The organism is Mycoplasmopsis bovirhinis (assembly GCF_900660515.1).
GTDB classification, from domain to species: domain Bacteria; phylum Bacillota_I; class Bacilli_A; order Mycoplasmatales; family Metamycoplasmataceae; genus Mycoplasmopsis; species Mycoplasmopsis bovirhinis.
This window is the reverse complement of record NZ_LR214972.1, coordinates 346029-403699: the sequence shown is the minus strand read 5'-3', so window position 1 is coordinate 403699 and position 57671 is coordinate 346029. Positions and strand designations below refer to the sequence as shown.

The window sequence follows — 57671 nt, the reverse complement described above, 5'->3', positions numbered from 1 at the left end:
ATTTAATTTTATTTTTTGAGCTGCTAAAATAAAATCATCTAATTCTTTATTTTTAGCTAAGATTTCTGAATTATAGTCAGAAATTTCTTTTTTGGTTTTTCTAATTTGAGCTAAAAACTCTGGAGTAAGTTTATCAAAGTTATTATTTAAAGTATTGATAAATTTATCATATTCATCTATTTTAGTTTTAATAATTTCAAAATTTGTTGGTTTAAAATCAATTGTTGAATATAAACTTTGAATTTTAGTGTTTAAAATAGCTAAATATTCAGTTACAAATTCAATTAATAAATCTGCTTTTGTTTCATTAAAATCATTACTTTGATAATTTTTAACATTCGATTTTAAAATTTCCACATAACTATTATTAACTGAATTTAAAAAGTTATTAACTTTAGTAATATTAACATTATTATTTGGGGTTGGGGCTGGTTTTTGTCCTTCATTTGAACATGATAATGCTACAAATGGAATGGTGGTTAAGGGAGCTAAAGCTAATGAGAATTTTTTAATTTTTTGCATAAAACTCCTGTATTTTATAGTTAATTTATTTTTATTTTCTAAGTTTAATTAATTAGTAAATTAATAAAAATAGAAAAAGACAATTATTATTAAATTTTAAAATTAATAAAATAATGTGTATTTATTTTCTACACTATTTTAAAGTTTATCAAAGAAATTGATAGAGTTCAAGAATTAATCTTCTACGACTTTTTTTAAGAATCAAGGCATGTCGTAGGTATCTGGTTGATTTAAGTGAGCCTTAAAAATTTGTGAAGCTACTGATTTAAAGTTATTTAAACTTAGTGGGTGTTGCCCATCAATATTAATTCCCATTAAGTTATATTCTCTTAAGTCATAGCTATAAGCAAGTGTAAATTTACCATCACCCATAAATCCATTTGAACCAGCTGTAATTAGTCCAAAGTAGTTATGTACACCATCCTTTTCAACATATACTGGCGAACCTGAAGAACCACTTCCAGTATAAATATGTGAGTAGTAGTTTCTTCAACCAATAGCAAATGAATTATCTAAAATTCATTTAGCACGACGAGTAATTGATCCAGTAATTTTGTCAATTGGGAATCCTAAAGTTGCAGCTTCTCAAATCATAGGAACTGAAACAATTCTGAATTTAGAAGTTATATCTAAACCAACATTAGGCATTTTCATTAATGTTTCAGTTTTTTTCACCATGTCCATAAGACCACGATTTCTTGCATCTTGTAGTTTTGCATTTAAATCAATTGATAATAAGATCATATCGTGAGGACTACGTGTTTTTGTCCCGTCTTTTGAAATAGGACTGTGAGCTAATCATAAAGGTTTAACTGTTACATTACCATAACGGTGGGTAACTGTTTTATTACGGTTTCTTTCTAAATTATTACCATTTAAAACAAAGGCCATGTTATAGTTTCTTCCCGTTGCTTCTTTTAAGAAAGAATCATCGACAACATTACTTCAATTTGTTGCTGCTAGGTTTTCTACGTGCATGTTAGTCATGTAATAGAAAGTTGCATCATTTGGATTACTATTTGTTTTAGCTAAAAACCCACCTGTACCAATACCACCACCAAAAGCATCTTGAACTGCTCTTAGGTAAGCATTTTCGACAACATCTCAATCTCTCCATTCTTCAAGACGCATAAATTCAGCATCTAGTTTATATCCATTATGTAATTCATATGAAACATTTTGGTTAGGTTGATATACGTTTCTATTTGCTAAATATTTTGCATCTGAATAAAATGTTATTGGTTGATTGAATTGATTGTAATCCATATTATTATAATCAAAACGGTTTTGATTTACATTAAAATCTTCTTTTTCTTCGTCGTTTGTATATTGCACGGTAGCACTTACTGCTGCTGGAAGAATAAGAAATGCTCTCTCTTTTTCAAAAGGTGTTTGGAAATTAGCTTGAACTTCGGGTTCATCAATAATAATTTTGTATGAATTATCTTCCATGAAGATTTTAAATTCAATACCTTTTTGCTCATTTCAAGTTAAACTAACAACATATTTAAAACTTTCTTCAGCTGAAACTTTTGCACTATAAACATATTTAAGAGTTTTAGAAGCAATTAATTCATCTAAATCGACATTAATAGCTGTTCCTTTAGATGTATTTCTTAAACGATTATTTTTATCATTATCATTAATTAAAACGTTAGCTAAGATATTGAATTTAATAATTCTATTTCTTGCATTAGGTTTTAATAAGGTTTGAGCAAGGTATTTTTTAGCAAATGTTCAAGATGCAATATTAGTTCTTTGGTTTAGTTTTCAAAGTAAATCATCTCACATTGGTTCAATTACCCTTTCACGAGTAATTGAGTTAGTTGAATCTTGAATTGTTTTAAGATTTGAATTATGTCAAGTAAAGCTGTCGTATAAATTACTTGTTACAACTGGAGCAAAACCTTTAATTTTATACCAAATATTCCCATTAATTCAAGTATTGTTACGATCTTGTACTTTAAAATTAATGTATGCCTCGTCATAAGAAATACGTTTAATAGCATTTATTTTAAATAATGAAACTGGCAGTGAGTAATTTTGATATTCAATTTCATTTTCAGCATTAGTTTTTAATTTAATAACTTGTTCCAAACCAACTAAATCACCAGCTCATTGTGCCGCTGTTTTAGTTTTTAATGTTTCATAGTCAATTTTTAAATCACTTAATTTAATATTATTAACCATGATTTCTGGATAATGATGTTGCTGATAATCATTTACTAGATTAATTAAAGTATATTCTTGGTTATTTGTATATCTTATAGATTGATTTTTCTTATTAATTCAACCTAATTTAAATGACATGCCACGTTTGCCAACGCGTTTTACATCATAAAAAACTGGGAAGTAGTGATTACGTAATGATCCTGTATCAGTTGTATTGACTTGAATATCTTTATCGTAATATTTTGCACCAGTAGGCACATATGCTTGATTATCAAGATTTTGACCTTTTCGATCAACTCCGTTTCCAATTACCATTAAATATTCCATATTAATAAAAGCTTTTTGGTCAATTAGATCTTGAACATTAATTAATTGAAAATCTGCTGTTTCAGTTCTAGAAGAAGTTAGTCTTGGTAAAATATTTGACTCATTAATTGAGTTCATTACGTTAATCATATCTTGCGGAGGGTTTGTTGCATCTTCAAAATCTTGCGCTGTAAAAATTTCACCTTTAGGTTTTAAATCAAAGAAGTTAAGGAGTTTGAAATTTCCAACTCTTATTGTTTTGCTATAAACTTGAGTTGGGTTTTTAATTTCGACTTCTTTCCCATCTTTTTTATATCATAAAACTAAATCTGCTTCACCATTATAATCATTGATGTTCTTAACTTCTTTGATAAAGATTTCAAAGCGACCAAATTTAGGCATAATATATGATTCTTCAAAAGCTTTAATAGCATCTGAAGCTATATACACTTCATGAGTGTTTTTACTGTTTGGGTTAAATTTAAGAGAATTAAAGAAAGTTGTCATATTACCGTTAATAATTTCAAAGATTTTAGCTTTGTTAATTTCATCAACATAGTCTTGGTAATTGCCATTATTATCGAAAAATTCAACTGGTTTAATAGTTGGAATTTTTGCTTTTTTAATAATTTGATTGTTAAATGAAACTGTTAAAGTTGCATATAGTCTATTATCTTTAAATTCAAAATCATCCTTAATTTCGTATTTGAAAAATTTTGCAATAAATTGTGATTGACGTTTAAAGTAAGTTAATTTTTCTGCTAATGGTCTAGCTAAAAAATCTTGAGCTTTAAGCAATTTCAAATCATCATAATTAATATCAAAATTTTGGTCTAAAGTATTGATATTAATTGATTCAACATATGAACTAACATCGTTAGCATAAGTTTTAGTAAAGTTATATTTATAACTAATTTCAGGTTTAGTTTTTAAAGTAACTGTAACTTCAACTAATAAGTTGTTTCAGTTTTTTGGATCTAGCTTAAGATCTGTTATTTGATAATCAACATATTCATTGTCGTGGACATCAAAAAATAGCTTAGTGTTTTCAAAATTATATGAAGCAGAATATGAATATTTTTCTAAATCATATTTAGCACCTAACTCATTAAATTCAAATTTTAGTTTTTCATTAGTTTCTTCTTTGAAATAATCTAATAATGTTTTTGAATCATTTTCATTATTTTCTTTAAGTTTTGTTTCTTGCTCAGTGAATGTAGCTAAAAAAGATTCAAAAGCTTTTATATTTACTTCCATTGAAACTAGAGAAATTTTCTCTAATTTAGCTTCTTTGCTAAATAGTTTTACAAATTTTGCTTTTTGTTTGTAATATTCAAAAACTTGTTTTTGTGAGCCTTTATACCCACTTGAAATATAAGTTTCAATATCTCTAAATTTAATTAAAATTTTATTTCAAATTTCAAGGAAATTACTAAAATCAGTTTCAAAAGCTGTTAATGCATTTTGGCTAAAAGTATTAATTAAATCTGTTAAATCACTTATATTTTGATTTGTAAAATTATATTGATTAACTTTATTAATTAAGTTTTGTTTTGCACTTGCAACTAAATTAGTTTCTAAATAATTAATTTTATCTTCAAGTTCAGAAACACCAGTAATACTATAAACTTGTGAGATTTCATTTTTGAGTTGCTCTTTAGTTGCAGCATAGATATCTGAGTTTTCTACAATATTAGTTAATTGTGTTTTTTTACTATTAACTTCTTGAGGAGTAAGATTATTATTAATAATAAATGAAGTAAGTTGAGCTAAGTTTGTTGCAAGGTTTTGTGAATAACTAGTTAAAGATTCAACTTTTAAATTATTAGTTAAATAGTTTTTAGCAGAACTTGCTCTAGTTGTTAGTTCAGCATTTAGATTTTGATTTGCAAAATTAATAACTTCTTGAAGTTTTGAAGTATTATGATCAATTTGCGAGATTAAAGCTAAAGAATTTATCCCGTGTTTATTGTATAAATTATAAATTTCAGTTTGTAAAAACTGTTTTAGTGAATTATTTTTGAGCTTTTTTAATAAAATCATCTAATTCTTTATTTTTTGCTAAGATTGTTGAATTATAAGCTGCAATTTCTTGTTTTGTAGCTTTAATTTCAGCTAAAAGTTCTTGGGTTAAAGTTTCAAAAGAATTATTAGGTGTATTTAATAATTGATCATATTTTTTAAGTTTTTGAACAATTGAATTATATGAATCAAATTTTCAATTAATTTGAGAATATAAATTCTCTGTTTTTAAATTTAAAATTGATAAATATTCAGTAACAAATTCAATTAGTAAATTTGCTTTTGTTTCATCTCAATTATTATTTTGATAATTTGAAAATGTTGATTTTAATACTTCTACTGAACCATTATTAACAGAATTTAAAAAGTTATTTATTTTAGTAATATTAGCATTATTATTTGGGGTTGGGGCTGGTTTTTGTCCTTCATTTGAACATGATAATGCTACAAATGGAATGGTGGTTAAGGGCGCTAAAGCTAATGAGAATTTTTTAATTTTTTGCATAAAACTCCATGATAATTTTCTATATTATAAATGATTTATAAAGATAAAAAAATTATTAAAGAAAATACCAGCATTGCTGGTATTTTAGTTATTTTTAAGTAAATCAAGAGTTAATATTTTAGCATTTAAAATATTATCATTTGACTTGTCATTTAATAATAAAGCATTAATTGTAAAGTTAACTCTTAAATAGTTATTATCTCCTAGTTTAATTGTTTCTAAACTAAGAATATTAAATGCGTGAAGTTCATTTGTTACTACTGGATTGTATGAATTTTTAACAAAGTATGTAATTCTAGTAATTAATCTTTCTAAACTAGTGTACTTTAATAATTCAGCTCATTTTTCATCATTTTTTGATTTTGCTTCAATATTTTGTTTAATTTGTTCAAGAGTTAACGATTTATAAGAATCATTAAACCCAAAGGTTTTATTAAATTCTTCTCAATTAGTTTTAGAATATTGGATCATTTGTGACTCAATATTAGTTAAATAATCATTAACTTGATTTTGAGAATAATTATTAAATCCACTAATTAAAGCCGGCTCAGAAAAGCGTGAATATTTAATTTCTGGCTTATCTTGTTTGTTTGCAGGGTTATAACTTTCAAATCAAGCATTAATACGATAGTTTAAGAATCCATACATTGCATATGGCGAAGTTTTGTGAGGTTGATAAACATCTTTGACATCATTAAATTTTGTAAAGTAAAGCATGAATTGAGATTGGTCATAATTTTTAAATCTTTCACTAATTTGTATAAATTGGCTTAGTTTATTATCTTTAAGATCAATTCATTTAGTTTTATTGCCAAATGAATATGATAAATCATTGTTATCTTCATATTGAGTTCCAAAAGTTTTATCAAAATCAGTTGTTGATTTTGATAATCCAGCTTCAGAAACTCGGATTAAAGAATCTAAATAATCATTTGAATGATTTGGAGCAAAATCATTTTTAGAGAATAATCCTGTGATGTTAAAAGTTTTAAACTCTGATTCTTCATTTTTATAACTTCATTTTATTTTTAATGATAATTGACCATTAGGATCATTATAACTATTAAATGTAGTATCGATGATAAAGTTTACTTCATCATCAAAAGTTAAGTTAAATGGATCAAGTAATGCTAGGAGTGATGTTTTATCAGTTATTTTTGTTTTAACTCCTGATGCCCATCATTTTTGAGCTAATTTAAGATTAGTATTTAAGTTAGTTCATTTTGTTTTAATATCATCTTTAAGTTTTAAACCATTATTATCATGGTATGTGTTATCTAACAAGAATTTATTACGTTTAAATGTTAAGTCAGTTTTTAAGTATTGGTTATTAAAAAATAAATATTTAACTTTATAATTAACTTCTGGTTTTAAGTATGTTTCGAAAGTTAATGAATTATTGGTTTGGTTTGGAGCAATTTCTAGTTCAAAATTGTTAGCTTCATTACCTTCTTCGTAATAAACTAAAATTGGTTTATTATTACTTAGGTTAGTGTAGTTAAAGTTTTCTCCTAAATTAACGGTTATAGTTGATTTGTAGTTAGTTTGGTTTATATTTGAAGCACTAATATTTGAAATAGTAGGTTTGGTTTTTGAAGTTTGGTTTGAAACTTCAGTGTTGCCAACTGAAGAAGATTTTGCACGAATATCTTTATTATCTACTCTAACTTTTGAAAGGAAGATTTTTCCATCAAAAGCTAAATCTGGGATATTAGCTGTTCATTTGCCTGCATTTTTAGTAGCTGGTAAAGTTCACTTAGCACCATAATCAGAAGATAATACAAATTTAACATTGTTTGGAGTTGTATTATCGGTCATAGTAATATTCAATGAAGCAGCAAGATTTTTAGTATTTTTATCATAAGCTAGAGCTACTTGGTCATAGTTATTGTAATTTAAATTAGTGTTAAATTCAGAGACTGACCCATTTGATGGTTTAATACTTACTCTTAATTGGCTGGTATCTTCTGAAGATTCTTCGTAAAATTGTTTTGTATCAATCTTAATTTCTACTATTTCAATATCTTTGTTTTTTGGTAAGACATTAAAACATTCTCAATCAGCATAATTATCTATATCTAATAATAAGAATTCAAAGTTTTTATAATCACCATATTTTTGTTTACTTATGTTAATATTTGATTTAAATATCTTGGATGAACCTTTTTCTTTGAATGTTATCTCAAGAATATATTCTTCATTAACGTCAAATGCATTTTTTATACCTTCAAGTGATAGATATATCTTATCAGAAGTACCTGAATCAGTACTTTCGCTTGCAAATCTAGTTGATATTGAATCATAAGTAATTTGCTTACTATAAGTGGCTGTTTCAAAAGATAGTTTTTGGTCACCTTGTTTTCAGTTATCTCCTGATTTTAAGGAAGAATCAAGAGCAAATTCTTTATTATTTATATATAACTTTTTAAGCTGATATATTGTACTAAATTGAAGGTTAGATAAGGTGAATTCTAAGTAATTCTCATTATTGGTTGTAAGTAACTTATTAGTTGTCACAACAGTTTCTTTGGATTGCTCATCATAAGCACTGCCAAAACTTAGTTCATAGTTTTGGTTGTTTTCATCTTCTAGAACACTGGTTGTAAAACTCACTTGGACTTTAACTTGAGAATCTAAGACTTCTTTAAGTTTGATATTTTTAAGAGTAAATTGTTCTTGATTTTTTGTTTTAAATTCCTTGTTTATTAAATATTCTTTAGTTGATAAAGTTGTATCAATTACCTTATTGACAGTGTATGTTGAGCCCGCGGATAAATTGTCTAATTTAAAAGTTAAAATATTACCATCTACTGAAGTAGTTGTGTATTCTAATTGTTGGTTATTTGGCCCGGCAACTAATAATTTATAATTTGAACTAGTTTCTTGGTTATCTAGAGTCACTAAAACACTTGCAAATGTTTGAGTGACTCTTTCAATAATTGTATTATCAGTATTTTCTGATGTTTGCTGTTTTTGCGAATCCTGTGTTTTTGGTTCGGTTTTAGGATTTTGTGATTTTGGCGGTTGAATTGGATTAGTAGTGGTTTGGTCATTTTCTTTTAATGAAGCTATTTTGGCAGCAAGTTTATCTAATAATGTTTTTTCATTTGTTAAAATACTTTTAATAGTTTCACTTAAATTATTATAAGCATTTAAAGCTGAATTTATCTTTTCTTGATCAGTTATTTGAACGTTATCTTCATTTTTAGATAAAATTTCTAGATAAGTTTGCTTGTATTCATTAGCAGCACCTTGATTCAGGTCTTGTTCAAGGGGATTATTTGGTTTTGAATCTTCTTTAGTTTTAAATTTGATTTCAAAGTTAATGTCTAAATCTTCATCATTAATTTCTATTTCTTTTATTTTATATTCAGTATTTTTAGTTAAATTATTAATTGTAATTTCGTATTGGTTGTTATTAGCGATTTTAGTTAAATTAGAAACTAAAAAACTATATTTTTGGTCATTAAGTTTTATTTGAAGATTATCAGTTAGTTTTAAGTTTGCTATTGTAACTATTAGTTTAACTGAAGTTTGAGTTGTGTCAATTATTGTAAGATTATTTAATTTATGTTTTGTTTTGGGTTCCTTTGTTTGAGTGCAGCTTAAAGCCACAAAACTACTTACAGCTAATGAACTTAAGATAAGAGTCAATATTATTTTCTTTTTCATATTAATATTTTAACAGTTTAAAGCTTATAATTAAAAATATTTAATGTAAAATATATAATGAATTAACAATATAGAAAGGCTATAATGACACTTAAAACAATAGATAATTCAAAAAATGGGTCATTATTTTTAAAAGCAATTTTTAAAAATAATGAATTACCAAAAAATTTAGTTGAAAAAGTTAATTTTGTAACAGATTACTTTGCAGATAATGAATCATTTGCATATTTAGGATGTGCAAAAAGTTATAACTATAATTCAGTATTTAATTTTGCAAAAACTTTTTTTGCTAACCAAGCAAGAGACTACCAAATTGATTTAGATTCATTTGTAACTGAGAATGTTTGCATCAAATCTGTAGTTAGCGCATTTATTGAAGCTTACAACTATGTTCATGCAGATATTTACAATGCTAAAACTTCAAAAAAACCTGAAGTATTTAAAGTAAGCTTATATTCTACAAAGGATAAAGAAGTATACCAAGAAGTTTTAGAAAAAGCATTAGTTTTATCAGAAGCTATAAACTTTGCTCGTAATTTACAAATTACACCGCCTAATATTTTAAATTCAGAAAAATTAGCTGAGATTGTTTTAGATGATTTAAAACAATATGATAATTTAAAAGTTTCAGTTTTAAATAAAAAACAAATTGAAGAATTAGGTATGGGGCTTTTACTTTCTGTTAACAGAGGAAGTATGTATGAACCAAGAGTAGTTGTAATTGAATATAATGGGGATGAAACTTCAACAGATAAAACAGTTTACGTAGGTAAAGGTATTACATTTGATTCAGGTGGATATTCACTTAAACCATCTCGCTCAATGATTGGAATGAAATTTGATATGTCAGGTTCAGTATTTGTAGCTAGTGCAATGAAAGCAATTGCTCAATTAAAACCAAAAACAAACGTTGCGGCAGTAATGTGCATTACTGATAATAGAGTTAATGGTGATGCTTCATTACCCGATACAGTTTGAACCAGTATGAATGGAAAAACTGTAGAAATTAATAATACTGATGCAGAAGGTCGTTTAGTAATGGCTGATGGAATTACGTATTCAGTTAGAAATTTAAAAGCAACAAGAATTGTCGATGTTGCTACATTAACTGGAGCAATTCTTGTTGCATTAGGAAGCACTTATACTGGTGTTTGAGCAACCAGCGATCAAGCATGAAATGAATTAAAAGAAGCAGCGGATATGCAACATGAACTAGTATGAAGAATGCCACTTGATGAAGCCTTTGCAAAAGAAATTAAAAATTCACCAGTTGCAGATTTAAAAAACACTGATTTAACTGGGGCTGGAGGAGGAAGTTCTTCAGCAGCAATGTTCTTAAAAGAATTTGCTGAAGGCGTTGAATACATCCACCTAGATGTTGCAGGAACAGCAGAACAAGGTGGACGTCCTACAGGTGTTATGGTTAAGACTTTAATCCAATTAGCATTAAATAAAAAATAACTTTTTCTTAAAATTAAAATTACTCAACTGGAAAATTGAGTAATTTTTATTGTAAATATTTAAGTTTTAGCCATAAATTTCATATTAAATTTAAAAACTTATTTTTATTTTATTTTTTAATAAATAATTACACTTTTTTAAATTTAATATATAATTAGGTAGATTATCACCAAGCTAAAATACAAAGGAGTTAAATATGCTATACGAATTTAATAGCCAACAAGCACAAGAAGCAATTAAAGAAGGAAAGAAAATTTTAGTTTTCTACGCTTTATGATGTGGACCTTGTAAAATGTTTAAAGGAACCTTAGAAGAATTTGCAAAAAAACACAATATTGACGTTATTAGAGTCAATATTGAAGAAAATAAAGAATTTGCAATTGCTCATAATGTTGCTTCAATTCCATATACAGAATTATATGCCGATGGTCAAAAAGTTGGTAGTTTATTAGGTTACAGAAACTATGATCAATTAGTTGCTGAACTTAGTAACTTCTTAAAATAAACTTAAAAAAGAAAGCAAGATAGAAAATCTTGCTCTTTTTTAAAAATTTTAAAATACATTAAAATTACAAAAAATGGTGCCGACAACTGGACTTGAACCAGCGACCCCATCCTTACCATGGATGTGCTCTACCTGCTGAGCTATGACGGCATGTAGTGAAATTATAACAAATAAAAGAAAAAACCAAATAAAATAATTTTGTTTTTTTAAAAATTTATATTATAATAGTTAACGTTCTTATTCAAAATGATAAGAATTTCATTAACTAAATATTTTTAATATTGTTATGTTGTGGTATAATAACTTAGCAATTTATAAAATAATAGAATTTATATAGTATATATACAATATATGTTTACAAATTAACGTGGAGGGAAAATGAGACAAACAACAATAGTTAATTCACAAAAAGCAGACAAGAAATGATACGTTATCGATGCTGAAGGACAAGTAGTAGGACGTTTATCTGCTTTTGTAGCTTCTGTACTTAGAGGTAAGCACAAACCTACTTTTACTCCAAATGCCGACATGGGTGACAATGTAATTATTATTAATGCAGCTAAAGTAGTTTTAACTGGTAAAAAAGAAGAAAATAAAGTTTACTACTCACACTCAGGATATCCTGGTGGACTTAAAAGTATTGTTGCAGCTAAATTAAGAGTTAAAAGACCAGCTGCCTTAATTGAAAAAGCTGTTCACGGTATGATTCCTCATACTAAACTAGGTAATAAACAACGTCGTAACTTATTTATTTACCCAGGCCCAGAGCATAAACATGAAGCACAAAAACCAGAAAGATTAGAGGTTAATTAATTATGTTATCAATTTTAGAATTTAAAGGTCTAGGAAGAAGAAAATCTTCTGTAGCACGTGTTAAATTAGTTAAAGGTGCAGGAAAATTTACCGTTAACAATAGAGATGCTCGTGAATATTTAACATCAGATATTTATTTAAAAGATGCTAATCAACCATTTGTGTTAACTGAAACAGTTGGACAATTCGATGTTTTCGTTAGAGTTCAAGGTGGTGGATTAAGTGGCCAAGCTGGAGCAATTAGATTAGGTATTGCTCGTGCTTTATTAGAAGCAAGTAATGATTACCGTCCTACTTTAAAAGCTGCTGGTATGCTTACAAGAGATGCTCGCGCTAAAGAACGTAAAAAACCTGGACTACGTGCTGCTCGTCGTGCTAGACAATTTTCAAAACGTTAATTTTAATAATAAAATATTGACTATTATGCAAAAATATGGTATAATAGTCTTACTAATGCGAGCGTAGCTCAGCTGGTTAGAGCACACGACTGATAATCGTGAGGTCGATGGTTCAAGTCCATTCGTTCGCACCATATCATTTATTGACCTAAACAAGTTTTATAAACTTGTTTTTTATTTTCTTCTAATTAAATAAATTAATATAAAAAAACTTTTAACTATTGTTAAATTATCTTTAAAACAAACTATAAACTACCATTTTCAAAATATCTAAGCCGGTCAAAAAACAGCTTTAATCTTTTTTTCGATATAATTAAATTAGGGAGGTCTTTAGATAAAATCAAACAAAGCTATGGTTTAAATGTAGTTGTACTACGATTTTTATTCCACTTTTTGATAATAAAAATTACTATTAGATAAATTAAGGTTTAATTAAAAATATTGCTTAAATTTAATCTAAATAATTAAACTTTTAAAATAAAATACTTCAAATCGAAAGGAAAAATGAAAGCTTATTTAGAAAAATTCAAAAATTTGCTTCAAGGCTTAACATATAAACAAATTATTGCCTTAATTATTTTGGCAGCAGCTGACGTTTTTGTTATTGCTGCTCCATACTATATTAAAAATATTATTCCTAACTTACATACATATTTAAATATAAGTGAGGATCAAGTAGCAAGATTAACCGCAATTATTGGTTGAGTTACTTTACTCACTCAATTACCTGGCGGGTTTTTAGCAAATAAATTCAGTTCCAGATGATTACTTTGATCTGCAGTCTTTTCAACTGGTGTAATCACAGTTTGATTTGGAATTACAATTTTAAATGCTAAATCACAATCTCCAGATGCATTATTTGGACAATATGCAACTATTTGAGGACTATGAGGGGTTTCATCAACCTTAGTCTTCTGAACACCACTTTGAAAACTTGTTTCACAACAAACAACTAAACAAAACCAAGGTTTAGCTTATGGGATTCAAGGAACCGCAAATGGTATAATTGGATTATTTCTAGTTTTCCTTTTAGGATTATTGATTACAAATGTTTGATCTCCTAAAGTTGTTGGTACAGATCAAGCACAACTACCATTTGCTGTTTACGCATTCTGTATTGCTGGATTTTTAATCTTAGTATCATTCTTAGTTTTATTCATGGTTCCTGAATTACCAATGGAAAAAAACAAAGAAAAAATGTCATGATCAAGAGTTAAGAAAACTATTCTTCAAGTTTTCAAAGCGATGAAAAACTGAAAACTTTGGGCTTTATCAGTCTTTTTAATGGGAATGTACACCTTCCAAAGTGTCTTTGCTTACTACTTAGTACAACTTATGAACAATGCCTTCTTAGCACCAGCCATTTTAGTTGCCGTGCTTGGAGGGATTAGAACTTACGGACTTAGAAGTCTTGTATCAAGTTTTATCGGTCGTTGAGCTGATAAATTTAGATCATATATCTTATTCTTATTAATTGCAACAGGAATTGGAATTATCGTTGTTGGTGCAATTATTCTTACTGGATATGCAGCTCCAGACCTTAATGGTTTAACTGCTGCAACATATACCAAAACATCAACTGATTTATTCATTATTGTTTTAACATCTACTTTATTTATTTTTGCAGGTATTTTATCATGAGCAATGGTTACTTTAAGATATGCTCAAATTGGAGAAATTGAAATTGAGAAAAATTCATATGCTTCAAGTGTTGGAGTCTTATCATTTATTGGTTTTTCAACTGATGCATGATTATACGAAGTAACTGGTGCTGTTGGAAAGGCTTACACAGCAAAAGGAGCAACTAACACTTCAGTTGTTGGATACCAAATTATTTTAGTAATTTGTTTATCAATTGCTTTACTTGGAGTTTTAGCCGGATTAGCTGTTTATATTTCAAACGTCAAAGAGCTTAAAAGATTAGGTAAAACTAACCACAGATGGAGAACATTAGAAAATGCCTAAGAAACAACTTATTTTAGCCCACCGTGGTTATTCAGCTATATCACCAGAAAATACTGATTTAAGCTTTGAAATGGCTTATCAATATGAATTTGATGGTGTTGAAATCGATGTGCATTTAACTAAAGATAATGAGTTAGTTATTATTCACGATGAAACTACTAAACGTACTGCATTTAGCGACAAAGAAATTGAATTTAGTACTTTAGAGGAACTTCGTGATGATGACCATAGTTCATTTTTCAAATATAAAACTAGAAAACAAACTATTTTAACTTTAGAAGAATTTTTAGATAAATATTTAAATTTATATCGTTTAATTAACATTGAAGTTAAAACTGACCAAAAACCATATCCAGGAATTGAGGAAAGAATTCATCAATTAGCTGCTAGATATGGTGATAAATTCTTTGAAAAAATTATTTTCTCATCATTTAATTTTCAAACCTTACGTAACATGAGAAAATTAAGTGAAAGATACTTACTTGGCTTTTTATTTTGAACGGAAACTCAATTTAAGAAAATTGAGTTAAAAGAAATTAAAGAAGTTTGTCAATATCTTCATCCTTGAACAGTTTTATACGATAAAGATAAAAAACGTTACAAAAAAATTGGCATGCCACTATTACTTTGAACCTTAAAAAATAATCAAAAATATTTGGAATATTTAAATGATGAAATGGTATATGCACAAATTAGTAACTATAAATTTGAAAAACCTAAAAAACAATAGTTTTAAAAACTAGAAATCAAAATATTCGGTTAGCCGAATATTTTTTTAATTTATTTAAATAAGTTAAAAAATATAATAAAAAAAAGACCTATTTTTAGATCTTTTTTGGTCATTTTTGAAATGGTACGTCCTAGAGGATTCGAACCTCTGACCCAATGGTTAAAAGCCATTTGCTCTACCTGCTGAGCTAAGGACGCACATCATTTGGTGCCCAGGACTGGACTTGAACCAGCACGGTCTTGCGACCGAGGGATTTTAAGTCCCTTGCGTCTACCATTCCGCCACCTGGGCAATTAGGCAATTCCTTAATTGCCCTAATATTATAACATATTTTTTAAAAAGCAAACAATTTTTTAAAATTTTTATTTTATATTTTTTTAGTAATTTTAATAAAAAAATATTATAATATTATATATAGTACATAACAACTTTTTCTAAGTTATATATGTATCTTCTTTTTTTTATTCTCAAAGGAGGAGCATGAAAAATAAAAATACCAAACATAACTTATCAGATAACCAAGATTACGGTCAAAAACATCATTCCTTTAAATCTAAAAAATCAACAGAAATTGAAAATGCAGTTATTGGAGAAGGAATTGATAATCATAGATTAATCAAAAAGAATACAGTTTACAAACGAACTAAAATGTCAAATTTTGGTTTAAAACTTTCTAAACTATATTCTCACATGCCAGTTTGAAAACTAGTAACTATAACAGTGGCTACTGCTATTTTCTTTGGAGTTATTAGTGTATTCTTTGTTAAAAATGTTGGAATTTATAACTTTGGTCTTGCAGCTTTTGGACAAGCCTTGGCAAGGCTTGTGGTTGTTTTATTTAAAGAAGGACAAGTTTCTGAAACAGTTCGAAATTTAGTAGAGCAATTTATCTTCTGAATTGCTTACATTATATTAAGTATTCCAATCTTTATCTTTGGATATAAAAAGATTGGAAGGATGTTTAGTAATTTAACCGTTTTATTCTTAGTTGTTTCTTCAATTGTATCATTTTCAATTGGACTTATACCTGGAGCAAACAGTGTTTATATTATTGGAGAATTTTCAAATCCTAAAGTTAAAGAAGTATTACCTGACTTTAAGCAAAAATTAAGTAGTATTATACCATTATTATGAAGTGATGGAGGTAATATAATTGCATTATTTGCATATGCAATTATATATGGATATTTATTAGCTTGAATTTTTGCTATTATTCAAATTATTGGTGGAACTGCAGGAGTAACTGGGGTTATTGGAGAATGATATGCCAATGCTAAGCAAAAATCATTTGGCTCAATTTCAGGTTATATGAATATTATTATTGTTCTAATTGGTGTTTTAGTGGGTTCTTGACTTCCTGGATCATTATTATTACAAGAAGCAGGAAAAAATATCACAAGTCAAAATGTTGGTAATAAAGACTTATTAGAAATAACTAACAAAGCTTGAAGCTTTGAATTGTATTTATCACCAAACTTTTTAGCTACTGTTTTAACTAACGTAGTTTACATTATTTCTTTAAATAAACTTTATCCTAAATTCAAGCTTGTACGTGTTGAAATTTTCTCATTGACTAAGTCAGATGAAATAACTGCTTTATTAACGAATGAAAGAAAAATTGTTACTGGAATTACAGAATTTCATGCTAATGGTGGTTATACTAAAGAAAATTTAAATGTTATTACTACAATTACTTTATTTAGACAAGTTGAACGTGTCATTAAAGATGTAAGACGAATTGATGAAGAAGCCTTTATTTCTGTTTCAAATGTCACAAGCATTGATGGGCACATTTACTTACCAAAAAATAAATTTTAACAAATTAAATAATAAGAAACAGAACCAATTTGGTTCTGTTTTTAAAATATATGTGTAAAATTTCTATACAATCATCCTTATAAGAGATAAAATGGGAAAAAGTAGGTTGTAAAAAATCTACTAAGAAGAAGAAATTTTACCCAACACAAAAACTTCCGACAATTGATAATCAATTTGACGAAAATTTCTTTGGGAATATGATCTAAATTTAGATTTTCAACAAGAAGATGGTTCATGAACAATTGTTAAAACAGCACGTTCTGTGTAAACAAGCTAAGAAGTTTTGGAGTATAAAGCTGAAAAAGGTGGTAAATATAGATATACTACTACAAATCATATTCCCCTTAACTATTTTGCAGGCGATTTACTAGTTGCTGTAGCACACGTTTTGGAAGACGGTGATGAAAAATAATTTTTAAATGAAGGAAACAAACATCCAAATTTATAGTGAACCCCATAAGTTGGACTAAATTAGTTGGTAAAACTTAGGGGGTTCACTATATTTTTTCTGAATGTTCTTTTTATGTACTCAAAGATTCTTATGACAAATTTAAAAAAATTAAATTAAAAATAACTAAAGATTAACTGGGACATTCGCATGTAAAAATATGAATGGATTATTTAATCCATTCATATTCCATATTTATTTTTAAATCTTTATAATTATTTAAACTTGTTTTATCCACTATTATAAAGAAACTTCTGTACCAGTAATTTGAGCCTAATGCTTTATCAACTGCACAACCTCACTTGCAGTTTGATTTCCACCAATATTTTTTTTGCTCATAATTTTCATATCATTTTAATTTTAGTGTTTTATTACTATCATCATAACTATACTCTTTAATGTCTCAACCCAGTTTTCGCCTATCCCCATTATAAGGCATAAATATATTAACATAATTATTTAGGAGAATTAGATCTTTTTGGTTAAAATCAATGTTATCTAATAATTTTTTGTATTCTTTAATTACACTATTTTCATCTATATATTTATTTGGATTAACTTTCAAAAATAAATTAATGAAATCTTTTTTATTTTTGAAAAGGTAAGTAGTGTTTTGAATATTTTCTTTATCATAAACTCAATTATCAATATTTTTATCTATAGATTCATCAAGACGTTTTTGATTATTACCATATTCCCAAGGGTAAGAGTTATTCTTTTGTTTGTTGCTTGGAATTCTATCATTATCTTTATCAAAGGTTCATGGATATGTGCCTTCTATTGTATAAATACTATGATCATTATTTCAATAACTATTTTTACCTATATTACTTTGGTAAACTCATTCTTGGTGTTGAACTCTGTATGAAATATACAAACTAGTTGGTACTATTACTAAAGCGGATGCAAAAAATATAAATGTATATTTAGCGCCTTTTCTCATTTTTAAATTCATTATTAATTATTTTCTTCCTTTACATATGTAATAGCTACTTCCACAGGGTTTTTATTTGTAGAATACCTATACGCTTCAAATGTGTATAATCCTGAAGTAGGAACATTAAATTTGACAACTTCAACGTTTTTATTCGAAGAATTAGAAGAAGCAATAATATTACCATTTGAATCTTTAATTCTAAAATCAATATCAGTTTTGTCATTCGAACCATTGTATAAAAATGCTAATGAAGCACGTATTTTATCGCCTTTAGTTAAGTATACCTGTCGAGAGTTTTTTGATAAATCATTGCTTTTATCAGTTTTAGGCAATATAATTAATGATTGCATAGCTTCTTCTATTTTTTTATACTGAGGTATTCCATATCCTGTTTATGCAGTGTAAATTAAATTTACACCGGCAGGTTTTCTTGAACCAGTTATAAGTGCGGATTTAAAGATAATTGAATCAGATCCTTGATCAAAATATGATTTATATTTTTGTTTTAATATTCCTGCCATTGTTGTAATTACCGGGGCTAAGAAACTTGTACCCTTATTACTATAGCCACCAGTAACTAAATGTCCATCCTCATCATAATATTGTGTTCTATCAGTAAATCAATAGTAACCACCAGGAGCCACAACAGAAATATAATTTAAATCATTACCAACTTGACTAAAACTGGCTTTCTTTTCTCAATTTCATTTGATTGTTGCTCCAACAATGATACTGTTTTTAGATAAAGCAATTTCAAAAATACACTCTCCTTGCTGTATGTATTTCCAGCTGCTATAACATTAATGAGTTCAGGGTTATTAAAAATTAAATCATCAAAATATTTTGATGCCCAATTATATCTTAACACCCATTCAGGAATTGGCTTCTTCTTATCAAAACCCAAACCTCAACTATTATTAACTATGTTGGTATACCATAATAAGTAGTTCATTTCACTAGTAAGACCATTTCATTCTAAATCAGTCTGTACTGAAACAACAGTAAAAGTTGGGTTAATACCATTTTTACCTGCGATTAATTCCGAAACTTGGGTTGCGTGCCTTGAAGATTTTTCTGTATAAAGTCACATATCTCTTCATCATATGCCATTCCCATGTTTTCTATTTTAATCAAATGCTTTTGAATGAGTTTCAGCGACTCCTCCTTCTAAAACACCAATATTTAGTTTACTATCAATGAAACTATTAAAATGTTTAGTTCTCGCTTCTTTATTTAATCCAACAAATGAAAATAATCTATCGTTATCCCATTGATTCTCAAAATCAGTATATTTATATCTATTATCATTTAGGCTTTTTTCTGTTGTGTTTACCTTTTGACGATTACCTTTCATAAAACCGTCAAAGTAAATACCTGTATTAAAATTATAAATTTTTCTATATTCTTCTTGATTATCTTTGAAGAATTCATCAATTAAATCTAATAATTGTTTATTATTAATACTTTTTCATGGGCAATTGATACTACGCCAATATATTATTCTTCAAATTTAACTTGGACAACTTTTCCTAACTTGTTTTCTAAACCTGTTTTCATTGATTCTACAAAATCAACAGAAAACGAACCAAAAACATCAAATCTATTAACTTCGTAATTGATTTGCTCAGTTTTTAGTTCGTTTGATTTTTGTGAAAGTGGTTGTACTTAAAAAACTTAAAAGCAACGGTTAAATTTGAACGTTTTAAAAATGTTTTAATATTTTTCATTTAATACCCCCATAATATTAAAAATATTATAACATAACAGGATTTAAACAAAAAATGTTTTAATATTTTTAGCTATAAATATGATTAAACTGTGATTTTTTTTAGGCGTCTTTACCTTACCAAAGCATTACTTTTGTTTTAGCCAAATTGTAAGATTGAAAAAAGTAAAGAAAAACAATATTCAAAATTATCTGAATATTGTTTCCGTTTGCCCCATCGGTTGTTTTTTAATATTATAATATATTATTCGTATTCAAAACTAATGTTTAAATTGTTTATATTTTTGATGTTTATTTTATCAATAATTAAAAATAAGTTTTAAACAAATCGTCTGCACCAACTGATGCATTTCCTCCTAATTTAATATTTAAATGGAATAAAAAGAATCGATAGCTATTATTAAAATTGAATTTAATGTTATATAGTGAACCCCATAAGTTGGATTTAATTAGTTGGTAAAACTTAGGGAGTTAACTATAAAATTATGGATGTTTATTTTAACTTACCTTATTAAAACTTAAAAGTTTGTTTCGATAATATTCATATTGTTTTTGCCGAAGGGTTATTTCAGCTGGCAAACCTTGAGTTAGGTTGTTTGTGTAGGTTGAAAAATTGTCTAAGATCGCAACTATTTGGTTTTGGAGTGATAGAGGTGGGATAGGGATAATTAGGTTATTAACAACATCCATGGATAATGCAGGGATTGTTGTACCATGTTTTTGCTCCATTAAATATTCTTGATTATTCTTAATTACATAGTATAAATATTTGTAATTAAGAATATCATTACATTCACTTATAACATATAAATGAGCGCTGGCTCAAAACTTGGTATTTTGTCAAGTTACAAAGCCAGCTGATCCACCTTGAGCAATAGTAATTTTATTTTCATGAAAATTATATTCATTTCAATAACCAGTTGGGGTTACTCCTCCATTGTATACTGGATAACCTTCTGGCAGTAATTTATTTTTATTAAGTTGCTTACCTTTGACACACTTAGCAACATTGCTAAGTTTATCAAAGTTAATTTTATACCCATAACTCATTAAATCTAAACCAAAGACATATTCAAGTAATTTACTTAATCCAGAATTATCGTCTCTCTCTCTCTCTCTTAATATCATCTATATTAAATGATAATAAGAGATTGCGATAATATTCATATTGTTTTTGTCTTAATTGTATTTCAGAAGGCAGGCCAATTTTGAGATCTTTACATATCTTTTCAAAATTGTCTAAAACTTTCGCAATTCTGTCTTGTACTGGAAGGGGCGGGATGGGTACACTGAATTCTTGTAAAATTGGAAGTGTAATATATGATATTACTCCATTTAGTGATTTTTGGCTAATATAATCCTTAAAGGAATTATTTATGTAATGCAATAAAAATTTAGGATTTACTTCAATAAAATTATGTAAAACATAAGTCCTTTGATATGCATTAAATTTACCATTATAATAATTTGTATGTCCTATATTACCATTACCAGAAAGCAAGATGGCCTCAGTATCAAAAGCATATTCATTAATAGAATATGGTTTTGCATGACAAGTAAAAAATGGATATATTCCTGCATCAACTGCATCTTTAGCATTCAATTTACCAGTTGTTATTGAACATAATTCTTTTAGTGGTTTATACTCAACCTTAACTTTTGAATCATCAAAAGATAAAAGTTTATCCCTATAATACTCATATTGCTTAATTCTGTCCTTAAGCTCTGTTGTAAGCTCTGTTGTAAGCTCTGTTGTAAGCTCTGTGAAATTGTCAAGAATTTTGACAATTTCGTCTTGAATCGCGCGGGGCGGGAGTGGGATAGTTAGATTTATGATGGTATCAATTTTTATGCCAGGAATTGCTGCTGCATATTTATTAAATTTCATTAATTCATCTTGTTTGTTTTTAATAATATAAAATAAATATTTGTAATTTACTGCTTGATTAACATCTGTTATTACGTAGCAATGAGCACCAGCTCAAAACTTAGTTGTTTGTCAATTAACATACCCTGCAGATGCACCTCCTTGTGAAATTGTAATTTTGTTTTTATCAAAATTATATTCATTTCAATATCCAGAAGGGTTTATTCCGCCATTAATAACTGGATATCCTTCTTTATGAAGTTTATCTTTATTTAATTGCTTTCCTTTTGAGCAAACTCCGATATCTGATAACTTTACTTCTTTTACCCCACCAGGACATAACTCATTAATAAGCTTTTCTATTTTATTCATATTCCTTCCTTAATAAATTATTTAATATTATAACAATGTTTTAAAAATATGTAAATGATAACTAAAAACGACAAATTTATTTGCCATTTTTTCATTATTAAAATTATTTGTTGTATTTATTTTTATAAATTTCTTGATTTAATTTACTAAGTTTAGCTAAAGCTTTTTTAACCGCATCATAAGCAGCAGAGCGGCTTGTTGCCATGATCTTTGCTATTTCGCTATATGAAAGATCTTGATAATAATATAGTTCGAAGACTTGTCTTTGAGTTTGAGTTAGTAAATTTTTATATTGTTCATATAAAACAGTATATTCTTGTATTTTATCAAGATCTTTATGTTGCATTAATTAAATCCTTAGTGAGTTGGTAAATAAAAAGATCTAAGTCAAATTCTTGGAAATCATCAACTTGTTCTCCAAGACCAATGTATTTAACATCTAAGTTATACTCATCTTTAATTGAAAGGACAATTCCACCTTTAGAAGTTCCATCAAGTTTAGTTAAAATAACACCCGTTAAATTAGCAATTTCTTTAAAACTCTTAGCTTGAGATAGACCATTTTGGCCAGTAGTTGCATCTAAAACAAGTAATGATTCATGTGGTGCATCTGGAATAAATCTTTGGATAATTCCAACCATTTTAGAAAGCTCATTCATTAAGTTAACTTTGTTTTGTAATCTTCCAGCTGTATCTATAATTAAAAGATCATAGTTTTCTTCAGTAGCTTTTTCTAAAGCTTCAAAAACTACCGAAGAAGGGTCAGCTGCTTCTTTTTGTGGTTTAATGATTTGTGCTCCTACTCTAGTTGCTCAAATACTAAGTTGGTTAACAGCGCCCGCACGGAAGGTATCAGCAGCAGCAATTAAAACTTTTTTACCTTGTTTGATATATTTATGTGCCATTTTGGCAATTGAAGTAGTTTTGCCTGAACCATTAACTCCAACAAAGATAAAAACATTCAACCTACCGTCTTGAAAATTTAAATTAGTGTTAGTGATAGTATTACCAGTATAAATAACAAATAATTGATCAGCTATTAATTCACCAATTAGTTTAGGATCATCTAAATTATTAGTTTTTACTTCCAATTTAATTTTTTCAATAATAACATCAACTAATTTCAGATTAATATCTGACATGATTAAAAGTTCTTCTAACTCTTCAAAAAACTCTTCATCAATATGATTATATTTATTTTGAATTTCTAAGAGTTTTTTACCAAAGCTTGAACTACTTTCAAGACCTAATTCATATTTTTTGAATTTCTTGCTATTTAAAACTTCTTTTTGGTGTTCTTGTTTTAATTCTTCTTTGAGTGTATCGACATCTTTGTTTTCTTTTTTGAAAACTTTATTAATTAAATTTTTAAAAAATCCCATACATATATTTTATTATATTATTGTAATTTAATGCTTTAAATTTATTTTGTTATAATAAATTTATGAAAAAAAGAAAAGACTTAAGTCATTTAACTGACTTACAATATAAAATAACCCAAGAAGGATACACTGAAAAACCTTTTGAAAATGAATATGATAAACATTTTGAAAAAGGAATTTATGTTGACATTGTTGATGGCACTGCGCTCTTTATCTCAAGTGATAAATTTGATTCAGGATGTGGTTGACCTGCATTTAGTAAACCAATTAATGATTCTGTAATTTCTGAATTTAAGGACTTATCACATAATATGGTCAGAACTGAAGTTAAAAGCACTATTGCCAATTCACATTTAGGACATGTTTTTAATGATGGCCCAAGAGATAAAGGGGGTTTAAGATATTGCATTAATTCTGGGTCTTTAAGATTTATAGCTTTTGAAGATTTAGATAAAGAAGGCTACTCAGAATACAAGAAATTATTCAAATAAAAAAACTAAGCTTAAAGCTTAGTTTTTTGATCAAAGAATGAAATAAGATTATCAAAATCTAATTCATTTGTGTAAGTCAAGATTAAGTCTGCGCCACTAAAATCTTCTTTAGAATTATGGGTAATTACTACTGAATGCATTTTTGCATCTTTAATAGCTTGTAATCCTGCTGGCGCATCTTCAAAACCAAGACATTGACTTGGATCTAAATTGATTCCTTTAGCTGCTTGTAAGAAAATATCTGGAGCAGGTTTGCCATGTTTAACATCACCAGGATTAACGATAAAATCAAAATAGTCATAAATACCTAGTTTTTTTAAGATAGTTGGTCCATTATAACTGCTTGAAGCAATTGCTAATTTAATACCATTAGCTTTTGCTTTGTTTAAAAATTCTAAGACTCCTGGAAGAATTGAAGTTTGAGTAATTTGTGTTTCTAATAAGCTTTTATAATACTCATTTTTTGCATCTGCAATTGTTATAAGTTGTTGTTGAGTCAATTGTAACTCAGGTTTTTTTAGTTTAATTATTTCTTTTAAAGTTTCAAGGCGTGGAATTCCTCTTAGTTGTTCATTATCTGCCTCAGTATAATCAATACCTAAATCTTTAACTTTGTGTTTTCATGATTCAAAGTGTAAAATAGCTGTATCAGTAATTACACCATCAAGGTCAAAAATAAAACCCTTAACCACGATTTACCACGAATTCTAAGATCTTATTATCTTTTTTCACAAAGTCTAATTTATCATAACAAATTGTTTTACCAGCAGCATTAATAAATAATTTCCCTTTAAAATCATCTGAAAGAAGTTCAATACTAAAAGTTTCTTGGTTAATTTTAGTTTCAAAATAAGAACCTTGGTATTTAAATTTGTATTTTAAACTTGTTCAATTTTTAGGTAAGATTGGATCAATGTGCAATTTACCATTATGTCAATCAAGGCCTCCAAAACCAAAAACAATCATTTGGTAAATAGCAGCAAGTGACCCAGCATGAATTCCGGCATTTGAAGTATGCATAGCTGGACCTAAATCAATATTAATTCCATATTTAAAGATTGAATAAGCTTTATCAATATTTTTTAACCTTGCAGCTTCAATTGCATAAGTAGCTGGTGAAAGAGATGAATCATGAGTAGTAATAGGTTCATAATAATCAAAGTTAGCCTTACGGACTTCTTTTGAATATAAGTGAGGTAAGATATTTAGCAATAAAACTACGTCAGCTTGTTTTACAAGTTGAGAAGAAAGTCTAATATGCCCTTCTTTAGTGCTAAATAATTTTTTACCTGCATCACCAAGCATTTGAAAAGGTAAAACATCAACTTTTGGTAATTGTAAGAAAGTATCATTTTCAGCAATGATTAAATCTTCATTAGGTACTTGTTGTTTTAGTTTGCTTGAAACTGCTTTAAGTTTGGCACAATTAATTTCATAAGGAATCTTTGCATCAATTGAGTTTCATACTTTTGTTTTATTAGCTTTTAAGTATTCAATATATTTTAAAGCTAAATCAATATTATATTTAGCAAACATGTTAATATATGCATTATTATCAACATTTCCTTTATATTCATTAGGACCCATAACATCTTTTATTTCGTAACTGCCATCTTCTTGCAATTCAGCACGATTTGCATAGTAGATGGCAGTATCAATAATCATTTCATATCCCATAGTTTCCATGAATTTATAATCTTTAGTTACGTGGAAATATTGATCAACTGCATAAGCTACATCAGCTGAAACGTGGATTTCTTGCCGGCGTGAAGCTATTGGAACTTGCTCACCAGTCACAACGTCAGCTTGACCTCAATATGGACAAACTTCTCCTTCGGTAGGTCATGCCATTTCTCATGGGTATTGAGCTCCTTCTAAGTTGCTTTCTTCAGGGCGTTGTTTTATTTCTTTAGCTTTAGCTCTAGCTCCTTCAATACCTTTGTAACGGTAAGTTAATAAGTTACGAACCACTTTAGGTTGGTTAAATAAATAAATTGGATTAATAAAGAATTCAGTATCTCAGAAAGTGTGGCCTTGGTATCCTTCTCCTGAAAGTCCTTTGGCCCCGACATTCATATTAGTTGAATGTCTTGGCACAAAACCATTAAGATGGAATATACCAAAATCAAGTGCTAATGCATCATATTTAGCTGATTCATCACCTTGAATTTCCACACTAAATTGATTTCATACATTTGAATGCATTTTAGCAATTGAAGCTGTTTTTAAGTCTGCATAGTTAGTACGTAATAAATAACTATGTTTATCATTTGCCAATTCTTGGATGGTGTCATGGCGAAGTAATTTTTTAGCATCAACAGGTGTATGAACTGACATAATTTTTTCTAAAGTTAAAATATCGCCAACTTTAAGTTGCACATTGATTTTAAATCCAATGTAGCGGCGCTTCATTTCCACAATATAATCATCGCCTCCTCCAGGGATGAATTTACCATTTAAAAATGCTTTAGTAATTAAATTATGTACTATAAGACGCTTTGAAATTGTAGTGGTTTGAGTCATTTGTAATGATTCTTTTGTTGGGCGAGTTTTTTTACCTTCCCCAAAGTGTTGAGTTCCTGAGTTAGTTACTTGCCCGTTAATTCCTGGTTTAACCAAAACAGAAACTTTATTTTTGTTATTATAAATTTCTAAAACTTTAATTTGAATTTTTTGGGCATAAATATTTGCATAATCACGTGAAACAAATCTTTCAAAGGTTAATTCAAACTTACCTGCATCTCTTTGGGCTACTACAGTTCTTTGCAAGATTCCATCTTTAATAAATAAAGTTTTGTTGTAATCATCAGCTGGACAAACTTCAAATTGTTCGTTATTAAAGTAAATAGGAGTAGTCATTAAATCAGCTAAGTTAGCTAATTCACTAACTTCTTCTCTGGTGTCTTTGTTAAAGATACCGTTCACAAAGAAATTTTCTTTGTTATAGGCTGTTTTTTCTTCATCAGCACTCCTAATTCCAATATGACCATTACCTAAAGCAAAGATGCTTTCGGTTTTAGCTACTACACTTTTATCAAATTTAATTTGAGAAATAGTTTTTTTATTAATATCGTATTTTAAAAAATTCATATTACTCCTTCTTAGTTCACTTTAAGTAAAATTGATTCAAAAGGTCTTAGTTTATTTGTTGGTACCTTTTTATCAAGGTAAGTTGATAGAATAAGTTTTCCATCTTGAGCTTCTAATTTTAGCTCATGTTTACTAGGGTTTAAATAAACTAAAAGTTTTTCATTATTGTAAGTTCTTTGGATTACTAAAACACCATTTTGGTCAACATAGAACTTAGATGTACCATAAACTAATAAATTATGGTAATCTTTTTTTCTTAGTTCAATTAGTTGACGATAGAAGTGAAAGATACTGTTTTGATCTTTAATAGCTGCAAAAACATTAATTTGCTCATTCATTCTACCTTTTTTAAATCAAAGATGTTTAGTTAAACTAAAGCCACCATTTCTACCTTTTGATCATTGCATTAATCCTCTTCCTGCATCGCGAGAATTAATGTTTAAATATTTAAAGAACTCTTGTTCTGAATATATTTTGTTTTCGTCTACTAAATCTCTAAATCCATTTTTAATATCAACATCTCTAAATTCAGAGCGATCGTTAAAATGGGTGTTAAGCATACCAATTTCTTCACCATAGTAAATGCATGGAATACCTTTTAGAGTTAAAAGCATTAAAGCATGAGTTTTAGCTGCCTCGCTTCTAAATAAACCTTCATCACCTCAACGTGAAAGGCTACGTGAAGTATCGTGGTTTGATAAAAAGTTAGTAAACATATGAGGTTTAATAGCTTCATTTTCTTGGAATGGAGCTTGTTGCCAAGCAAATTCACGGTAGTCTCAGTTTGGATCATATCCGTTTCTTCCAGTTTCTTTACCTCATCCTATTCATCACCAAGCAAAGTTAAAGTAGTTATCTGATACTTTGTTTTCACCTGAACCATATTTTAATAATTCATCAGCACTAATACCAGATGCTTCTCCTAAGGTATAAGCATCTGGTTTATCTTTAAATGCTAGTTCATTAAATTCTTTTAAGTATTCAACAGCTCCTTGATTTCAAGCAAAGTATGGATTAGCATCTATTTGGTCAAAAGTTTTAGCAACGTGTTTAATAGCATCTAATCTAAATCCTTTAACTCCTAAATCATATCAAAAGTTAATTACATCTACCATAGCTTTAATTGTATCAGGATGAGCTCAATTTAAGTCCACTTGTTCTTTTGAGAATAAGTGGAAATAATATTTATTTAAACTTGGAACAAATTCTCAAGCTGAACCTCCAAAAATACTTTGAGCTTTAGCTTCTTCATCTGTTAATTTATCTCTTCAAATAAAGTAATTATGTTCTTTATTTGAAGGTGAAGCTAAAGCTTTTTTAAACCATTCATGTTCGTTAGAAACATGGTTTAAAACAATGTCCATGATAATATCAATTCCTCTGAGGTTGGCTTCTTCAGTAAGTTCTTTAAAATCTTCTAAAGTTCCAAATTGTTCTCAAACTGATTTATAGTCTAAAACATCATATCCGGCATCAACGAATTTGGTTTTATAAGTTGGACAAAGCCAAATTCCATTGATTCCTAACGTTTTAAGATAATCTAAACGTTTGATAATTCCTCGTAAATCACCATCACCATCATTATTTCCATCCAAAAAAGAACGAGGGAAGATTTGATAAAAAACTTTATCTTCTAAGTTGATAATTTGTGGTTCTTCTTGGATTTTTGCTTTTCTTACTCTTTTTTTATGGGTAGTTTCAATTTGTTCATCTAAATTTTTAACTTTTGGTTTACGTCCTCTTTTTTTCATATTTATTTATTCCTTTCAATAATTTGTGTTGAATGAGCATTTAAGATGTTTGGGGTATGCTCGAGTTTTGAATTAAATAATGTTTTACCTTGGTATTTTGTGATATTAAAATCATAATCTGCAAAATTATGTAAGGCTAAAAGTTCTTTAGTATTATCATTATTAGCAATACTGTAAATTAAAATTCCTTTTTCAATATCGCTATAAATAAATTTTAATCGCTCAAAAACTTTTGGATTAGTATCCAATCTTAAATAACTTGTTTCTAATCTAAATTTATTTAAGCTAGCTAAAAAATCAAAAACATAGGTTTTGACCTCTGGATTTTTTAAATGGTTTCATTTAAGTCCATTAGTATAGTCTGTTGTTTTATACGAATTAGGCATAAAAGCTTGGTTATCAGGTTTTTCATTAAAATCATCATATTCACTTACTTGACATTTGAAACCTTCTTCACCACTTAGGTCACATGGCTTAGATTGTAATAACTCTGTACCAGCTAAAGTTAGATGTCTGCCTTGTGTTAATAAACTCATCATTAATCCTTGGCGGTAAGCTTCTAATCTTTGTTTAAACGATTTATTAGGACTTAAAATATTAAGCTTATCTCATAAAGTCATACCATCATGGCATGCTAAATAACTTAAATTAATTCCGACATCATCATTATATAAATCATATTTAGTTTTTGAATGTGGAGTATCCTTAAAATCATATTCTTTTAAACCAGCAACAACTGAGGTGACATATTGCTTAAATTGAGTTTTTGAATATTTGTGGATTAACCCGGTATTATAGCTTTCGTGTTCTGTTCCTTTAATTGCATCTCTTAAAGTATCATTAAAGTAACCAAATTTAATTTTGTTGTTAGTAGATCCTTTAATATATGATTCTTCAAATTCTAGATCACTAAAAGGTCATGCTTCACCATGTAAAATTAACTTTGGATTTATTTTTCGAAGCGCAAAAGCTATTTCATCTAAAGTTTCTTTATGGTGGAAGCAAGAAAGATCGAATCTAAAACCATCTACATTGAAAGTTTCAACGTAATATTTTAAAGATTCAAGCATTAATTTTTTAACCATGAACCTTTCATCAGCTAAAGGAGGATAATTAACAGGCATTTTACGTGCTTTATCGCGGTAATAATATCCTGGAAGAATATTGTCAAAAATGCTGTTAGTCATCATGTGGTTATAAACAACATCAACAATTACTCCAATATTTTGCTCATGAGCTTTATCAACTAAAGCTCTGAATTCTTTGATTCGTTTATATGGATCTTTTGGATTAGACGAATAAAGTCCATTAAGAGTGAAATAATTATGAGGATCATAACCTCAATTATAATTAGTTGTTCAACCTTTACCTGTTGCTTTTTGGTAAATAGTTTTATCTAAATCATTTACAGTATATGCAGCTTGCAAGGGCAAAAGTTGTAAGTGAGTAAAATAAAGTTTATTTAAATAACCAAATAAATCGTGTTTTAAGAGGTTATTAAATTTACCAACTTTTTGGTATTTAGGTTTATTGATTAATAAACTAGTAAAATCTCTTACATGCATTTCGTAAATATTTGGATCAACCGAATTATTAAGATTTGTATTTAAATCTCTAGGTTTTGTTCCAACTCTATGAGAATTAAAATCAATAAAAGCTCCAAGTCCTACTTTGTGTTCTAACCCTTCTCAATTAAAAGGTGCCATTGATTTAGCATAAGGATCCAGTGCTCTAGTTATGTCATTATTAGCTTGAACTATTTCAAAGTTATAATACATGCTTTGATATTTATTTTTATTGATTTCTACATGCCACACAAAAACATTTGAATTACTACCTTCAAAAAGTTTTTGCATTGGGAATTTAAACCAAGGATTAATTAAATCAGTTTTTTTATAAAGCAAAAGATTAACTTCTTTTGCTAATGGTTGCCATAATTTTATCGATATTTTATTACCTAAAATTATGGCTCCTAAGTCATCTTTATGGTAAGCAAATTTTGCATCAAAATTTGCGAAAAATTCATTGCTTTTTTTGACTAAATTCATAGTTAAATAATTATAAAATTTATTAGATATAATATATAAAAAATGTAAAGAACTTGCACAGTTCAGGGTTATGATACAGATCTTAAATGTATGTGTATAAAAACAATCAAAAAACAACCAAAAAGGTTGTTTTTTGATTGTTTTTATGTTAAAGAGAATTCTTGGTGGAAGAATTCAAAGTGTTCTGGTTTAATATAATACTTTCCAGCAATACAAATTGAATCTTCATCATATCCAAACATCGTCAAAACAAGCATATTTTTATATCCAAGACGGTTAACATCTTTTTCATAAGTTATGCGATAAACACAGTTTTTAATGCTCTCACGAGCATTCAAAATATCAACTAATGGAACAGTTAAATCAACTGGTTCATTTTTATCAATGCTCTTAATTGAGATTCAAAGATCAGCTTCAGCAATTACTTGTTTATCTTTGTAAAATGTTTTTTTGAAGGCTCTTGCACCCTCTACTAAAATAATGTTGTTTTTCTCAAATCAATCTGGGAAACTAAAATTATAAATTTCTTCACCAGTTTGCTTATCTGATTGTAATAAATAACTTACTGGTTTAATTAAGTTATGAAAGTTCTCAGCGACAAAATGACCACGCTTTGGAATTGAGTATACTGCACCAAGGGCATGTAATTTTAAGTATGCAGTAACAACAACACTACGAGAACAATTAAAACGTTCCATAATAGCATGCTCAGAGGGCATAATTTTATTAACGGGAACTTTTCTTGTTTTAATTAAATCCATTAAGTAATGAATAATTTCGTTTGTTTTAGTTATATCTGAATTTTGGATATTTTTTCTTTGTGGGAATGTACGTAAATGTGTTTTCATTATATATATTTTTAATTATTTTCGAATTAATTCAAAAATAATTAGTCCTCCTTGTTCAATTTCAATGTTTCAACTATTATTTTTAGCCTTATATAAATATAAGGGTTTAAAATGATATTTCCGTGAGATTTTTATAACTGATAATGAATTATTTTGATAGTTACAAAAACCAAATAAAAGAAGCATATTTTGATTATTAGGATTTAATCTAACTATAAATGAAGAATAATCCAAAGTATCAATTACTTCATAAGGATCTAAGATAGTATTTGGATTTGTTTTAGTAATAAATGGGTATTTTTCACGTAAACTAATTAAATATTTTAAAAAGGTATATAAAGATCTCTGGTCTTTACGTGCTTTATCAGCTGAATCAAGGGTTAAAGCTGAGGTTAAAAGCACATGATCTTTATCGGATTCTTTGACTTTATTATCAAAGATATAACAATTTTCTTGCTTATTATCTCATTTCATTGGTTCACGTAATGATGGATCACCATAAATCCTTGTTCCATAATAAAATAATTCATCACCATAATAAATAATTGGGGTAGCAGGTAAAGCTAATAGTTGCATTAAAGCAATTCTTTGAGCATCAAATTCTAAGCTTGATAATTTTTTGTTATGCTCATGAGGTTTTAAGTTTAAAACCTCAGAGCGATAATGATCAAGTCATCTTAAAACATCATGATTATCTAAAAAAGGTACCCATTTTGTTTTAGCCGAAGCATTGTAATATTTTGTTACTACTTCTTTTAAATCTTGATATTTAATTCTTACATCTGGATTTTGCCTAAAATATTTAAAACCATCATAAATAGTGTCTAAGGCTTGCAAGCCATTATAAGTAGTATATTCTAAGGCTTTTAATGGGTCAGTAAAAACTCATTCTCCAATCATAAATACTTCATCCCTGTTTTGTTCTAAGCTAGTAATTTCATTGCTTGCTTGCCTGAGCATACTAAAAATCTTAGCTTCATTAAAATTATGTTTAGTTTCTTGCTCGCTTGAATAAAATTCAGCAATAGCATCATACCTAAAACCATCAACTCCAACAGTAGTTCAAAACTTTTGGATTTCAATAAGTTGTTTAATCACTAATTCATTATCTAAATTTAGATCAGGCATTCCATAGGTAAATCTTGCTAAATATTGTCTGTTAGAAGCTTGGATGTTTTGATCTAATCGATGATATTTTGAGCGAATTTTTTGAGTATCTTTTTTGACATCACTGTCTTGATAACTAGGATCAAGGCGGTAAAAAGCTTCATATAAAGGATCTTTGTATAAAGCTTTTTGAAACCAAGGATGTTCGTATGAAGTATGGTTAAAAATTAAATCCAAATAAACTTTTATACCATTTTCATGAGCAGCTGACAAAAACTCAACAAAAGCGTCCATACCACCAAGTTGCTCAGCTACAGCACAATAATCTATTACTGAATAACCATCATGATATGAAGAAGCTGGTTGAATGGGGCTAAGCCATAGCTGATCAATTCCTAAATCCACCAAATAAGGGATTTTATTTTTTAATCCAATAAAATCTCCTAATGCATCGTTATTACCATCAGCAAAGTTATATACTAAAAGTTGGTAAATAACATTTGTACTACGTTTTTTAACATATGGTTTAGCTTTAGGGGCCTTTTTCCATAAATCAGTATAGTCTAATCTTGATTTTGGTAATTTGAATTTTGGGTCATCTCAAATTGCAGGAGTTTGCCTAAGTTGGTTATTTAAATAACCTTTGAAGATTTTTTCGATTTTTCAGTTATGGTATAACTTTTTCATACACATATTTTACATTATTTTTTCTTGTCTACAACTTTATACTATCAAATTATACGCAAAATTAAAAACTCCTTGTCATAACAAGGAGTTTTCGTTGTTTGAAAATTAGTTATTCTCAAGGATGTTTTGGATTCTTAGTTTTAATTCATCAACTTCATTCCTTTTTTTAGCTAAGATTTGATCATTTGTTAAATAGCCAAATGATTTGCGAGAAATAATGATTAAGAAAATATTAATAAAACCAAAGAATAAGGCAAGTCAAGTTAATAAATAGCTAAGTTGCCCACCAGAAGTTTTAACTGGTGCATCAACTACAACTCCATAGTCATCTTCAATTTTCAAGATATTTTCTTGATTAACTTCTGCTGGTTGAAGCGTTAAAATAAAGAAAAGAAGTACAAACATAATTGGAACTAAGTAATTAACTATTTTTAAATAAAGATCACCGTTATATAGGTTTTTAAATAAGGTATATAAACTAAAAGCAACTAACAGCATAGCACTAAAAACCATTAGTAAGAAAATAGTATTTAAAACTAGAAATAATGGTTTAAGTTGTAAAGCTGGCGCTTCTTTTTCAACTCTGGCAATTGTTCAAGTTTTACTTAATTCCCCAGCTTGTATTCACTTATATTCATAGTCAATTCAATTTAGGAAATTTTTAATCATAACTAATTGAAAAGTGAACATTAAAGTGAGTAAAACAAGTAAGGAAATTAAAACTATTTTACGTTTTAAATAATTAGTTGCAAGGTGTTTCATTAGTTTATTCTGTTTTCGGTTTCTTTATCAAAAATATGAATTCTGGAAGTGATAAATTCAATTGTCACATATGAGAATAATTCGAATTCTTCACTATTTGATGCATTAACAATAAATTCTAAATCATCATTAACTTTAACTAAAACTAGTTGATCTTTACCGATTAATTCAATGTTAGAGATTTTACCATTGATAAAGTTAGTACCTTGTTTTTCTTCGTGGTGAATGCGCAAATCTTCACTTCTAAAACCAACGACTAATTTTTGATTTTCGGTTAATTTTGATTTAGTTTCTTGGTCTATTTCAATTGCAAGATTTTTGTTTTTATCTGAAATAAGACCATTTTCATAAGTAGCATCAAAAGTATTCATAGTTGGCGAACCAATAAATTTAGCCACAAAGATGTTAGCTGGTTTAAAGTAAAGTTCTTTACTTTTACCATTTTGTTGAATTTTACCATCGTTAAAAACTACGATTTGGTCTCCCATGGTCATAGCTTCAAGTTGGTCATGAGTAACATAAATACTAGTAGTGTTAAGCATACGGTGAATATTTACAATCTCACGACGCATGTTTTCACGTAGCTTTGCATCTAAGTTTGATAAAGGCTCGTCCATTAAGAAAACTAGTGGTTTACGTGCGATAGCTCTTCCTATTGCTACACGTTGCCGTTGTCCTCCAGAAAGATCTCGAGGTTTTCTATAAAGATAGTTATCAATTTTTAAAATTTTAGCAACATCTTTAACACGTTTATCGATAATATCTTTACGCTCTTTTGCAATTCTTAGACCAAATGAAATATTATTATAAACATTCATGTGAGGGTACAAGGCATATGATTGAAAGACCATAGCTATATTTCTTTCATTTGGTAAAAGGTTATTATACCTTTTGTTGTTAAATAATAAATCACCCTTAGTAATGGAATTTAATCCGGCAATCATTCTTAATAAAGTTGTTTTACCACAACCTGAAGGTCCTAAAAAGATACAGAAAGTTCCTGGTTTAATTTCTAGGTTAATATTTTCTAAAGTATAGTTTTCATTCCCTTCATATTTCTTTGAGATGTTAACTAAATTAATATGGGCACCGTTATTTGAATTATAAAATTCACCAACTTCAGAAATCATTTTATCAATATCAATTGTTTCAAAACCTGAAGTTTCTAAAGCTAATTCATCATCTAATGGAATTTGGTTATCTGTAATTTTAATTTGTTTCATACTATATTATCCTTTAACAGCTCCATCACTAAGTCCACCCACAATATATCTTTGAAGGTACATAAAGAGGGTAAATGCTGGTAGTGAAGCTAAAATTGAACCAGCAGAATAAGCACCATAGTTAACATGTTTTTGCTCGGCATTTATAAATGTGTCTAGCCCTATGGCTAAAGTTTTTTTGTCATTTTCAATTAGCACAAACCGAGGTAAAATAACATCAGTAAATGGGGTTAAAAATGACCAAAGTGCGACCATAATTAGCGCAGGACGAATTACTGGAAGTAAGATTTTAAAGAATAAACCTCAGTTGTTACATCCGTCAATTTTACCTGAATCATCAAGTTCTGATGAAACAGTATCTAAATAACTTTTGAGCATAAAAGTATTTCCGGCTATTGCTCCTCCAGAATAAATTAGAATTAACATAATAACGGCTGAAAAACCAAATAAAGATTCACCTAATTTAACAAGGATATAAAGCGAAATAAGTGAAGAAGTCGCAGGAATCATTTGCAACATCATAACAATGGTTAAGGAATGTCTTGATCCTGTGAATTTAAATCTTGAATAAGCATAGCCATTTAAAGCTACGGCAACTGTTGATATAAGTGAAGTTAGCCCAGCTATAATTAAAGTGTTTCCATATCAAGTTAAAAATAAACTACGTTCACTTGTGAATAAATATTTAAAGTTATCTCAACCAAAACTAAATGGCGAAAGACCAACTACCCTAATATTAGCAACGTTAAATGATGCTGTAATTAGTGAAACAATTGGGAATAAAATAATAATTGCTCAAAATAATAAAATAATGTAATTAAAGAAAAGTCAGATTATTTCTAATACTGTTGGTGGCTTTGAATCAGATTCGTTAAATTTCAAACGTTTAGGAGATAATTTTTGCTCTGAAATAGTTAGTGAATCAAATTTGTGTTTATAAAATATTTGTCTTTTTAATCTATCTAACATAATTAATCTCTCCTTGCCATAGATTTAATAAATCCTCTTGCACTAATTGCAATACTGAATGAACCAGCTAAGGTAGTTAAAGCAGCAGCAAAGGCTTGGTTACCTTCAAATTGAGCTGCTCCTGTAGTTAACTTGTAAACTCATGAAATAATAATATCTGTTGATGCTTCACCAAATGAAGTTGAATTGGCATAAGCAGGTCCACCACCTGTGAAAATTGAGATGGTAGTGAAGTTATTAAAAGCTCCGACAAATTGTCCAATTAACATTGGCGCAATTGAGATAAGAAGAGACGGTAAAGTTAAATATCAAAATAGTTGTCGTCCTTTAGCGCCATCAATTGAACCAGCTTCATAAATATCTTTTGGTATAGATTGTAAATTACCTGTAACAAGCATAAAGATTCAAGCATATCCAATCCATGTTTGGACTAAGATAACTAACACTCTTGCTGTCCCAATTTCAGTAAGCCAGTTTTTAGCTTTTGAAATTAAACCCATTGAAGTAAGGATAATATTAATTACCCCTTCATCTCCTCCGCGGAATAAACTTCTAATAAAAGTTAAAGTAACAAAGGCAGGAATTGCCCAAGGTAAAATATAAATTAATCTAAAGATCTTTTTAAATCTAATTCTACTATTATTCGTTAAAACAGCAACTATAATTCCAAGTGAAATTGGAATTATAGTTGAAGCAAGGGTTCAAATTGCTGTTCATAAAATAACCCTTTGTAATGATAAGAATAAGTTTTGTTCTCTAAAAACTCATCATTTTCCTCATTGTTTTAGTCCAACTCAATCAACTGTTCGAGCTGGTGCTTCGTGCATAAAGCCATAGTTAGTAAATGAGACTAAAATCGAGGTAATAACTGGAGTTGCGACAATAAAGACCATTAAAACTCAACCAAGAAGTGAGATCATTCAAGGAAATCCACTAGTATTTAGTCATCTTTTAGTATGTGCTCATTTACTTGGTCTTGAGCCATATTCTAGTTGCTTAGCAACGCGATAAGCCCCAAGAGCTGCAATAGTATGATAAATAATTGCAAAAACTAGGATAATTACTGAGATTACTCCACCAAATAAATAGACACGAGCATCAGGAAAAAGTCCTTTACTAAAACTATGACCAGCAGCACCTAGATCACTAAATCCAGGAATTCCTCCCATAGCTTTTCAGTATGCTCCAAAAGCAAACGGAATAACTAAAGCTAGTGTTATTACTGAAATAGCTGACATAATTGCACCCTTAAGGTTTTGTTTAAATAAAACTAATTCAGCAAAACCAGGAAAAATTAAGTTGGCAAAGAAACTAATTCAACGTAAGTTTTTCATAGTTTCAACAGGAATTGATTTTTGAGCTTCAGTAACTTTACTTTCATAAAGTTTTTTATTAATTTTATTTTCAGCTAATTGACGTCAAAATAAAGACTTTAAAACTTCTTTGTTAGATTGAACTTTTGATTTTAGTTTTTGTTCGTTAATAGATTCTTTTTTAAAAATATTAAGTTCAATATTTTTGTTTTTAAAAGCAGCTTTAGTAATTTCTTTATTTTTAATTCTGTTTTTAGCTTCAAGTTTTTGAGCTTTAAATTGTTCAAGAATTTTAGCTTTTGCAGCTTTAAATTCTTGTTGCTCTTGGTCGTAAATTCCAAGAGACTTTAGTTCTTGTAAGCTAGTTTTAGCTTCAATTTTTTCGGCTAAAAATTTTAAACGTGTTAAACGATAGTCAATAAAGGCTTCTTTTAAAGCTTTAGCTTCTTCTAAGTTAAATAATCCTTCATAACTATAAGTTTTAACTATTGCTCCAACTTGAGATTTGTATTGTGATTTAACTAAAAGTTTAGCTTCTTTTTGTGTTTTAAAGAAATTTAATTTGCTTAAATATTCTTTTGTGGCTATTTTAGCTAAATCATTTTGAGGCGTAGAAGTATTAAAGTAAGTTTCTATTTCCTTGATTTTTTTATTTAATTCCTCATTAGTTAAGTTATTAAAACTAAAGTCAAAACTAACAGTTTGAATATCTTTATTCTTTAAAAAACTTACTAAGTCTTTATAGACTTGCATTTTAGCTCTAAACTTTGCTTTAGTTAATTGTTTTTTATATTCTAAAGTTAGAGCTTTAACTTTTTCTTTAGCAGCTAAAATAATATTATTGCTAATTTCTTTATTTTTTTGCTCTGAAGCTAAAATTTGCTCTTTTTGCTCTTGAACTTTTTCCAGTGCTTTAGTTTGGTTTGCTTTAGCTTTATCGCGATGATCTTTTAAATTTTGGTTATATTCATATTCTAAAGTAATAATTTTTTGCTTAGCTTCTAGTTTAATATTAGCTTTTTCTTTTAAATAAAGTTCTTTTTGTAATTGGTTAGTTTGCTCATATTGGCGCATTAATTCTTGTTTTTTATTTTGCAACGAAATTCTTTGAACTTCAAGTTTATTGTAAATGTCTAAAAAATATTTTGAGACATTTTGACTTTGAGCGAGTTTGTCAATTCAAACTAATTCAATTGGAAGTAATTTATCCCTAATTTTGCTTAAATCAAAATTAAGATCTTGATTATTTTTAATGTAAATTAAGATGATGTTAAAGATAGTATATTTTTTGAAAATTTCTTTTTCATCTAAATAAGTTTTTTTCTTTAAATCATCTATAATACTAACTTTATAGCTAAGCTCGTCAGCAGACTTTGTTAAAGAATAAACAAAGTCTTGAGCATAGTTTTGAATAGATTTTTTAGTTTTAGCTAATTTTTTGATTTCAAAGCGCAGTAATGAATTCATTGAATCAAAATATTTAAGTTTTTTAATTGAATCTTTTAAGACTCCTATTTTATTTTTATAAGCAACTCTATGACTAGCAAGTTCACGCTTTAAATTATCACTAAGTTTAGTTCTTGCTCTTAAGTATAAGTCACGGTCTACTTTTTCTTGCGCTTTGATTTTATCATTGTCGCGCATGAAAATGTTTTTGATTTGTTTTTTATACGCTTTTAGATTCCCAACAGAAGATGGAAGAATACTATCGAATTCCTCGCCATATCAGTTATAAAGTTTTAATTCTTTCATAACTATTTACTTCCTCCTTTATGTATTTTAAATCATTCATAATAGTGAAACTTACGTTTTATATGATATTGGAACAAAAGATAAATTAAAGTAATGATGATGCTAATATTTATAATTGTAATTAAGCTTCCAAAGACTAACTGCAAGGTAGAAAGTAGCTCTGTTCCATTAAAAAACGGTGAAGCTGCTAAGGTTATAAAGACAACCACTCATGAATATATAAAAATATATCCATGTTTATGTTTATGTCGAAGCAAAACTAAGTAAACTAGAAAGAATAAAATTATAAAAGTATTAGCTAAATATGAAATTAAGGTTCGCATGGCAATTTGTTGACCTAATTCACTAATTTGTTCATTAGTTAAGTCTTTAGTTATCTTTTGGTAATTAGAAGTATTAATCCCTAAGCCAAAAGGGATTAAGAGCCAGACAAATAGCGCTGCAGTAAGTAGCGCTATTTGAGTTAATAAAATATAAAAATTAGTTTTACTTATGTTTGATTTATATTTATACATTAGTTTGAAATTGTAACGTATGTAGTTGAATTTGAAGTGTTCAATACTCCAATTTGGTTACTAAATAAGCCACTTAAAGTTTTAGCCATTTTATTGGTAAATGCATCTAATGTATTAATTCCTTCACTTGCCATTTTTCTGTATAATTGAGCATTTCCAAATGTTCTATTGTTCATATAGTCTCAAACAATTCCAAATTGTGGGTTTGAATTATCAACACGTGCTGGTTGAGTTTCTAATTTACCAAGTCCACCTTGGGCAATTTCTTTATCAGATGAAATAACACTAAGTAATTTATCAATAGTTAATTTAGATTCGTATGATTTAACTTTCTCATCAACTTCTTTGTAGGTTGCTGTTTTACCTTGTACAAAGACTGTATTTTTAAAGATATCACCAACTGAAGCTCTAACACGAGCAGCATTTAAGTAAGTATTTAAATAAAGTTTAACAACTTCTTTGATTTTAGCATCATCTAATGTTGTTTTAGCAAAATTGGTTACGAATTTTTTGGCATTAGCAATTTTTTCGGTAACAATTTTATCTAATTCAACAGTGTTATTATTTTGTTTATCAGTAGTTAAAGCAGTTGTTAATTCTTGGATGAATTTATTTGTATCATTATCACCATTAACTCCAAAGATGTAGTTTTCGATTTTTCTCATGTGAAGCGCAATCGGTGATTGAGTCATTTTTGCTGCATCATCGCTACTTAATGATCCTTCTTTAAGTAAGTCTTTACCAACCATTCATGGTTGTTTACCGCTACCAGCTGATTCTTCACCAACTAAGTTATCTAAATTGTCAACTGATAATAAAGCAGCAACAGTGTTTCTAAGAGGTAAAATGTCTCCTAAAGTAATAGCATCAAAGTCTGATTGTGAAACACCTTCTGGACGTTTTAATGATGATTTTTGGCTAGCTGCTTTAAGTTTGTTAGCATCTGCTGTATGATCTGTTTTATTTGATCCTTCACCATCAGCACTTCAAGAATTTCCTCAAATTCCTTGGCTAGATAATACTGAGATATCTGAGATTTTTTTATCAACATCAGCTTTTAAAGCAGCATAATTTGCATAACCTAATTCTTGAGCAAATTTAGTGACTTCGTTAAATTCTGCTGTATTTTCGCTTTTAATACCATTAATTAAAGTTTTCTGAACATTATCAACAAATGGGATCTTAGAATCATCTTTAAAGTATTCAGTGAATGCCTCTACTGAGTAAAGAGCTTTAAAAAATTCTTTAATAGCTGTTTTTCTAGCACTACTTGCTCCATTGTTTCTTGAGTTAATTGCAAATGATCAAGAACCAGGAGTTTGTAAGTAACGGTTGTTATCATCTGCTTTAACAACGTTAAAGAATGATTTTGCTCCACCTGCTGTTTCTGAGTTTTGAGTATCTCAAGAACCAATAACAGCATAGTCGATTTTTCCATCTTTCATTAAACTAAAGATTTTAGCTTGTGCTTCACCTGTTGAACTATTTAATGATTCAACTAAGTCTGATTGTGAAATGCCATTTTTACCTCATACTGTCTCAGCATAGGCATTTGAATCTTTTAAGAAAGCTGCTTCGTAAATTGGGAAAAATAATGATGAGTAGACTTTTAATGCTGCTTTAAAGTGTGCATTGTATTGATTTCCTTCAACAAAACCTGAAGAAATTTTACCAGTAGCTGTATCGGTATATAAAATTCTTGACATAATATTTGTTAAAGTTGCATCATTAGGATTATCTTTTGCAAGTTTTTCAAAAGCTCCAGCTAACACACCATTAGCGTACCAGAAGTCTTGGAACCTTAAAAGAAGTTTTCCTTGATTAATTAATTCAAGTAAAGTATCAGTATTTGGATTTGTAAGCACTGTTCTTGCTTCTGCTTCTGGTAATCTAGAAGCAAGTATAATAGCTTCGGTGTTATGTCTAATAGCCATAAGTTTGCTTACAGAGTTATTACCTGAACGACCACGGATTGTACCAAATGATCTTAGTTGTGCTTTTTCAGCTTCAGTAGCATTAGTTGCTTGAGCTAATTCATCAATTAGTTCTGGAATTAAGTCATCAATGTAGCTTAAAGCATTCTTTTGAGTTAAGTCTGTAACTCTATCACCAGGTAAGTAGAAGATATCAGCTACTTCACTAGATGAATTACCTTGTAAACCAAAATCTAAAGCACCTCAAACGTCTTTTTGAAGAGTTTTAATTTTGAAATTAGCAGCTGAAGGTGTTTTGTTGTAGATTTCAATAGCTTTTTGATAAAAGTCTTTTTGAACACCATCAACAGCAACAATAATTTCACCTTTTTCTGCAACATTAGATGTACCACAAGATACTGCTGCAAAAGCTCCTGCAGATAATAAGCTAGTTGCAGCTAATATAAATTTACGTATTTTCATAATAATTCCTTAAATCTATTTTTCATGATCTTAGCTATTCAAAAGCTAATTCATTTTTTTGATATGCAATAATTAGAAAAACGATTGCAATTGGAGATAAAAAAGTTAATGATGATAATACTCCAAGTAAAGCAAATAATTTATTAAATTCGGTTTTTTTGTGAATGTATAAAACATGAATTGACAAAATAAAATTAACTAAATAAGTCAGTAATAAAACCGAGATAAAGATCCTACTTTCGTATGCATTTAATGATGAGGTAACGTTTCCATATATTTCACCTGGTTTTGCTTCATCTATTGCTTTTTTAATAATGAAAAGCAATAGAATTGTCATCACAAAAGCAACAATATTAGAAAAAATCATAAAAAGATATTCTAAGATCTTTGGTTTATACCTTCTTTCAAGCGGATATTTACCAATTAGTAAGTATCTAAGCTTAGTTTTGAAGGGAATTTTTTTAAATTGGATTTGCTTTTTCATTTTTCTACAATAATTTTAACAAATTTATAATAATAATTTATTTTATCGTAAAATTAATGCCAAATGATATTGATAATATTACTTGTCTAGTCATGCTATTTAGCTTCAATGAGGTAAGCCCCAAATTTCAATTTGCCACTTGCTGAAATTGTGGTCTTATTGTTTGAAGTAGTATGAGAAAAATTATCTCCAAATAATTTTTCTTTTACTTGGTAATTTGCTTCTAAACTAATTTTAGAAGTTCCTTCAATTGAATCAGAATAAAGGATTAAAAGGTAAGTTCCATCATTATTATTTCTTAAAGTTGTATTAGTAGTTTTAAAATCATTTTGTGAAGTTGAGAAATTTAAGATAGTAGTAGGATTTTCAACAACATATTTTTCATTCATTTCACGCATTGAAATATATTCTTTGCGTAAGTTAATAAGTTTAGAAACTAAGTTATATGATGAATTAGGGTTTTTAATAATTGCTTCCACACTTCCTTCGCCTGGTGAAGCTTTTGGCGAGATGCGGTCATCAGGACTTTTAAGTTCGTAAAAGTCAACGTTTTTAGTAGTATCTTCTCATCAAAAAGCTTCACGTACGTTTACATCACGAGTTTTAGGGGCTCCTTGCATTAAAATTTCGTTCCCATTATAAAGTGTTGGAAGACCACCACGAGATAATAAACTAAATAAAGCAGCAAGATATTTTGCCCTTTCTTTATCAGTTAATTTATGAGGTTCATTAGTAACTTGCGACTCTCCAAGACCAGATTTAATTTTAGAGATTCAGCGTTCTACATCATGGTTATCTAAAAACGGAATTCATTCTCTGATAACCCCATTTTTATCAGTAAATCTTTTGATCATTTGAATTTCTTCATAAGTATTTAATTCAACACTTGTTGAATTTTTTCAGCGTGAACCATCAATTAATGAACTAAGTGATATTTCATCTCGGTTATTGAATCAATTTTTTTGCGAATTTTGATTTGATGAATCATCTCATCATTCACCAAACATAAATGCTTCTAATGATGATCTTGAAATATTATTGTTTTGGGCTTTTATGTATTCTTCATTAGCTACTTTCCTAAATTGACTAAATAATTGTACTTCATAACCTTTAAGATTATTCCCTTTATAAATATTAGTTGAGTCAAAGAAATGGTAAAAAGCATCATATCTAAAGCCATCAATTCCTTTTTTAGCTCAAAATTTATGAATGCTTTTAATTTCATCAATAACTTCTTGATTTTGTAAATTTAGATCTGGCATCCCTGATCAAAATTCTGCAGCTCATTTATATTGAGATTGTGGTGGGTTTGAACCAGGAGTATTAACAACTTTATATAAATGTCTTATATCATCAGTTCCTTCTTTTTGTCCCCCGCTTGAAGTTTTAGGATACATATAGTAATATTTCATATATTTAGGATCACCTTGCAAGGCTTTTTGGAATCAAGGATGTTCATATGAAGTATGGTTTAAAACCATATCAATTACAACTCTAATTCCTTTCGCATGTGCCTGGGTTAAAAATTCATCAAAAGCAGCCATGCCACCAAGCTCAGGTACTACATCAGTATAATCAATAACATCATAACCATGGTAAGAAGAAGCAGGGTGAATTGGTGAAAGGTATAAAGTATCAATACCTAAATTAACAAAGTAATCTAGGTTATTTTTTAAACCAATAAAATCACCTATACCATCATTATTACCATCAGCAAAAGAATAAACAGTTAATTGGTACATTACATTAGATCTTTTTGCTTCCTTATTAAAAGGAGCGATGCTTTGGACGTTATTTGCTTCATCTTTGTAGCTAAGGTTAGTTAGGTTATTAGTTCTAACTAACTTAGCAAAAGATTCATCACCTCAATTTTTTAATGTTTTAGTTGCTTGAAGTTTTGCAAACTCTTTATCTTTATCATATTTTAGCTCGTAGCTAGCACAAGCAATTGCTGTGCTGGCTACCAAAGGTAAAGAGGCTAAATTTAATAGGATTTTAAAATATTTTTTCATATTTTAATTATATTAAAATTTGAGGTTAATTTTTATTTATCAAAAAACTAGATGACCAGCCAAATAAAAACCCAGCAAAGAGATTAGTTCTTTGCCGGGTTTGATAGTTCTTTAGCTCAAAGATTAGCTACTTTTTTCAATGCATTTCAAAGTGGTTTATCTTTGATTGTGTGTGAAGCATTATCAACTAAGTATAATTTAGATTTTTTTAGTTTTTTAGCTAGTAAATAAGCTCCAATAGGGCGACAATCTACGTCTTGACGTCCGTGAACAATGTCAACTGTAATATTATCTAACTTGGAGGTATTTTCTAAAATATAATTATCTTTTTCGAAAAAACATCTATGGATAAAATAATGGGTTTCTAAAGTTGAAATTGATAAATAAAGTTTTCTGTCTTCTGGATCAGGAAAGCGCTTTGGAGTATATTTATGCACTGAAACCAAAGAGCTTTCTCAGTCATAAAAGTATTTAGCTGCATCGGTACGAAATAAAGGGCTAATTTGTTTGTTGAAGACTTTGTAATATTTTTCTAACAAACTTTTACCATGGATTCGTTTAACGTGATTTTTATATTTTTCAAAATAATCAGGGTAATACACGCTTGCTCCACCTTCTTCATATAAAAAATTTATATCTTCTTGGCGACCTAAAAAAACCGAGCGAAGCAAAATGCGCTTTACATTTTGGGGATATTTAATACTATAAGCTAAGGCTAAAGTTGTGCCCCAACTTGAGCCAAATAAATTAATTTTATCAATCTTAAAATAGTTTCGCAAACTTTCAATATCTTGAATTAATGCATTAGTATTATTATCTTTTAATTCTAAATATGGTTTACTTCTTCCAGTTCCCCTTTGATCAAAATAAATTAATTTAAAAATATTTAAATCAAAAAGTTGGTTATGAATTGGATTCGAATAACCCCCTGGGCCACCATGAATTATAAAGATAGGAAACCCTTGGGGGTTTCCATATACTTCATAATAAATTGAGTGCAGTTTAGTAACATCTAAATAACCTGACTCAATAACATCATTTTTTCTAGAAATTTCGCTTGTTATCTTCTGTAAGAGGTCTTGAGAATACATAGTGACCACTTTCTGTAACTAAAACATCGTCTTCAATTCTTGCACCAGCTAAACCTTCAATGTAAATTCCTGGTTCAACAGTAATGATCATTCCTGGTTCTAAAATTGTATTTGAACGACCCGAAACATTTGGAAGTTCATGCACATCAATTCCTAGTCCATGACCTGTTGAATGAGTAAAGTATTGTCCATATCCTTTGGAACTAATATAATCACGACAAATTTTGTCAATTTCTGATACTTTAATTCCTGGTCTAACAGCTTTTCTTCCTAAAGCCGCAGCTTCTTCAACAATTTGTAAGATTTTTAAAGCTTCTGGGTTTACTTTACTTTCATCACCTACTACAAAGGTTCTTGTAATATCAGCTGTATAACCTTGATACTTAGCACCAAAATCAACTTTTAATAAACTATTATCTTCAATTAATTTGTCAGTTGGATGATGGTGTGGCTCTGCAGCATTAGAAGCTGAAGCAATAATTTCATCAAATCCTTCTTTATCTGCACCATGTTTTTTAAGTAAGAAGTTTAATACCGTTGCTGCTTCTTTTTCTGAAATTCCAGCCTTAACTCAAGTTTTGAATTCATTTAATGCACTAAGTGAAATATCAATCACTTTTTGCATTAAATGTAATTCTTCTTGAGATTTAACAATTCTTAATTCTTGTCCACTTACTCAAATTAATTCTTCAGGTTGTATTAAACTAATAATTCTTTCTTGAACATTTTTAATTAAATAATCTTTTTCTAAAGCAATTTTTTTGAAATTACGTGCTTTAAATCAATCTTGCATATTGGTTCCTGCAATTAACACAACTTCAACATTTTTAGCATGTTTTTGCGCATATTCGATGTATCGACCATCCACAAATAAAGTTGCTTTATCTTTTTCAATGGCAATAAAACCATCGGTAGTTTGCACATTTGCGTATCATAATCTTGTTTGAGGTGCTTCTGAGATTAAAACTTCAGCACCTGTTTGTTCAAACATTTTTAGTAATCTATTTTTATTCATTATAACTCCTATTAATTATTTTTTACTCCATTTGGGAATAATGCAGTAGTTGGATATTTAGTTAAGATATTTTGATTCTTAGCTAAATTTTGACGGTATGATTTTTCTTGTTTTGGATATCTTGTTTTATCACTTCCGTCAATTAAGTTATAAGCATAACTTCATTGTAAATCTTCGGTTTGGATTAAAGGTACAAAACCAGAACGTTTTGATAAATCTGTTCCGTTGATGTTAGTTGAAGTATTATAAATACCAACTGGAACACCATATTCATTAGTTACCATTGAACCACTTGTGCCTCCTGCTAGTGAAGAATTAGTCATAGCAAATGAATAACCAATTCCATTAACGGCTCTTTTATCATCAAAAACTCGTTCGTTAATGATATTGTTAGTAAAAGTATTTCGATTAACTACAACAGTATGATCTAAATCTGTTGAAGTATTTGACATAAAAACTCCATTATTTCCGACCTGTGGATAACCACCTACATATAAACGCTCGGGACGAAGAGACTTAAGTTTATTAGCTCCATCTTTTAAATAATAAGAAACATAATCAAATGGGATATACAAACTATCATTACCATGCTTAATAGTTTGTATTTCATTTTCCAATTCTTTAATAGCATTATCAATATGAGCTTTAAGTTCAGGATATTCATTTTGCTTTTCTGTTAATTTTTTATAGTTAACTTCAATACCAAAAACAGCAAAATCGAGTCCCATTCTTTCATCAGTGTATTGAGGCTCAGGGTGTCAGAACCAATTTTCTTTCATTTGCTGGTTTGTTGCTTGATCATAAATATCAATTGCAGCAAAAATTGTTTTTGGTGTACTAATAATATCACCAACAGAAGTTGCTCCATTAAGTCTTGATCTTTCATCTGGTGCATTAGTATAAATACTTGGACCATTGGTTAAAACTGATGGTTGGGAATTGTTAGGGATTGGATCTAAATTTATATTTGCTTTTGGTACCCCTAAATAAAATTGGTTAGTGCTCATCTTTGAATCAGTAAAATATTCTGGAAAAACATCTTTTAAACTTGTATCAGCACTATTATAGGCATAACGGTGCACATGTAAATTAGTAGCAATATAAAGCATTAAATTTTCTTTTTTTGAATCCCAAGCAAAATCTAATAATCATCCTGTTCCATTATGAACTAATGCAGGATTATCACCATTAGCTAAAACAAAGCCATAACCAACAGAAAAACTTTTATTTTTAATTTTTTCAACTGCTTTAGCTTGTTCTAACTTTTGAAAGCTAAAGCTACGTTTTTCAGCAGGGCTTGCATCATTAGCTGACTGTGTTTCTTGGTCAATAGTTCGCTGCACTTCAGTTTTTAAACTAACTAAAGCTGAATCTGAAGAATATTGTAACCTGAAAGTATAAAAATTCTTTTTATCTGGATCTTGGACTTTTTGAATTAAAGCTCGTAATTCTTGTTTTGAAACACTTGAAGAAGATGAAGTATTTTGAGTTTGGTTGTTGTTTGAACTTTGATTATCATTTGGGCTAGTTGTAGGATTTTGTTTTGAATTAGATATCTTAGCTAGAAGTTGTTCTAATAATGTTTTTTGGCTTGTTAAAGCAGCTTTAGTTTGCTTATTAAGTAAATTATAAGCTTCAAGCGCAGCTGTTACTTTATCTTCATCTTCTAAAGTAACAGAATCTTGAGTTTTGGCTAAGATTTCAGCGTGCGTTAACTTATAAGTTTCAATTTCTTGTTTTTGCTCTAAATTTTGCAATTCTTTTAATTGTTTTTCTAATAATTCTAATTGACTAGTAGTAAAATTATTTTTTAAACTATCTAATTGTCCTAATAACTGCTTTTTAAGTTCTGTGTTATTAAGTGAGTTAATTAATTGTTCTAAATTAACTTTAGTTCCTGTTAAATATTCAGTCATTTCAGTAACTAATTTTAAATAATCTTCTTGAGTCTTAATATTTTTAGCTTTAGTTTTAAATTCTTGTTTTTTCTCTTCACTAAATCTGTCAAAAAATGGAGCAAGCATTGATTCAAAAGCTGCATCAATTTTAGCTTCATTTGGAGTTTTGGCTGGCTCTTTTTTTATTTCTTGCTTATTACATGATATTACGATAATTGGTAATATTGATAAATTAAGCAAGGGAAGTAAAATTTTACTTTTTCATTTGATTTTTTTCATTATGTGCTTATTATACCAAATTTTAAATCATAAACGCTTTTATTTAAACTAAAGATTTTAAAAATAACATATATAATTTATACTAAATCTTATAAATAAGGAGTTTTATGCTAAACATTGTTTTATTTCAACCAGAGATTTCACCTAACACTGGAAATATCATTCGAACTTGCTTTGCCCTAGGAGCTAAATTACATATTATCAAACCAATTAGCTTTGATTTACATCCTAAATATTTAAAACGAGCAGGAGCAGGGCGCATGCTTTCAGACATTCGCCATGAAGTACATGAATCTTACGAAGCTTTTTACCAAAAATATCAAGCTAAAGAAATTTTTTATATTACTAGATATGGACTCAAAACTTATAGTGATGTAGCTTATCACCAAGTATATAATTCAAACAAAGAAATTTGAATTATGTTTGGTCGTGAATCAACTGGAATAGATAAAGCAATTTTACAAAGTAATTTGGAAAATTGTCTTAGAATCCCAATGGTTTCACAAATGCGCTCAATTAACTTAGCTAATTCAGTTTGCATTGTTAGTTTTGAAATTATGCGCCAACTTAACTGGCAAAGTTTATCATTGTATGAAGTAGAAAAAGGAAAAGATTTTTTAATAAATGATCTTAACAAGTAAACAAAATCTAAAAATTAAAAATTTAAAGAAATTACAAACTAAAAAGTTTAGAAATTTGGAGCAAAAATTTTTAATTTCAGGAGAACACTTAATTAACGAAGCTTTAAAACATAATTTAGTTTTAGAAATTTTTGAAACAAGTGATTCAAAGATTTATGCAAATGCAACTAAAGTAAGTTATGAAATAATTAAGTACTTATCGCAAACAACAAGCCCTCAAAAAGTTTTAGCTCTATGTGATAAAACAAAACTAAAACGAACTAAAGTTAATAAAATCATTGCTTTAAATAATTTGCAAGATCCAGGCAATGTCGGCACAATTATGCGTCTTGCTTTAGCTTTTGGTTTTGATACTGTAATTATTGAAAATTTAGATCCATATAATGATAAAGTTTTAAGAGCTTCGCAAGGAGCAATCTTTAATTTAAATATTATTGAAACTAAAGATTTAGCTAGTTTACTATTTGAATACAAAACTAATAATTTTAAAATTTATGCCTCTATGCTGGATTTAGAAGCTAGCAAACTTAATGATATTGAGTTTGCTAGCGATAAACTAATTATTTTATTAGGTAATGAAGGAGGTGGAATTAGTGAGCCAATTAAAAGTTTAGCAGATCAAAGTTTATATATTCCAATAGCTTTTGAAAGTTTGAATGTAGCAGTTGCAGCTGGTATAATTTTAGATAAAATTTATAATAAAAGGAATTAATTATGCATAATGAAAATCATGAGAAATTGCACCAAAACTTAGTGCAATGATACCCTGGACATATGGCTAAGGGCTTTAGGGAAATAAAAGATACTGCAGCTTTAGCAGATATCTTTATTGTTGTTTTAGATGCAAGGGCCCCAATTAGTTCATATAATGAAGATTTTGACCAAATAGCACCTCATAAACCAAGACTTTTCATCATTACAAAAGCAGACTTAATGGATCAAAGTAAAAAACATATAATAAGTGCTCGGTTTAAAGGTGAGCACTTATTATGACTTGATTTACGTAAAGGTAGTTCAAAAAAAATTATTTTACAAAAACTTAAAGAAATGAGTCAAGAAAGAATTGCTAAGAATTTAGCTAAAGGAATGATTCAAACTAAAATTAAGTCTTTTGTTGTAGGTGTGCCAAATTGCGGAAAAAGTACATTAATAAACTTAGTTTCAGAAAAAGCATCACTAAAAGTAGCTAATTTTCCTGGGGTAACAAGAGAAAAAAAATGAGTGGTAAACAAGGAATTTTTATTTCTTGATACCCCAGGCATATTATTACCTAAATTTGATGATCAAGAACCTGCAATAAAACTTTTAGCAATTGGTTCAATTAAGCAAGAGAATTTTTCAGCAGAATTTTTAGCTATTAAGCTTTGAATTTTATTGAGTAAATACTATCCTAATAAAATTATTGAATTAGGGCTCAAGCCAGCTTTTGATGATGTTCAAGCTTATGGATCATTACATGATTATGCTAAGAAATTTAACTTTTTTAAAGAAAAAGGGAAATTAGATCTTTTAAAAGCGCAAAATCATTTTATTCAATTTGTGAAAAAAATGAAAGGCATCACTTTTGATTAAGCAATCTTTTGAAGTAGTTTTTAAAAAATCAACATTTATTTCATATTTTTTTGAAATAAATGATAAAACTAAGGTAAGGGAAATACATGCCTGGCTTAAAAAAGAACATAAAAAAGCAAAGCATGTATGTTATGGATATTTAATTATAAATAATGGTGTTGAAAATGGTGGTTTTAGTGATGATGGTGAGCCAAGTAATTCAGCTGGTAAAGTTATTTATGATTTAATTAGAATTAAAAATCTTACTAATATTTTAGTAGTTGTAGTAAGATATTTTGGTGGAACTTTGCTTGGCTTTGGGGGATTGCAAAAAGCATACCGTCAAAGTGCAAAGCTTGCCATTGATAATTATTTAGAAGGGAAAAAATATGATAAAAATAGTTAATAAATATGATAATCAATCACAACTTTTAAAACCAGCTTTTGAAGGTTCTAGTTTTCCAAATTTTATTGGAAAACGTAATTTTGTAGTGAGTGATGATTTAAAGAAGCAAGAATCATATGTATATTTTGCTCAAGATAAGCAAAATTGATATGAATTTAGTAACTGATTTAAAAATTTTGCCAAAACTAATGCGCATAGTTACACAATTGACTTAGCTGCTTTTAGCAAATATTTTGATAAGAATGAGTTAATTAGATTTTTTATCTTTGCAACTAATTTTGCCAAAACTAAATTATTTAAAAAATCTAATCTCAAAGATAATAATGTAAAAGAAACTTCACTAAACTTACTAATTGAAAATATAAGCTTAGAGGAAAAGAAATTAATTGAAAAAGTTAATTTAATTTCTCAAGCTGTGAGCCAAGTGAGAAACTTGCAAATTATGCCTGAAAATTTCTTAAATTCAGAAATGCTATCCTCATTTGTCACAAATGACTTTTCTGGAATCGATAAACTTAAAGTTGAAGTTTTAACTAAAAAAGAAATTCAAGACTTAAATATGGGTTTACTACTTTCGGTAAACCAAGGGAGTACCCACGAACCAAGAGTTGTAATTATTTCATATCAAGGTAATCCTAAATCAAAAGAACATACTAGTATTGTAGGAAAAGGAATAACTTTTGATACAGGAGGAGTTAATACCAAAGGGTATCATATGGATGGTATGAAATATGATATGTCTGGTTCCGTTGTTGCAGCTTATGCTGTAAAAACCTTAGCTTTATTAAAAGCTCAGGTAAATGTTAGTGCAATTATGTGCATAACTGATAACCGTATTAATGGCGACGCTTCATTGCCAGAAAATATTTACCAGTCTATGAGTGGTAAATGAGTTGAGGTTGTTGACACTGATGCTGAAGGAAGGTTAGTTTTAGCTGATGGAATTTATTATGCAGCTGATAAATTAAAACCTACGACAATAGTAGATGTGGCAACTTTAACTGGAACAATTGTTACTTCACTTTCACATGTATATAGTGGAATTTTCTCAACTTGTGATACTAAATGGGAAATATTTAAAGAAGCAGCTAAAATTGCTCAAGAAAAAGTGTGGCGTATGCCAATGCATGAAGATTTTAACAAAGGTAATAAAGGCTCAAAAGTTGCAGATTTAGCTAGTTGATCTAATAGTGTTAAACAAGATTCATCACAAGCAGCTATGTTTTTAAAAGAATTTACTAAAGATATTGATTTTATCCATTGTGATATTGCTGGAACAGCAGATGTAAACAAAGAGCCACAAGGACCACTTGTGGCAACCTTAGTTGAATTTGTTTTAAAACTACAAGAAACAAAAAAAGAAACTGAGTAATTAGTTTCTTTTTTGATAGTTTTAAAAAATATTATTATTTTTTTTCTTTGTGATTAGTATGAGAATTGCATTTTGAGCAGAATTTAGATAATTCTACTTTTTCAGGATGGTTCTTTTTATTTTTCTTAGAAATATAATTTTCCATCTTGCACTCTTGACACGCGAGGGTGTATCCTTCTCTTGCCATATTCTACTCCTTTGCTAAAATATAATTTTGTATTAGTGCTTTATATTATATCTTAAAAATAGTTTTATTAAAAATATTTTCTAGATTAGTTTGAAACTACTATTTTAGTAGTTTTATTTTGATCATTTAACTCTTTAATATATTTGCTAAAGGCACTATGTAGTGCATTTGCAATTTGGAAGCTAAAAAGATCATGAGTTCTTATGTTATAAGACTTTAAGTCTTGATAAAGTAGTGCATTACCAAAAACTTCTTTGTTCATAATTTTTCACACTTGCTCAAAAACTGGGTTTGAATTATCAGGTCTGATAGCTTGTGTTTTAGTAATTCCTAAACCACCTTCAGCAATTGATTTATCAGAAGAAAAAACATTAAAAGTTTTATTAGTTTTAAATTTCTCTTCATAGGCTAAAATTTTGTCTATTACATCTGATGGAATACTTGCATTACCTTGTGGCAATGAAGATCTTGACGCAAGATTCGCAATTAAAGCTCTAATTTTTGACGGATTTAAATAAGTATTTAAATATCCATCAACAATTTGCTTTATTGTATCCTGTGTAGGAATAGTTTTGGCAAAAGTATCAACAAATAATTGAGCCCTTGTATAAAGATAAGTTTTAAATTGATCTAAATTTTTAGTATTTTTAGCTTTTAAATCTTTTAATAAGGTTTGAGTTAATGATTGTAAAAATGTAGTTTTTGAATCATTAAGGTCTCCATCAACACCAAAAATAAATTCTTCAATTTTGCGAACATGTAAAGAGTTATTATTATGAATCATTAAAGAAGCAAAAGGATGATTAAGTGAACCAGCTTTTAATAATTCATGAGATACTAATCAAGACTGATTAGTATTATTATCTACACCTGTTAATAAATCAACGTTTTCTAAACCTAAAAGAGCAGCAATTCCATTTCTTAAAGGTAAGATATCTCCAAAATTTAGTGTATCATAGTCTCTAGTAGCTAATGAATCAAGTTTCTTAATTTGATTTTTTAATTCACTTGCTTTAACATAGTTACTTTCAGCAAGCGGGTTAGTTTGGTCAATATTTTTTGACCAAGATTCACCTCAAGTATTGAAGTTAGATCAACTTTGTAATTCTTGAATCTCTTCTTTAGTATAAATAGTATTAGGGAAGGATTTATAATTTTTAATATAGTAAAAACGTACTAAAGCAGGATTTAAATATGTATTTAAATAACTATTAACAATATTAGTTATTTGTTCTAAATCAAGCTGTGCTTTAGAATATTGATCAACAAAACTTTGAGCTTTGTTAATGATATTTTGTTTATATTCTTGCAGTTTATTAGTTTGATTTTGCTTATCTTCTCAAAGCATTAAAGTTAATTTATCAATTAAATCTAATTTTAAGGATTGATTATCTCCATTAATGCCAAAAATTTCTGTTTCAATTTTACGTATATGCATTGATTCATCTGAAATTCTACCATTTTGTTCATATGCAAGGTAGCTTGGAATATTAGTTATTTTTAGTAATGATTTAGATACTAATCATTGATCAGTATGTTCATCACTTCATTCAGGGAATTTTTTTCCCTTTAAATCATTAATGTTTTCTAGACCTAAAAGAGCAGCAATAGTGTTACGAAGTGGCAAGATTTTACCTAAATTCATATTAATAAAATCTTCATCGGTTAAATTAGGTTCTTGTTGAATTAAATATCCTTTTAATGATTCACTTGCAACATAGTTAGCTTCATCTACTGGATTTGTTGCATTAGATAATGATCAAGATTCTCCCCAAGTAGCTTGGTTATATAATTTTGAAAGTTGTGGCAGATCTTCTTGCTTTGCAAAAGCATTTAATTTTAGTTCCTGATATGTTTCAAAACCTAATGATTTAGCAATATTAGTTAAATCATTATATTGGTCAATATTTTGATTTTTAATACTATTAGCTAAATCATTATAAACTTCTTTAACAAATGGAATATTAGTTCCATTGTTAAATAGTTCATGATAAGAAGCAACTTCAAAAATTGTATTTAAAAAAGTTTTTAATGCTTCTTTGCGCTCTTTAGAAGCATTTAAATTTCTAGAACTAATCCCAAAACTTCAAGCACCTGGCGCTTGGAGAAATTCATATTGCTCATTAGTTTTAACAATACTAAAAAAACTTTGGGCATTAGCATTAGTTTGGGAATTTTTAGCATCTCAAGAACCAATTACAGTAAAATCAATTTTACCTTGTTTCATTAAGGTAAAAATAGCTTTATTAGCAATTTCTGAATTTGAAGATAAAGATTGTTTTAATTCTAGTTGACTAATTCCTTTTTGACCTCAAACTGAATTATTATATTCTTCTGGAGTAAATATATATGCTGCTTGGTAAATTGGGAAAAATAACGATGTAAAGACATTTAAAGCATCTTTAAAATGCTTATTATATTTATCACTAATTACAAATCCAGAGCTTACTTTATTAGTTTCTGGATTTGTATACAAAATATGCTTCATTAAATCTATATTGCTTAGTTGTGGTTCAGATTTTTGCAAGTTTGCAAAAACTCCAGCAAAGACTCCATTTGAATATCAAAAGTCTTGAAATCTAAGGAGCATTTTACCTTGGGTTATTAATTCAACTAACGTATTTGTTTCATCTGATTTAAGAATATCTGCAGCTTGAGCTTCAGGTAAACTAGAAGCAATATACAAACCTTCAGTATTATGCACAAGTCCTAATAATTTAGAAGTATCATTTAATTTAACACTTCCAAATTGTCTCATAATCTCTTTTTCAGCTGCAGAAGCCTTAATTTTAGCAGTTATTTGGTTAAATAATGAATTGTCAAATTCATCTAAATAAGCAAGCTTATTAGCATTTGCTAATAAAGTAATATAATCTGAAGGCATATAAATAATATCTAAATTATCTTGATCATCTTCCTTAGAATTAAAAGCTAATTCTAAAGCAGATCATAAGTCTTTAGATACAGTTTTAATTTGATATTCTTTACCAATTGTTGTTTTACTAAATGAATCAATTACTCGGTTATAAAAGTTACGTAAACTACCATCTATTGCAATCGTAATTTCTTTGGAAGTATTTGGATCTTTTGCTTTAGTTTGATTACTAGGGTCAGTATTTATTGGAGTTATTACTTCTTGGTTTGGGTCTTGCGGCTTACTAGGTTTAGAAGGTTCAGATTCTTTTGCACATGAAACAAGCGCAAAAGAAGCAAGTGAAGTTGTTAAAGTAGTTAATAAGAAGTTTCGAAATTTCATACTATTTTGGAGCAATTAAAAAAGCTCCAAATTTTCCTTTCCCTGTTGCTTTAATAGTTTGTTTAGTTCCTTGAGTATAACTTGTAAAATTATCCCCAAATAATTTTTCCTTAATAGTATAACTAGGATTTAAACTAATTTCTGATTCATTTTCTAATGAATCAGAATAAATAATTAAAATCATAGTATTATCGTCATTTAACCTTAAAGTTATATTTTGCTCTTTAAAATCTGATTCTTTTGTTTGAAATTCTAAAACTTTAGGTAAATCTCACCAAATATATTTTTCATCCATTTTTCGTAGTGAAATGTATTGTTGTCTTAATTTAATGAGTTTAGCAATTAAATTATAAGATGAATTTGGATCATTAACAAGACTTTCAATTGTTCCTTCCGCAACACTAGCTCCTGGTTTGATGCTTACTGCATCATTTTTAGCTTCCTTAAAGAAAACATTTTTACTTTGATCTGCTCAATTAAAAGCTTCTCGAACATTAGTATCATCTGTTTTAGGCCCTCCTTGCATTAAAATTTCGTTCCCATTATAAAGTGTTGGAAGGCCACCACGAGATAATAAACTAAATAAAGCTGATAAATATCTAAATCTTTCTTTATCAGTTAGTTTGTGTGGATTAGTATCAACAGGAGTTTGTTTTTCTTGGTACTTATATTTATTAATTCATCTTTCAACATCGTGGTTATCTAAAAATGGAATTCATTCACGTTTTTGCCCTTTTGAATCAGTTAAAGCTTTAATTAAGTTTAATTCATCGCCTGGATGAATTCAAACATAATTAACATCATCTTTTCATTTACTTCCGTCAATTAATGAACTTAAAGCTTTTTGTCCAATTTTGTCAAATCAATTACTTTTAGCTTTCTCATCATATGAATTACCTCACCATT

Annotated in this window: 47 protein-coding genes and 4 tRNA genes (2 of these 51 cut by a window edge); 15 read left to right on the top strand and 36 right to left on the bottom strand. The window is 28.5% G+C overall.

Annotation, left to right across the window (positions count from 1 at the left end; all coding sequences use genetic code 4):
* The 4 genes from EXC44_RS01690 to EXC44_RS01675 all read right to left on the bottom strand — a co-directional run.
* Positions 1–522: the 5' end (the start) of an MGA_1079 family surface serine endopeptidase gene (locus tag EXC44_RS01690; protein WP_129621388.1), read on the bottom strand. Its footprint begins 4332 nt before the window's first position; the window shows 522 of its 4854 coding nt (coding positions 1–522); the start codon lies at positions 520–522; its stop codon lies off the left edge, out of view.
* A 174-nt stretch (positions 523–696) separates the two neighbouring features.
* Complete coding sequence (locus tag EXC44_RS01685; protein WP_129621386.1) at positions 697–5043, bottom strand: MGA_1079 family surface serine endopeptidase; 4347 nt, start codon at positions 5041–5043, stop codon at positions 697–699.
* A complete protein-coding gene (locus tag EXC44_RS01680; RefSeq protein ID WP_129621383.1) occupies positions 5015–5527 on the bottom strand; it encodes a hypothetical protein in 513 nt (170 codons plus the stop codon). The genes EXC44_RS01685 and EXC44_RS01680 overlap by 29 nt, the downstream gene beginning before the upstream one ends.
* An 84-nt stretch (positions 5528–5611) precedes the next feature.
* A complete protein-coding gene (locus tag EXC44_RS01675; protein ID WP_129621380.1) occupies positions 5612–9199 on the bottom strand; it encodes a hypothetical protein in 3588 nt (1195 codons plus the stop codon).
* 84 nt (positions 9200–9283) lie between these two features.
* Between EXC44_RS01675 and EXC44_RS01670 the strand changes: the two genes are divergently transcribed.
* Both EXC44_RS01670 and EXC44_RS01665 read left to right on the top strand, forming a co-directional pair.
* A complete protein-coding gene (locus EXC44_RS01670) occupies positions 9284–10660 on the top strand; it encodes a M17 family metallopeptidase (protein ID WP_129621378.1) in 1377 nt (458 codons plus the stop codon).
* A 196-nt stretch (positions 10661–10856) separates the two neighbouring features.
* Complete coding sequence (locus tag EXC44_RS01665; protein ID WP_120160488.1) at positions 10857–11165, top strand: thioredoxin family protein; 309 nt, start codon at positions 10857–10859, stop codon at positions 11163–11165.
* Positions 11166–11239: 74 nt separating this feature from the next.
* On the opposite strand, the gene EXC44_RS01660 is transcribed toward EXC44_RS01665, so the two are convergent.
* Positions 11240–11315 (bottom strand) — tRNA-Thr (locus tag EXC44_RS01660).
* A 228-nt stretch (positions 11316–11543) separates the two neighbouring features.
* Here EXC44_RS01660 and rplM point away from each other — a divergent pair.
* The 5 genes from rplM to EXC44_RS01635 all read left to right on the top strand — a co-directional run bounded on the left by rplM (position 11544) and on the right by EXC44_RS01635 (position 15071).
* Positions 11544–11978, top strand: coding sequence for a 50S ribosomal protein L13 (gene rplM, locus EXC44_RS01655; protein WP_099309156.1), 435 nt, complete (start codon positions 11544–11546; stop codon positions 11976–11978).
* Positions 11979–11980: 2 nt separating this feature from the next.
* Positions 11981–12376 carry a 30S ribosomal protein S9 gene (gene rpsI, locus EXC44_RS01650; protein ID WP_099309157.1) on the top strand — a complete coding sequence of 132 codons (396 nt, stop codon included), beginning with the start codon at positions 11981–11983 and terminating at the stop codon, positions 12374–12376.
* Between the two features lie 57 nt (positions 12377–12433).
* Positions 12434–12510, top strand: a tRNA-Ile gene (locus EXC44_RS01645).
* Between the two features lie 370 nt (positions 12511–12880).
* Positions 12881–14341: an MFS transporter gene (locus tag EXC44_RS01640; protein ID WP_129621375.1), complete on the top strand. Its 1461-nt coding sequence runs from the start codon at positions 12881–12883 to the stop codon at positions 14339–14341.
* The gene (locus tag EXC44_RS01635; protein WP_129621372.1) at positions 14334–15071 is read left to right on the top strand and encodes a glycerophosphodiester phosphodiesterase family protein; all 738 of its coding nucleotides are present in this window, start codon (positions 14334–14336) and stop codon (positions 15069–15071) included. The genes EXC44_RS01640 and EXC44_RS01635 overlap by 8 nt, the downstream gene beginning before the upstream one ends.
* A gap of 121 nt (positions 15072–15192) precedes the next feature.
* Here EXC44_RS01635 and EXC44_RS01630 read toward each other — a convergent pair.
* Together EXC44_RS01630 and EXC44_RS01625 are read right to left on the bottom strand one after the other, a co-directional pair.
* A tRNA-Lys gene (locus EXC44_RS01630) sits at positions 15193–15268 on the bottom strand.
* Between the two features lie 8 nt (positions 15269–15276).
* Positions 15277–15362 (bottom strand) — tRNA-Leu (locus tag EXC44_RS01625).
* 189 nt (positions 15363–15551) lie between these two features.
* On the opposite strand from EXC44_RS01625, the gene EXC44_RS01620 reads away from it, so the two are divergent.
* Together EXC44_RS01620 and EXC44_RS04040 are read left to right on the top strand one after the other, a co-directional pair.
* Positions 15552–16889, top strand: coding sequence for a DUF2179 domain-containing protein (locus tag EXC44_RS01620; protein ID WP_129621369.1), 1338 nt, complete (start codon positions 15552–15554; stop codon positions 16887–16889).
* Positions 16890–17172: 283 nt separating this feature from the next.
* A complete protein-coding gene (locus EXC44_RS04040; RefSeq protein ID WP_268811779.1) occupies positions 17173–17301 on the top strand; it encodes a hypothetical protein in 129 nt (42 codons plus the stop codon).
* A 205-nt stretch (positions 17302–17506) separates the two neighbouring features.
* Here the strand turns inward: EXC44_RS04040 and EXC44_RS01615 are convergent, their stop codons facing one another.
* The 9 genes from EXC44_RS01615 to ftsY all read right to left on the bottom strand — a co-directional run bounded on the left by EXC44_RS01615 (position 17507) and on the right by ftsY (position 23621).
* On the bottom strand, positions 17507–18292 hold the full coding sequence (locus tag EXC44_RS01615) for a hypothetical protein (protein WP_129621366.1): 786 nt from the start codon (positions 18290–18292) through the stop codon (positions 17507–17509).
* Between the two features lie 2 nt (positions 18293–18294).
* Positions 18295–18624 carry a pre-peptidase C-terminal domain-containing protein gene (locus EXC44_RS01610; protein ID WP_120160476.1) on the bottom strand — a complete coding sequence of 110 codons (330 nt, stop codon included), beginning with the start codon at positions 18622–18624 and terminating at the stop codon, positions 18295–18297.
* Positions 18625–18666: 42 nt separating this feature from the next.
* Positions 18667–18987 (bottom strand): S8 family serine peptidase, encoded by a 321-nt coding sequence (locus EXC44_RS01605; protein ID WP_235666099.1) that lies wholly within the window; start codon positions 18985–18987, stop codon positions 18667–18669.
* Positions 18933–19364, bottom strand: a complete 432-nt coding sequence (locus tag EXC44_RS03990; RefSeq protein WP_129621360.1) for a S8/S53 family peptidase — start codon at positions 19362–19364, stop codon at positions 18933–18935. Before EXC44_RS03990 ends, EXC44_RS01605 begins: the two co-directional genes overlap by 55 nt.
* A gap of 36 nt (positions 19365–19400) precedes the next feature.
* The gene (locus tag EXC44_RS01595; protein WP_129621357.1) at positions 19401–19628 is read right to left on the bottom strand and encodes a hypothetical protein; all 228 of its coding nucleotides are present in this window, start codon (positions 19626–19628) and stop codon (positions 19401–19403) included.
* Between the two features lie 870 nt (positions 19629–20498).
* Complete coding sequence (locus EXC44_RS01590) at positions 20499–21128, bottom strand: restriction endonuclease subunit S (protein WP_197723765.1); 630 nt, start codon at positions 21126–21128, stop codon at positions 20499–20501.
* Positions 21097–22239: a restriction endonuclease subunit S gene (locus EXC44_RS03905; protein WP_165001838.1), complete on the bottom strand. Its 1143-nt coding sequence runs from the start codon at positions 22237–22239 to the stop codon at positions 21097–21099. Before EXC44_RS03905 ends, EXC44_RS01590 begins: the two co-directional genes overlap by 32 nt.
* Positions 22240–22342: 103 nt before the next feature.
* Positions 22343–22585 (bottom strand): sigma factor-like helix-turn-helix DNA-binding protein, encoded by a 243-nt coding sequence (locus EXC44_RS01580; protein WP_129621354.1) that lies wholly within the window; start codon positions 22583–22585, stop codon positions 22343–22345.
* Positions 22575–23621: a signal recognition particle-docking protein FtsY gene (gene ftsY / locus EXC44_RS01575; protein ID WP_129621351.1), complete on the bottom strand. Its 1047-nt coding sequence runs from the start codon at positions 23619–23621 to the stop codon at positions 22575–22577. Before ftsY ends, EXC44_RS01580 begins: the two co-directional genes overlap by 11 nt.
* A gap of 62 nt (positions 23622–23683) precedes the next feature.
* On the opposite strand from ftsY, the gene msrB reads away from it, so the two are divergent.
* On the top strand, positions 23684–24112 hold the full coding sequence (gene msrB, locus EXC44_RS01570; protein WP_129621348.1) for a peptide-methionine (R)-S-oxide reductase MsrB: 429 nt from the start codon (positions 23684–23686) through the stop codon (positions 24110–24112).
* Between the two features lie 11 nt (positions 24113–24123).
* Here msrB and pgmB read toward each other — a convergent pair whose 3' ends face one another.
* The 17 genes from pgmB to EXC44_RS01485 all read right to left on the bottom strand — a co-directional run bounded on the left by pgmB (position 24124) and on the right by EXC44_RS01485 (position 49352).
* Positions 24124–24804 carry a beta-phosphoglucomutase gene (gene pgmB, locus EXC44_RS01565; protein WP_129621346.1) on the bottom strand — a complete coding sequence of 227 codons (681 nt, stop codon included), beginning with the start codon at positions 24802–24804 and terminating at the stop codon, positions 24124–24126.
* Positions 24797–27202: a glycosyl hydrolase family 65 protein gene (locus EXC44_RS01560; RefSeq protein ID WP_129621343.1), complete on the bottom strand. Its 2406-nt coding sequence runs from the start codon at positions 27200–27202 to the stop codon at positions 24797–24799. The genes pgmB and EXC44_RS01560 overlap by 8 nt, the downstream gene beginning before the upstream one ends.
* 11 nt (positions 27203–27213) lie before the next feature.
* Entirely contained in the window at positions 27214–28953 is a 1740-nt protein-coding gene (locus EXC44_RS01555) for an alpha-amylase family glycosyl hydrolase (protein WP_129621340.1), read from the bottom strand.
* 2 nt (positions 28954–28955) lie between these two features.
* Entirely contained in the window at positions 28956–31001 is a 2046-nt protein-coding gene (locus EXC44_RS01550) for an alpha-amylase family glycosyl hydrolase (RefSeq protein WP_129621337.1), read from the bottom strand.
* A gap of 143 nt (positions 31002–31144) precedes the next feature.
* Positions 31145–31849 carry a winged helix-turn-helix domain-containing protein gene (locus tag EXC44_RS01545; RefSeq protein ID WP_099309171.1) on the bottom strand — a complete coding sequence of 235 codons (705 nt, stop codon included), beginning with the start codon at positions 31847–31849 and terminating at the stop codon, positions 31145–31147.
* A 15-nt stretch (positions 31850–31864) separates the two neighbouring features.
* Positions 31865–33643: an alpha-amylase family glycosyl hydrolase gene (locus EXC44_RS01540; protein ID WP_129621334.1), complete on the bottom strand. Its 1779-nt coding sequence runs from the start codon at positions 33641–33643 to the stop codon at positions 31865–31867.
* Between the two features lie 105 nt (positions 33644–33748).
* A complete protein-coding gene (locus EXC44_RS01535; protein WP_129621331.1) occupies positions 33749–34405 on the bottom strand; it encodes a hypothetical protein in 657 nt (218 codons plus the stop codon).
* Positions 34405–35628 carry an ABC transporter ATP-binding protein gene (locus EXC44_RS01530; RefSeq protein ID WP_099309174.1) on the bottom strand — a complete coding sequence of 408 codons (1224 nt, stop codon included), beginning with the start codon at positions 35626–35628 and terminating at the stop codon, positions 34405–34407. Before EXC44_RS01530 ends, EXC44_RS01535 begins: the two co-directional genes overlap by 1 nt.
* Before the next feature lie 6 nt (positions 35629–35634).
* Positions 35635–36597 carry a sugar ABC transporter permease gene (locus EXC44_RS01525; RefSeq protein ID WP_120160803.1) on the bottom strand — a complete coding sequence of 321 codons (963 nt, stop codon included), beginning with the start codon at positions 36595–36597 and terminating at the stop codon, positions 35635–35637.
* Between the two features lie 2 nt (positions 36598–36599).
* Positions 36600–39662 carry an ABC transporter permease subunit gene (locus EXC44_RS01520; RefSeq protein ID WP_129621328.1) on the bottom strand — a complete coding sequence of 1021 codons (3063 nt, stop codon included), beginning with the start codon at positions 39660–39662 and terminating at the stop codon, positions 36600–36602.
* A gap of 2 nt (positions 39663–39664) precedes the next feature.
* Positions 39665–40177 (bottom strand): hypothetical protein, encoded by a 513-nt coding sequence (locus tag EXC44_RS01515; protein WP_129621325.1) that lies wholly within the window; start codon positions 40175–40177, stop codon positions 39665–39667.
* Positions 40177–42573 (bottom strand): hypothetical protein, encoded by a 2397-nt coding sequence (locus EXC44_RS01510; protein WP_129621323.1) that lies wholly within the window; start codon positions 42571–42573, stop codon positions 40177–40179. Before EXC44_RS01510 ends, EXC44_RS01515 begins: the two co-directional genes overlap by 1 nt.
* Before the next feature lie 34 nt (positions 42574–42607).
* Positions 42608–43057 carry a hypothetical protein gene (locus EXC44_RS01505; protein WP_129621320.1) on the bottom strand — a complete coding sequence of 150 codons (450 nt, stop codon included), beginning with the start codon at positions 43055–43057 and terminating at the stop codon, positions 42608–42610.
* Between the two features lie 95 nt (positions 43058–43152).
* Complete coding sequence (locus EXC44_RS01500) at positions 43153–45069, bottom strand: alpha-amylase family glycosyl hydrolase (protein ID WP_129621317.1); 1917 nt, start codon at positions 45067–45069, stop codon at positions 43153–43155.
* 83 nt (positions 45070–45152) lie between these two features.
* Positions 45153–46160: a prolyl aminopeptidase gene (gene pip / locus EXC44_RS01495; RefSeq protein ID WP_129621314.1), complete on the bottom strand. Its 1008-nt coding sequence runs from the start codon at positions 46158–46160 to the stop codon at positions 45153–45155.
* Positions 46114–47175 carry an aminopeptidase P family protein gene (locus EXC44_RS01490; RefSeq protein ID WP_129621311.1) on the bottom strand — a complete coding sequence of 354 codons (1062 nt, stop codon included), beginning with the start codon at positions 47173–47175 and terminating at the stop codon, positions 46114–46116. The genes pip and EXC44_RS01490 overlap by 47 nt, the downstream gene beginning before the upstream one ends.
* 11 nt (positions 47176–47186) lie before the next feature.
* Positions 47187–49352 carry an MIP family Ig-specific serine endopeptidase gene (locus tag EXC44_RS01485; RefSeq protein ID WP_129621308.1) on the bottom strand — a complete coding sequence of 722 codons (2166 nt, stop codon included), beginning with the start codon at positions 49350–49352 and terminating at the stop codon, positions 47187–47189.
* 107 nt (positions 49353–49459) lie between these two features.
* Between EXC44_RS01485 and EXC44_RS01480 the strand changes: the two genes are divergently transcribed.
* Genes EXC44_RS01480 through EXC44_RS01460 form a run of 5 tightly spaced genes read left to right on the top strand, consistent with a single transcriptional unit; the run spans position 49460 to position 53322 of the window.
* Positions 49460–49993 carry a tRNA (cytidine(34)-2'-O)-methyltransferase gene (locus EXC44_RS01480; protein ID WP_120160823.1) on the top strand — a complete coding sequence of 178 codons (534 nt, stop codon included), beginning with the start codon at positions 49460–49462 and terminating at the stop codon, positions 49991–49993.
* Complete coding sequence (locus tag EXC44_RS01475) at positions 49977–50705, top strand: TrmH family RNA methyltransferase (protein WP_120160825.1); 729 nt, start codon at positions 49977–49979, stop codon at positions 50703–50705. The genes EXC44_RS01480 and EXC44_RS01475 overlap by 17 nt, the downstream gene beginning before the upstream one ends.
* Before the next feature lie 2 nt (positions 50706–50707).
* A complete protein-coding gene (gene ylqF / locus EXC44_RS01470) occupies positions 50708–51565 on the top strand; it encodes a ribosome biogenesis GTPase YlqF (RefSeq protein ID WP_129621305.1) in 858 nt (285 codons plus the stop codon).
* Positions 51558–51950, top strand: coding sequence for a YigZ family protein (locus tag EXC44_RS01465; protein WP_129621302.1), 393 nt, complete (start codon positions 51558–51560; stop codon positions 51948–51950). Before ylqF ends, EXC44_RS01465 begins: the two co-directional genes overlap by 8 nt.
* Positions 51934–53322 carry a M17 family metallopeptidase gene (locus tag EXC44_RS01460; RefSeq protein ID WP_129621299.1) on the top strand — a complete coding sequence of 463 codons (1389 nt, stop codon included), beginning with the start codon at positions 51934–51936 and terminating at the stop codon, positions 53320–53322. Before EXC44_RS01465 ends, EXC44_RS01460 begins: the two co-directional genes overlap by 17 nt.
* 34 nt (positions 53323–53356) lie before the next feature.
* On the opposite strand, the gene rpmG is transcribed toward EXC44_RS01460, so the two are convergent.
* The 3 genes from rpmG to EXC44_RS01445 all read right to left on the bottom strand — a co-directional run.
* The gene (rpmG, locus tag EXC44_RS01455) at positions 53357–53509 is read right to left on the bottom strand and encodes a 50S ribosomal protein L33 (protein ID WP_099309189.1); all 153 of its coding nucleotides are present in this window, start codon (positions 53507–53509) and stop codon (positions 53357–53359) included.
* An 85-nt stretch (positions 53510–53594) separates the two neighbouring features.
* Positions 53595–56765: a hypothetical protein gene (locus EXC44_RS01450; protein WP_165001837.1), complete on the bottom strand. Its 3171-nt coding sequence runs from the start codon at positions 56763–56765 to the stop codon at positions 53595–53597.
* A 1-nt stretch (position 56766) separates the two neighbouring features.
* A protein-coding gene (locus tag EXC44_RS01445) for an alpha-amylase family glycosyl hydrolase (protein ID WP_129621293.1) crosses the window boundary here: on the bottom strand, positions 56767–57671 show its 3' portion. Its footprint extends 1093 nt past the window's final position; only the last 905 of its 1998 coding nucleotides appear in the window; its start codon lies beyond the right edge, outside the window — the gene reads right to left on this strand; it ends in the stop codon at positions 56767–56769.